Annotated in this window: 56 protein-coding genes, 3 pseudogenes and 1 riboswitch (1 of these 60 running past the window's edge); of the genes and pseudogenes, 28 read left to right on the top strand and 31 right to left on the bottom strand. The window is 70.8% G+C overall.

Annotated features, from left to right (window positions below; all coding sequences use genetic code 11):
- Positions 1-170: 170 nt before the first annotated feature.
- A complete protein-coding gene (locus ACZ6BB_RS26000) occupies positions 171-344 on the top strand; it encodes a hypothetical protein (protein WP_318813771.1) in 174 nt (57 codons plus the stop codon).
- Here the strand turns inward: ACZ6BB_RS26000 and istB are convergent.
- A complete protein-coding gene (gene istB, locus ACZ6BB_RS26005; protein WP_471617564.1) occupies positions 328-1767 on the bottom strand; it encodes an IS21-like element helper ATPase IstB in 1440 nt (479 codons plus the stop codon). The genes ACZ6BB_RS26000 and istB overlap by 17 nt on opposite strands.
- A gap of 159 nt (positions 1768-1926) precedes the next feature.
- Between istB and ACZ6BB_RS26010 the strand changes: the two genes are divergently transcribed.
- Positions 1927-3570, top strand: a complete 1644-nt coding sequence (locus tag ACZ6BB_RS26010; RefSeq protein WP_471617565.1) for a DNA repair helicase XPB — start codon at positions 1927-1929, stop codon at positions 3568-3570.
- Between the two features lie 169 nt (positions 3571-3739).
- On the opposite strand, the gene ACZ6BB_RS26015 is transcribed toward ACZ6BB_RS26010, so the two are convergent.
- Positions 3740-3937, bottom strand: a complete 198-nt coding sequence (locus tag ACZ6BB_RS26015; protein WP_471617566.1) for a hypothetical protein — start codon at positions 3935-3937, stop codon at positions 3740-3742.
- Positions 3938-4362: 425 nt separating this feature from the next.
- Between ACZ6BB_RS26015 and ACZ6BB_RS26020 the strand changes: the two genes are divergently transcribed.
- Positions 4363-6327: a HelD family protein gene (locus tag ACZ6BB_RS26020; RefSeq protein ID WP_471617640.1), complete on the top strand. Its 1965-nt coding sequence runs from the start codon at positions 4363-4365 to the stop codon at positions 6325-6327.
- Positions 6328-6414: 87 nt separating this feature from the next.
- Here the strand turns inward: ACZ6BB_RS26020 and ACZ6BB_RS26025 are convergent, their stop codons facing one another.
- Positions 6415-7671 (bottom strand): trypsin-like serine peptidase, encoded by a 1257-nt coding sequence (locus ACZ6BB_RS26025; RefSeq protein ID WP_471617567.1) that lies wholly within the window; start codon positions 7669-7671, stop codon positions 6415-6417.
- A gap of 376 nt (positions 7672-8047) precedes the next feature.
- Between ACZ6BB_RS26025 and ACZ6BB_RS26030 the strand changes: the two genes are divergently transcribed.
- A complete protein-coding gene (locus tag ACZ6BB_RS26030) occupies positions 8048-8833 on the top strand; it encodes an NPP1 family protein (RefSeq protein WP_471617568.1) in 786 nt (261 codons plus the stop codon).
- A 100-nt stretch (positions 8834-8933) separates the two neighbouring features.
- On the opposite strand, the gene ACZ6BB_RS26035 is transcribed toward ACZ6BB_RS26030, so the two are convergent.
- The gene (locus ACZ6BB_RS26035) at positions 8934-9461 is read right to left on the bottom strand and encodes a RipA family octameric membrane protein (RefSeq protein WP_471617569.1); all 528 of its coding nucleotides are present in this window, start codon (positions 9459-9461) and stop codon (positions 8934-8936) included.
- Between the two features lie 141 nt (positions 9462-9602).
- Here ACZ6BB_RS26035 and ACZ6BB_RS26040 point away from each other — a divergent pair, with 141 nt between their 5' ends.
- A complete protein-coding gene (locus ACZ6BB_RS26040) occupies positions 9603-10688 on the top strand; it encodes a hypothetical protein (RefSeq protein WP_471617570.1) in 1086 nt (361 codons plus the stop codon).
- 69 nt (positions 10689-10757) lie between these two features.
- Here the strand turns inward: ACZ6BB_RS26040 and ACZ6BB_RS26045 are convergent, their stop codons facing one another.
- On the bottom strand, positions 10758-11456 hold the full coding sequence (locus ACZ6BB_RS26045; RefSeq protein WP_471617571.1) for a copper homeostasis protein CutC: 699 nt from the start codon (positions 11454-11456) through the stop codon (positions 10758-10760).
- A 178-nt stretch (positions 11457-11634) separates the two neighbouring features.
- Between ACZ6BB_RS26045 and ACZ6BB_RS26050 the strand changes: the two genes are divergently transcribed.
- The 5 genes from ACZ6BB_RS26050 (at position 11635) to ACZ6BB_RS26070 (ending at position 16038) form a co-directional block, all read left to right on the top strand.
- Positions 11635-12498 carry a helix-turn-helix domain-containing protein gene (locus tag ACZ6BB_RS26050; protein WP_471617572.1) on the top strand — a complete coding sequence of 288 codons (864 nt, stop codon included), beginning with the start codon at positions 11635-11637 and terminating at the stop codon, positions 12496-12498.
- On the top strand, positions 12458-12661 hold the full coding sequence (locus tag ACZ6BB_RS26055; RefSeq protein WP_471617573.1) for a DUF397 domain-containing protein: 204 nt from the start codon (positions 12458-12460) through the stop codon (positions 12659-12661). Before ACZ6BB_RS26050 ends, ACZ6BB_RS26055 begins: the two co-directional genes overlap by 41 nt.
- Positions 12662-12876: 215 nt before the next feature.
- A complete protein-coding gene (locus ACZ6BB_RS26060) occupies positions 12877-13578 on the top strand; it encodes an HD domain-containing protein (RefSeq protein ID WP_471617574.1) in 702 nt (233 codons plus the stop codon).
- 115 nt (positions 13579-13693) lie between these two features.
- A complete protein-coding gene (locus ACZ6BB_RS26065) occupies positions 13694-14905 on the top strand; it encodes a Cmx/CmrA family chloramphenicol efflux MFS transporter (protein ID WP_471617641.1) in 1212 nt (403 codons plus the stop codon).
- 29 nt (positions 14906-14934) lie between these two features.
- Complete coding sequence (locus ACZ6BB_RS26070) at positions 14935-16038, top strand: GNAT family N-acetyltransferase (RefSeq protein ID WP_471617642.1); 1104 nt, start codon at positions 14935-14937, stop codon at positions 16036-16038.
- A 66-nt stretch (positions 16039-16104) separates the two neighbouring features.
- On the opposite strand, the gene ACZ6BB_RS26075 is transcribed toward ACZ6BB_RS26070, so the two are convergent.
- Positions 16105-16380 carry a DUF4031 domain-containing protein gene (locus ACZ6BB_RS26075; protein WP_471617575.1) on the bottom strand — a complete coding sequence of 92 codons (276 nt, stop codon included), beginning with the start codon at positions 16378-16380 and terminating at the stop codon, positions 16105-16107.
- Positions 16377-16832 (bottom strand): hypothetical protein, encoded by a 456-nt coding sequence (locus ACZ6BB_RS26080; protein WP_471617576.1) that lies wholly within the window; start codon positions 16830-16832, stop codon positions 16377-16379. Before ACZ6BB_RS26080 ends, ACZ6BB_RS26075 begins: the two co-directional genes overlap by 4 nt.
- A 55-nt stretch (positions 16833-16887) precedes the next feature.
- On the opposite strand from ACZ6BB_RS26080, the gene ACZ6BB_RS26085 reads away from it, so the two are divergent.
- The 4 genes from ACZ6BB_RS26085 to ACZ6BB_RS26100 all read left to right on the top strand — a co-directional run bounded on the left by ACZ6BB_RS26085 (position 16888) and on the right by ACZ6BB_RS26100 (position 20872).
- On the top strand, positions 16888-17871 hold the full coding sequence (locus tag ACZ6BB_RS26085; protein WP_471617577.1) for a MurR/RpiR family transcriptional regulator: 984 nt from the start codon (positions 16888-16890) through the stop codon (positions 17869-17871).
- Positions 17872-18081: 210 nt separating this feature from the next.
- Positions 18082-19074: an N-acetylmuramic acid 6-phosphate etherase gene (murQ, locus tag ACZ6BB_RS26090; protein ID WP_471617578.1), complete on the top strand. Its 993-nt coding sequence runs from the start codon at positions 18082-18084 to the stop codon at positions 19072-19074.
- A 133-nt stretch (positions 19075-19207) separates the two neighbouring features.
- On the top strand, positions 19208-19786 hold the full coding sequence (locus tag ACZ6BB_RS26095) for a hypothetical protein (RefSeq protein ID WP_471617579.1): 579 nt from the start codon (positions 19208-19210) through the stop codon (positions 19784-19786).
- 243 nt (positions 19787-20029) lie between these two features.
- Positions 20030-20872, top strand: coding sequence for a hypothetical protein (locus tag ACZ6BB_RS26100; RefSeq protein WP_471617580.1), 843 nt, complete (start codon positions 20030-20032; stop codon positions 20870-20872).
- Positions 20873-20887: 15 nt separating this feature from the next.
- Here ACZ6BB_RS26100 and ACZ6BB_RS26105 read toward each other — a convergent pair whose 3' ends face one another.
- The 4 genes from ACZ6BB_RS26105 to ACZ6BB_RS26120 form a co-directional block, all read right to left on the bottom strand.
- On the bottom strand, positions 20888-21088 hold the full coding sequence (locus ACZ6BB_RS26105; RefSeq protein WP_471617581.1) for a type II toxin-antitoxin system VapB family antitoxin: 201 nt from the start codon (positions 21086-21088) through the stop codon (positions 20888-20890).
- A gap of 45 nt (positions 21089-21133) precedes the next feature.
- Positions 21134-21817, bottom strand: coding sequence for a SecDF P1 head subdomain-containing protein (locus ACZ6BB_RS26110; protein WP_471617582.1), 684 nt, complete (start codon positions 21815-21817; stop codon positions 21134-21136).
- Positions 21818-22068: 251 nt separating this feature from the next.
- Positions 22069-22281: a hypothetical protein gene (locus ACZ6BB_RS26115; protein WP_046918003.1), complete on the bottom strand. Its 213-nt coding sequence runs from the start codon at positions 22279-22281 to the stop codon at positions 22069-22071.
- A complete protein-coding gene (locus ACZ6BB_RS26120; protein ID WP_471617583.1) occupies positions 22278-22508 on the bottom strand; it encodes a hypothetical protein in 231 nt (76 codons plus the stop codon). The genes ACZ6BB_RS26115 and ACZ6BB_RS26120 overlap by 4 nt, the downstream gene beginning before the upstream one ends.
- A gap of 114 nt (positions 22509-22622) precedes the next feature.
- Between ACZ6BB_RS26120 and ACZ6BB_RS26125 the strand changes: the two genes are divergently transcribed.
- The gene (locus ACZ6BB_RS26125) at positions 22623-23462 is read left to right on the top strand and encodes a helix-turn-helix domain-containing protein (protein WP_471617584.1); all 840 of its coding nucleotides are present in this window, start codon (positions 22623-22625) and stop codon (positions 23460-23462) included.
- Positions 23446-23652: a DUF397 domain-containing protein gene (locus tag ACZ6BB_RS26130; protein ID WP_471617585.1), complete on the top strand. Its 207-nt coding sequence runs from the start codon at positions 23446-23448 to the stop codon at positions 23650-23652. The genes ACZ6BB_RS26125 and ACZ6BB_RS26130 overlap by 17 nt, the downstream gene beginning before the upstream one ends.
- A 415-nt stretch (positions 23653-24067) precedes the next feature.
- Here the strand turns inward: ACZ6BB_RS26130 and pknB are convergent.
- The 4 genes and pseudogenes from pknB to ACZ6BB_RS26150 form a co-directional block, all read right to left on the bottom strand.
- A pseudogene (pknB, locus tag ACZ6BB_RS26135) lies at positions 24068-25004 on the bottom strand (Stk1 family PASTA domain-containing Ser/Thr kinase); the annotation flags it as partial.
- A gap of 42 nt (positions 25005-25046) precedes the next feature.
- Positions 25047-25739, bottom strand: a pseudogene (locus ACZ6BB_RS26140) (caspase family protein); the annotation flags it as partial.
- A gap of 9 nt (positions 25740-25748) precedes the next feature.
- Complete coding sequence (locus tag ACZ6BB_RS26145; protein ID WP_471617586.1) at positions 25749-26195, bottom strand: hypothetical protein; 447 nt, start codon at positions 26193-26195, stop codon at positions 25749-25751.
- 385 nt (positions 26196-26580) lie between these two features.
- Positions 26581-27195, bottom strand: a complete 615-nt coding sequence (locus tag ACZ6BB_RS26150) for a TetR/AcrR family transcriptional regulator (RefSeq protein ID WP_471617587.1) — start codon at positions 27193-27195, stop codon at positions 26581-26583.
- Between the two features lie 109 nt (positions 27196-27304).
- Here ACZ6BB_RS26150 and ACZ6BB_RS26155 point away from each other — a divergent pair, with 109 nt between their 5' ends.
- The 3 genes and pseudogenes from ACZ6BB_RS26155 (at position 27305) to ACZ6BB_RS26165 (ending at position 28378) form a co-directional block, all read left to right on the top strand.
- Positions 27305-27565 carry a hypothetical protein gene (locus ACZ6BB_RS26155; protein WP_471617588.1) on the top strand — a complete coding sequence of 87 codons (261 nt, stop codon included), beginning with the start codon at positions 27305-27307 and terminating at the stop codon, positions 27563-27565.
- Positions 27566-27769: 204 nt separating this feature from the next.
- Positions 27770-27871, top strand: a pseudogene (locus ACZ6BB_RS26160) (transposase family protein); the annotation flags it as partial.
- Positions 27872-27916: 45 nt separating this feature from the next.
- Complete coding sequence (locus ACZ6BB_RS26165) at positions 27917-28378, top strand: transposase (protein ID WP_471617589.1); 462 nt, start codon at positions 27917-27919, stop codon at positions 28376-28378.
- A gap of 65 nt (positions 28379-28443) precedes the next feature.
- Here the strand turns inward: ACZ6BB_RS26165 and ACZ6BB_RS26170 are convergent, their stop codons facing one another.
- From ACZ6BB_RS26170 to thrC, 8 genes are all read right to left on the bottom strand, one after another.
- On the bottom strand, positions 28444-29091 hold the full coding sequence (locus ACZ6BB_RS26170; RefSeq protein WP_471617590.1) for a tetratricopeptide repeat protein: 648 nt from the start codon (positions 29089-29091) through the stop codon (positions 28444-28446).
- Positions 29092-29299: 208 nt separating this feature from the next.
- Complete coding sequence (locus ACZ6BB_RS26175) at positions 29300-29884, bottom strand: hypothetical protein (protein WP_471617591.1); 585 nt, start codon at positions 29882-29884, stop codon at positions 29300-29302.
- Positions 29885-29957: 73 nt separating this feature from the next.
- A complete protein-coding gene (locus ACZ6BB_RS26180) occupies positions 29958-30842 on the bottom strand; it encodes an LLM class flavin-dependent oxidoreductase (RefSeq protein WP_471617592.1) in 885 nt (294 codons plus the stop codon).
- Positions 30843-31073: 231 nt separating this feature from the next.
- Entirely contained in the window at positions 31074-32195 is a 1122-nt protein-coding gene (locus ACZ6BB_RS26185) for an NADH:flavin oxidoreductase (protein ID WP_471617593.1), read from the bottom strand.
- 214 nt (positions 32196-32409) lie between these two features.
- On the bottom strand, positions 32410-34032 hold the full coding sequence (groL, locus tag ACZ6BB_RS26190) for a chaperonin GroEL (RefSeq protein WP_471617594.1): 1623 nt from the start codon (positions 34030-34032) through the stop codon (positions 32410-32412).
- Positions 34033-34460: 428 nt separating this feature from the next.
- Positions 34461-34667: a cold-shock protein gene (locus ACZ6BB_RS26195; RefSeq protein WP_005486335.1), complete on the bottom strand. Its 207-nt coding sequence runs from the start codon at positions 34665-34667 to the stop codon at positions 34461-34463.
- 462 nt (positions 34668-35129) lie between these two features.
- Entirely contained in the window at positions 35130-35405 is a 276-nt protein-coding gene (locus ACZ6BB_RS26200) for a MoaD/ThiS family protein (protein ID WP_471617595.1), read from the bottom strand.
- Positions 35406-35507: 102 nt separating this feature from the next.
- Entirely contained in the window at positions 35508-36794 is a 1287-nt protein-coding gene (gene thrC, locus ACZ6BB_RS26205) for a threonine synthase (RefSeq protein WP_471617596.1), read from the bottom strand.
- 17 nt (positions 36795-36811) lie between these two features.
- A riboswitch (SAM riboswitch) is annotated at positions 36812-36958 on the bottom strand.
- A 131-nt stretch (positions 36959-37089) separates the two neighbouring features.
- Here thrC and ACZ6BB_RS26210 point away from each other — a divergent pair.
- Together ACZ6BB_RS26210 and ACZ6BB_RS26215 are read left to right on the top strand one after the other, a co-directional pair.
- On the top strand, positions 37090-38034 hold the full coding sequence (locus tag ACZ6BB_RS26210) for a glucosyl-3-phosphoglycerate synthase (protein WP_471617597.1): 945 nt from the start codon (positions 37090-37092) through the stop codon (positions 38032-38034).
- A gap of 199 nt (positions 38035-38233) precedes the next feature.
- A complete protein-coding gene (locus ACZ6BB_RS26215; protein WP_471617598.1) occupies positions 38234-39646 on the top strand; it encodes an alpha,alpha-trehalose-phosphate synthase (UDP-forming) in 1413 nt (470 codons plus the stop codon).
- Between the two features lie 30 nt (positions 39647-39676).
- On the opposite strand, the gene otsB is transcribed toward ACZ6BB_RS26215, so the two are convergent.
- The 3 genes from otsB to ACZ6BB_RS26230 form a co-directional block, all read right to left on the bottom strand.
- Positions 39677-40537, bottom strand: coding sequence for a trehalose-phosphatase (gene otsB / locus ACZ6BB_RS26220; RefSeq protein WP_471617599.1), 861 nt, complete (start codon positions 40535-40537; stop codon positions 39677-39679).
- A 17-nt stretch (positions 40538-40554) separates the two neighbouring features.
- Positions 40555-40782 carry a DUF3263 domain-containing protein gene (locus tag ACZ6BB_RS26225; protein ID WP_059080344.1) on the bottom strand — a complete coding sequence of 76 codons (228 nt, stop codon included), beginning with the start codon at positions 40780-40782 and terminating at the stop codon, positions 40555-40557.
- Positions 40783-40926: 144 nt separating this feature from the next.
- Positions 40927-42174 carry an extracellular solute-binding protein gene (locus ACZ6BB_RS26230; protein WP_471617600.1) on the bottom strand — a complete coding sequence of 416 codons (1248 nt, stop codon included), beginning with the start codon at positions 42172-42174 and terminating at the stop codon, positions 40927-40929.
- Positions 42175-42404: 230 nt separating this feature from the next.
- Between ACZ6BB_RS26230 and ACZ6BB_RS26235 the strand changes: the two genes are divergently transcribed.
- From ACZ6BB_RS26235 to ACZ6BB_RS26245, 3 genes are all read left to right on the top strand, one after another.
- Positions 42405-43385, top strand: coding sequence for an ROK family protein (locus tag ACZ6BB_RS26235; protein WP_471617601.1), 981 nt, complete (start codon positions 42405-42407; stop codon positions 43383-43385).
- Positions 43385-44674, top strand: a complete 1290-nt coding sequence (nagA, locus tag ACZ6BB_RS26240) for an N-acetylglucosamine-6-phosphate deacetylase (protein ID WP_471617602.1) — start codon at positions 43385-43387, stop codon at positions 44672-44674. The genes ACZ6BB_RS26235 and nagA overlap by 1 nt, the downstream gene beginning before the upstream one ends.
- Before the next feature lie 118 nt (positions 44675-44792).
- Positions 44793-45719: a 1-phosphofructokinase gene (locus ACZ6BB_RS26245; RefSeq protein WP_471617603.1), complete on the top strand. Its 927-nt coding sequence runs from the start codon at positions 44793-44795 to the stop codon at positions 45717-45719.
- A gap of 10 nt (positions 45720-45729) precedes the next feature.
- Here the strand turns inward: ACZ6BB_RS26245 and ACZ6BB_RS26250 are convergent, their stop codons facing one another.
- Together ACZ6BB_RS26250 and cdgB are read right to left on the bottom strand one after the other, a co-directional pair.
- Positions 45730-46719, bottom strand: a complete 990-nt coding sequence (locus ACZ6BB_RS26250) for a carbohydrate-binding protein (RefSeq protein WP_471617604.1) — start codon at positions 46717-46719, stop codon at positions 45730-45732.
- A 213-nt stretch (positions 46720-46932) separates the two neighbouring features.
- Complete coding sequence (gene cdgB, locus ACZ6BB_RS26255; protein ID WP_471617605.1) at positions 46933-48693, bottom strand: diguanylate cyclase CdgB; 1761 nt, start codon at positions 48691-48693, stop codon at positions 46933-46935.
- A gap of 353 nt (positions 48694-49046) precedes the next feature.
- Between cdgB and ACZ6BB_RS26260 the strand changes: the two genes are divergently transcribed.
- Positions 49047-49541, top strand: a complete 495-nt coding sequence (locus ACZ6BB_RS26260) for a DUF1877 family protein (RefSeq protein ID WP_471617606.1) — start codon at positions 49047-49049, stop codon at positions 49539-49541.
- 369 nt (positions 49542-49910) lie between these two features.
- Entirely contained in the window at positions 49911-50423 is a 513-nt protein-coding gene (locus ACZ6BB_RS26265) for a flavin reductase family protein (RefSeq protein WP_471617607.1), read from the top strand.
- 22 nt (positions 50424-50445) lie between these two features.
- On the opposite strand, the gene arfB is transcribed toward ACZ6BB_RS26265, so the two are convergent.
- On the bottom strand, positions 50446-50874 hold the full coding sequence (gene arfB / locus ACZ6BB_RS26270) for an alternative ribosome rescue aminoacyl-tRNA hydrolase ArfB (RefSeq protein WP_059080336.1): 429 nt from the start codon (positions 50872-50874) through the stop codon (positions 50446-50448).
- A gap of 190 nt (positions 50875-51064) precedes the next feature.
- Between arfB and ACZ6BB_RS26275 the strand changes: the two genes are divergently transcribed.
- Positions 51065-51640: a TerD family protein gene (locus tag ACZ6BB_RS26275; RefSeq protein WP_230221891.1), complete on the top strand. Its 576-nt coding sequence runs from the start codon at positions 51065-51067 to the stop codon at positions 51638-51640.
- A gap of 184 nt (positions 51641-51824) precedes the next feature.
- Here the strand turns inward: ACZ6BB_RS26275 and ACZ6BB_RS26280 are convergent, their stop codons facing one another.
- Positions 51825-52517, bottom strand: a complete 693-nt coding sequence (locus ACZ6BB_RS26280) for a hypothetical protein (RefSeq protein ID WP_471617608.1) — start codon at positions 52515-52517, stop codon at positions 51825-51827.
- A gap of 163 nt (positions 52518-52680) precedes the next feature.
- On the opposite strand from ACZ6BB_RS26280, the gene ACZ6BB_RS26285 reads away from it, so the two are divergent.
- Entirely contained in the window at positions 52681-53715 is a 1035-nt protein-coding gene (locus tag ACZ6BB_RS26285) for a bifunctional GNAT family N-acetyltransferase/NUDIX hydrolase (RefSeq protein WP_471617643.1), read from the top strand.
- A gap of 101 nt (positions 53716-53816) precedes the next feature.
- Here the strand turns inward: ACZ6BB_RS26285 and ACZ6BB_RS26290 are convergent, their stop codons facing one another.
- On the bottom strand, positions 53817-55331 hold the 3' portion of the coding sequence (locus tag ACZ6BB_RS26290; RefSeq protein ID WP_471617609.1) for a M1 family metallopeptidase. The gene runs 18 nt beyond the window's last position; 1515 of the gene's 1533 nt are visible here — the last part of the coding sequence; its start codon lies off the right edge, out of view; its stop codon occupies positions 53817-53819.

Consider the following 55331-nt stretch of genomic DNA (forward strand, 5'->3'; position numbering starts at 1 on the left):
TTCCGGCGCCTCACCCGTACGGGCGTACGCCGGAGTTCATGCAGACCATCGGGGGGTTTCCCCCTGACGGGCGGTCGGGCGGCGGTGTGCGCATCGGGGGATGGGCGGCGGGGCAGCCACCCTGGGTCCGATCGAGATCGACTCCCTGCGCTCGAAAGGCCCCCGTACGCATGCGCCCCCTCGTCACGCTCGTCTCCGCCCTGGCCGCCGTCGCCCTGGTGGGTGTGCTCGCCTCCCCGGCCGCGGCCAACCCGCCCCTTCCCCTCCCCGAACTCGGCACCCTGGTGGGTGAGGGCATCGGCGTGGAGGGGCCTCTGATCCAGAACGTCAGCCTCCTGAAGTAGCGCGGCCGGCCCGGTAGCTGTCCCCTTCGAGGTGGACGATCTCGGCGTGGTGCGCGAGGCGGTCGACCATCGCGGGGGCGGCCCCGCCGAGGATCTCCTCCCAGCGGCCGAGCGGCCGGTCGCTGGTCACGATGAGCGAGGCGCGCTCGTAGCGGTGCGCGATCAGTTGGAAGACCAGCCGGGCGGTGTCCGTGTCGAAGGGGAGGTAGCCGACCTCGTCGACGATCAGCAGGGGGCAGGCGTCGAGCGCGGACAGTTCCTCCGCGAGCCTGCCCTCGGCCCGCGCCCCGGCCAGCCGCGCGGCCCACTCGGTGGCGGTCGCGAACAGCACCCGGTGCCCGGCCTGGCAGGCCCGTACGCCGAGCCCGATCGCCAGGTGCGTCTTGCCGGTGCCGGGGGCGCCGACGAACACCACGTTCCGTCCGGCGGCCAGGAAGTCCAGCGTCCCGAGCCGGGTCAGCACCCGCCGGTCGAAGGAGGACGGGTGGCCCGTGTCGAAGTCCTCCAGCAGCTTCCGCGCCGGGAAGCCGGCCGCCCGCACCCGCCCCTCGACCCCGCTCTCGGCCAGGGGCGGCGTGGGCCGGGCCTCGTACGGCACGATGCGGGCGCCGCCCCGGGTGAACCGGGTCCCGTGCTCGCGGGACGAGCCCCGGCCGTCGTGGGTCAGGTGGTTCTCGTACGAGGTGGCCTGGGCCGGGATCGGCAGTGTCGCCCGCCGGGGGGCGGAGACGGCTGGGCCCTTCGGCAGGTCCGGTCCCGCCGATCCCGTGGGCTCCCTCGTCTCCCGGGACTCCGTGGGCTCCGCCGGCACCCGCGGGCCCGGCAGGAACGGCTTCGGGGTGTCGGACGGGCGGGGGTGGGAGCAGCCGTGGCCCTTGTCCTCGCGCAGCATCGGCCCCGACATGTACGCCAGGAGCACCGCGGAGGCGATGAAGGCCATGTGGATCACCGTGCCCCACAGCAGGGCGTGGTGCGAGGTGTGGTGGACGTCCACGAACATCTGGAGCAGATGGACGGAGGAGATGCCCACGATGGCGGTGGCGAGCTTGACCTTCAGCACGTTGGAGTTGACGTGCGAGAGCCATTCCGGCTGGTCGCGGTGGCCCTGGAGGCCGATGCGGGAGACGAAGGTCTCGTAGCCGCCGACGATGGTCATGATCAGCAGGTTGGCGATCATGACGACGTCGACCAGCTTGAGGACCGCGAGCATCACATACGTCTCGGTGGCGCTGCCGCCCACGCACCGGACGATTAACGTCCACAGCTCGTTGAAGAACTTGTAGACGTACACCCCCTGCGCCGCGACGAGGCCGAAGTACAGGGGTGCCTGGAGCCAGCGGGTGGCGAACAGGGCGTAGCCGAGCGTGGTGCCCTGCGGAGAGACGGACGGGGTGACCGGGTCTGCCGGGGTGGTTGGCTGCACGATGCGCATTCTTCGGAATCAATGCCGCAAATCTGAATTCCTGCCACTCATCGGAATGAATAGACATGTAATAAGACCGGTGCCCGGAGGATCGGGCGCGACGGAAATCCTTGTTGATCAGGCACACTGGACGTTTGGCCGAATCGAAAGGTGCCGCGTGTGAATGGTCCCCTCATCGTCCAGTCCGACAAGACGCTGCTCCTGGAGGTCGACCACCAGCAGGCGGACGAGTGCCGTCGGGCCATCGCGCCGTTCGCCGAGCTGGAGCGGGCGCCCGAGCACATCCACACCTACCGGGTGACCCCGCTCGGCCTGTGGAACGCGCGGGCCGCCGGGCACGACGCCGAGCAGGTCGTCGACGCGCTGGTGCAGTACAGCCGGTACCCGGTGCCGCACGCGCTCCTCGTGGACGTCGCCGAGACGATGGACCGCTACGGCCGCCTCACCCTCTCCAAGCACCCGGTGCACGGCCTCGTCCTCACCACCACGGACCGCCCGGTGCTGGAGGAGATCCTGCGGTCCAAGCGGGTCACTCCGCTCGTCGGCGCCCGGATCGACCCGGACACCGTCGCCGTGCACCCCTCCGAGCGCGGGCAGATCAAGCAGACCCTGCTGAAGCTGGGCTGGCCCGCCGAGGACCTCGCCGGATACGTGGACGGCGAGGCCCACCCGATCGAGCTGGCCGAGGACGGCTGGGCGCTGCGCCCCTACCAGAAGCAGGCCGTGGAGAACTTCTGGCACGGCGGCAGCGGGGTCGTCGTCCTGCCCTGCGGCGCCGGAAAGACGCTGGTCGGAGCCGGGTCCATGGCCCAGGCCAAGTCGACCACCCTCATCCTCGTCACGAACACCGTCTCCGCGCGGCAGTGGAAGCACGAGCTGATCAAGCGGACGTCGCTGACCGAGGAGGAGATCGGCGAGTACAGCGGGACGCGGAAGGAGATCCGGCCGGTCACCATCGCCACGTACCAGGTGCTGACGACCCGCCGGAAGGGCGTCTACCCGCACCTGGAACTGTTCGACTCCCGTGACTGGGGGCTCATCGTCTACGACGAGGTGCATCTCCTTCCCGCTCCGGTCTTCAAGTTCACCGCCGATCTGCAGGCACGCCGGCGGCTGGGGCTGACGGCGACCCTCGTCCGGGAGGACGGGCGGGAGTCGGACGTGTTCTCCCTCATCGGGCCCAAGCGGTTCGACGCGCCCTGGAAGGAGATCGAGGCGCAGGGCTACATCGCGCCCGCCGACTGCGTCGAGGTCCGGGTGAACCTGACCGACTCCGAGCGGCTCGCCTACGCCACCGCCGAGCAGGAGGAGAAGTACCGCTTCTGCTCCACCACCGCGACCAAGCGGAAGGTGGCCGAGGCGATCGTCCGCCGCTTCGCGGGGCAGCAGATCCTCGTCATCGGCCAGTACATCGACCAGCTCGACGAGCTGGGCGCCCACCTGGACGCGCCGGTGATCAAGGGCGAGACCAGCAACGCCCAGCGCGAGAAGCTGTTCGACGCGTTCCGGCAGGGCGAGATCAACGTCCTGGTGGTGTCGAAGGTCGCGAACTTCTCCATCGACCTCCCCGAGGCCACGGTGGCCATCCAGGTCTCCGGCACCTTCGGCTCCCGCCAGGAGGAGGCCCAGCGTCTCGGCCGCGTCCTGCGCCCCAAGGCGGACGGCCACAAGGCGCACTTCTACTCGGTGGTCGCCCGGGACACCATCGACCAGGACTTCGCCGCCCACCGGCAGCGCTTCCTCGCCGAACAGGGGTACGCCTACCGGATCATGGACGCGGACGAGCTGCTGACGGAGGGCTGAGGACGGGACGGACGGTACCGCCGGGCCGCCGAGGACCGGGGCCGCCTTGAGTGCGGGCAGCGGGAGCCGGGTCGTCGGGCGGCATCGGGCGGCACGGGCAGAGGTGACCGCCCCGTGCCGGGCGCGGGGCGCGGCGGGGTGAGCGGGGTACGCGGGGTGAGGCCGGGCCTCACCGGCGGCGTATGCCCGCCTCCTCCGCGTACTCACCGAGCACGATCACGCCGAAGGCGGCGCTCGCGAAGACCTTGACGGCGCGCAGGGCGTCGGCGAGGCGGTGGCGGTTGTGGTGGTCGTCGAGGCCGGTCGCGCCGGGCGGCGGACCGGGTCGGCCGGAGGCCGAGGCTGGGATGAACGTCGCTGCACTCATGTCTCCATGGTGGAACTTCCGCCTTCGGATTGCGTCGGTCTGCGGAGTGAACCCGCTGTGGCCCCGGCTCACCCTCAGGTCTGGGCCACCCCTCGTACCCGCGACGTACGGACCCCCTAGGGGTACGGCGAGGAAACGCGTTGGCCTCGGCCCCCTCACCTCACCTACACTCTCCGCTCTTGCCCGCCTCCCTTCCGTGGAGCGCCGTCGCCCGGACGGAAACCGGTCGGCCACCGCCACAGGCAGAACACCGCCGTCAGGCACACCGCCGTCAGGCATGCCGTGAAGGCGGCACCCCTAGGTCCCGTAGGCCACCCGGAGGCACCCCCTTGTCCGCGCATCCCACCGCCGACCCCACCCACCCGGCCGATCCCCTCTCCCGAGAGCGCTCGCACCTTGCCGCCTCCCGTTCCGCCCTGCGCGCCATGCGGGAGGACGTGGAGGCGCTGGACATCAAGGACGTCACCGCGAACTGGGTGAACGCGGAGGTGCTGGCCCGCCAGATCGAGGAGCGGATCAAGTCGCTGGCCGACCTGAGCCACACCCCGCTCTTCTTCGGCCGTCTCGACTACCTGCACGCCCCCGGCGCCGACAGCGCCGAGGGCGCGGACGGGGAGCGGTTCTACATCGGGCGCCGTCATGTGCACGACGCGGACGGCGATCCGATGGTCGTCGACTGGCGCGCCCCCGTGTCGCAGCCGTTCTACCGGGCCTCCAGGACCGATCCGCTGGACGTCGGCCTGCGGCGCCGTTTCGGTTACACCGGCGGCGACCTCACCGCCTACGAGGACGAGCACCTCTCCGACCCCGCCGAGGCGGCCACCACCAGCAAGCTGCTGCAGCAGGAGATCGAGCGGCCGCGCGTCGGCCCGATGCGGGACATCGTGGCGACGATCCAGCCGGAGCAGGACGAGATCGTCCGGTCCGACCTCGCCGGCTCCCTCTGCGTCCAGGGCGGCCCCGGCACCGGAAAGACCGCCGTCGGCCTGCACCGCGTCGCGTACCTCCTCTACGCCCACCGCGAGCGCCTCGCCCGCACCGGCACCCTCGTCATCGGGCCGAACCGCTCCTTCCTCCACTACATCGAGCAGGTGCTCCCCGCGCTGGGCGAGCTGGAGGTCAAGCAGGCCACCGTCGACGACCTCGTCTCCCACGTCGAGGTGCGGGGCACGGACGAGGCGCCGGCCGCCGTCGTCAAGGGCGACGCCCGCATGGCCGAGGTGCTGCGCCGGGCCGTCCGCTCGCACGTCACCCTGCCCACCGAGCCCGTGATGGTCGTCCGGGGTTCTCGTCGCTGGCGCGTGCCGGCGTACGAACTGGAGGACATCGTGCGGGAGTTGCTGGAGCGGGACATCCGCTACGGGGCCGCCCGCGAGGCCCTGCCGCAGCGGATCGCGCACGCCGTGCTGGTGCAGATGGAGCGGTCCGGGGAGGCGCCCGACGACCGGGTGCAGGACGCGGTGGCCCGCAACAGTGCCGTGAAGGCGGCGGTCAAGGCGGTGTGGCCGCCCGTCGAGCCCGCCAGGCTCGTCCTGCGGCTGCTCTCCGACGCGGACTTCCTCGCCGCGCACGCGGACGGGATCCTCACCGACGAGGAGCAGAAGACGATCCTGTGGGCGAAGCCGGCGCGCAGCGTGAAGGCGGCCAGGTGGTCCGCCGCCGACGCCGTGCTCGTCGACGAGGCCGCCGACCTGGTGCAGCGCACGCACTCCCTCGGACATGTCGTCCTCGACGAGGCGCAGGACCTCTCGCCCATGCAGTACCGGGCGGTGGGGCGCCGCTGCACGACCGGCTCCGCGACCGTCCTCGGCGACCTCGCTCAGGGCACGACCCCCTGGGCGACGCGGAGCTGGGAGGAGGCCCTGACGCACCTCGGCAAGGCGGAGGCCCATGTGGAGGAGCTGACGGCCGGTTTCCGGGTGCCGACCGACGTGATCACGTACGCCTCCCGGCTCCTCCCGCACATCGCGCCGGGGCTGACGCCGGTCGCGTCGGTCCGGGAGAACCCGGGCTTCTTCGACGTACGGCCGAGCGCGGACGACTCCCAGGTCGTCGCCGCCTGCGAGGAGTTGCTCCGCAACGAGGGGTCGACCGGGCTCATCGCCGCCGACGCCCGGGTCCCCGCGCTGGCCGAGGCGCTCACGGCGGCCGGGATCGGCTTTCTGGCGCCGGGCGAGGAGACGACGTACGAGACCCGGCTCACCCTGGTCCCGGCCTCGCTCGCCAAAGGTCTTGAGTACGACTACGTCGTCCTGGACGAACCCCGGGCGGTCGTCGACGGCGAACCGGACGAGCGCACGGGCCTGCGCCGCCTGTACGTGGCGCTCACGCGAGCGGTGTCGGGCCTGATCGTGACCCACGCGGCCCCGCTGCCGGAGCAGCTCGGCTAGCCGCCGACGGTACGTGCGTGCGGTGCGGTTACGCGTGCGACGGCCCCCGGCGACCGAGGTCACCGGGGGCCGTCGCGGGTGTGCGGCTTACTTGAACTTGTTGCTGGTCGCCAGGTAGACCTGCTTGGCGTTCTTCCCCAGGCGCGGGCCGGTGATGAACGTGGAGCGGTCGCTCAGGGAGTTGTTGGAGACCAGGTAGGTGCGGCCCTTGTGGGTCGTGTACCAGGGGCCGCCGGAGGCACCGCCGTTCATGGTGCAGCCGACCATGTACTGGGCCGGGTAGTCGCTCGGGTAGCCGTAGCCGAGGACGAAGCGCTTGGTGGCGCCCTGGCAGTGGTACATCTTCGAGCCGTCGTACGGGGCCTCGGCCGGGTAGCCGCGGACCTTCATGTTCTTGACCTTGTTGGCGGCGGGGGCGTTGAACCAGACCGGCAGGGCCGAACCGACGCGCTCCTCCAGGGACTTGGCGCCCTTCTCCGGCTTCATGTGCAGGACGGCGTAGTCGTACGCGGCGGCCACGGTGCCCTCGCTCGCGGCGCCGCCCTTGATCCAGGGGCCGGAGGTGGTGGCCCAGTCGGCCCAGGCGAGGCCGTACGGGGAGACGTTGGTCGCCCGGTAGTCCCGGGAGGCCTGGTTGATGTCCAGCCTGCCGGTGTCGTTGAAGGACGGGACGAATGCGATGTTGCGGTACCAGCCGCCGCCCTTGCCGGCGTGCACGCAGTGCCCGGCGGTCCACACGAGGTTGGACTTGCCGGGGTGGGCGGGGTCCTTCACGACCGCGGCGGAGCAGACGCTCGACCCCTGGGGCGTGGTGAAGAAGAGCTTGCCGACCGGGGCGGCGTTCTTGTGGTAGGTCGCCTTGACCTTGGCGGCCTGCTGCCTCTTGACCTTGCCGTCGGGCAGCCAGACCTGGGTGGTCTTGTTCGAACCGGTGGCGGTGTTGCCCGCCTCGGCGATCGCCGGGAGGTCCGGGAGGTTCTCCTCGGCCTCGGCGATGCGCTCCGGTGTCCAGAAGTCCTCGATGTACGGGTTGGCGAAGTCCTCGGCCCTGGAGGCCCAGTCGCCGCCGAAGTCCTGCCAGCCACCGTCCTTCCACTTCCGCAGCGCGTCACCGCTGAGGTCGGTGGGCACGCCCTTGGGAAGCTTGAAGCCGCCGACGGTCGTGTCACCGCCGCTCTCGTTCTCGCCGGTGTCGATGCCGTCGCCCGCGTCCGCCTGCGCGGTCGTCGAGCCGGAGTCCTTGGCCCCGCTCTCGTCGGTCTTGCTGCAGGCGGTGGTGGTGACCATGATCGCGGCGATCACGGCGGCGGCGGCCGTGAGGCCGCGGCGGCGTATGAATGGCATGGAAGCCCGTCCCCGTGTGATGAAACTTGTCATGCCCCGGCTTAGGTGGGGCGGAGACCACTATGCCCGCGAGCGGCGACGGAACGATCTCCGAGCCGGTCGTCGCGGCGACTTCGCACACAACAACTACGTGGCGGATATCCGTCCGTGATGTGCCGTCGGACGGCGGCGCCCGACGCCCGGTTCGCGGCGCACGGGTAACGCACAGGATCTGCCCACTGATTGATTTTTCATCACTCCGACACCACCGGCCTCTTGCGCACTACCCGCGAGTACGGCGAATCTGACCTGCGCATGCCACTTCGTGCACGTCGGCTTGCCCCCACCCCGGCTCCCGGCCGATCACCCCCGCGCCGCGGTCCATCAGGAGGTCGCAGTGAAGACAGGTTCACGCCCGCGCACTTCGCGTCGTTTCCGCAGATCCGCCGTCACGCTCGGAGCCACCGTCGCGCTGGTCCTCGGTGTGGCGGGCAGCGCGCACGCGGCGCCGCCCGGCGCGCTGCCCGCCAACGCCGAGGCGCTGGAGAAGACGTGGCAGCCCGCGTACGACTACGACACGGACGGCTGCTACTCGACCCCCGCGATCGGTCCCACGGGCACGGTCAACGGGGGCCTCAAGCCGTCCGGTTCGCTCAGCGGCGACTGCCGGGGCGCGTCCGACCTGGACAACACCAACGGCTACTCGCGCTACAAGTGCAACAACGGCTGGTGCGCGATCATGTACGACCTCTACTTCGAGAAGGACCAGGCGGTCGCGGGCAGCGGTATCGGCGGTCACCGGCACGACTGGGAGCATGTCGTCGTCTGGGTGCAGAACGGCACCGCCCAGTACGTCTCGACCTCCAACCACGGCGGCTTCACGGTGCACGCCGCGTCGGCGGTGCGCTGGGACGGCACCCACGCGAAGATCGTCTACCACAAGGACGGCATCCGGACGCACTGCTTCCGCCTCGCCGGCTCGAACGACGAGCCGCCGGAGAACCACAAGGGCACCTGGCAGTACCCCCCGCTCGTCGGCTGGAACGGCTACCCGTCCGGCGTCCGCGACACCCTGGTCGCGTACGACTTCGGCAGCGCCAACTTCGGCCTCAAGGACGGCAGCTTCGCCTCCAACCTCACGAAGGCGATGCCGTCGGGCATCACGTTCGACCCGAACGCGTAGCGGGCCGGGGCCGGGGCCGGCCAGAGGGCTCCCGGGGCGACGCACAGCCCCGGGAGCGCGGCCTCGACGACCAGGGCCGCGGAGATCCGGCAGAAGGGCCCTACAGCACCAGCGCGAGGAAGCCGACCGCGTAGGCGGCCACGAACAGGGGCGGCACCCCCTGTTCGAGGCGGGTCAGGGGCATGTATCTGCGCCAGTCCTCGCCCTCCCCCAGTTCCGCCCATTCGGCACGGGAGTAGGCGTACGCGGGCAGCCGGCTCTCGAAGGCGCCGATCACCGCCCACTTCGCCGTGTTCAGCTGACGGTAGGAGCGGACCATCAGGTACCACGCCGCGCACTGCCCGACGAGGATCAGCAGACCGGCGAGGAGCAGCCACGCGGACACCCTGCCCGGACGCGGACCGAGGCCCGCGACCATGGCCGCGGCGATCGCGCTGTTGAGGGAGAGGAAGAAGGTGTTGGCGGCGCCTCGCCGCGCGCTGACCCGGTCGGCCGTCTCGACGCAGAGTTTGTACTGCTCGAAGAGCATGCTCAGGTACGCGGCGTTGGCAGGTGAGTACCCGGCGGGGACCGTGTAACTGCCGGGTTCCACGTCCGAGTTCCACAGGGACTGGTTGAGGTCTGCCACCGGATCATCATGGCCGCCGGGGAGCGGGTGGCGGCGAGGGCGGCCGGTACGTGCCACGAAAGAGCGAATCCGGGGCGCTGTCCCCCGTCGATGGTACCGATTCGATTGCGGGCGCCCACGGCCTCCGGTCTGGTGGCTTCCATGACTGATCGCCATGGTCCGCCCGTCCCGCCCCCCGGCCTTCCGCCCCTCGGCACGCCCCGTCGGCGCCAGCGTCCGCTGCTCGGCTGCGGGTTGCGGGTCGTGGGGCTGGCCGGGACGCTCTGCGGTGGGCTGCTCGTCATCCTGGCGGCGAACCGGCTGAACACCGTCTTCGTTCCCGTCCCCGGCGAGCCCGTGCTGCGCAACGTTCTGATCGTCCTGGGGATCGGGCTCTGGGGCGCGGTGTCGCTGACGGCGGGCCTGCGCATGCGGCGTCACGGGCGGCGTCATCACGTCCGCGTGGTCAGCTCGCTCGACGAGGCCAGGAGCGAACCGTACGTCCTCTACCTGCGCCCCTTCGCGGAGGACGTCACCGGCACGGCGATGCGGCACGCGTTCAGCCGCTGGACGGGGACGGGCGGCGCGCTGGTGAGCGGCAGCTCGCTCACCATGGAGGAGGGGGTGTGCCGGACCTTCCGTGGCTTCGGACGTCCCCTCGCCGTGGGAGAGCCCGACGAGGCGCTCCCGCTGCCCGGCTCGCGCCGCCTCTACCTCCCCCTCGGGGACTGGCAGCCCACGGTCACCTCTCTGATCACGGACGCCCGCCTCGTCCTCCTCGTGGCCGGCACCAGCGCGGGCACACTGTGGGAACTCACCGAGGTGATGCGCCTGCGCCGCCCCGAGTCCGTGCTCGTGCTCCTCTACGGCGACCGCGAGGGGACGGACCTGCGGCAGGAGTACGACCACTTCCGGCTCGCCGCCGAGTACGAACTGATCGAACGGCAGGCGGAGTTGCGCGAGGTCCACGGCCCCTCGTGGCAGCCGCCCGCCTTCCCTCCCCTGCCCGGCTTCCAGAACCCGGACCGACTGAAGTGGGTCCCGCTCATGCAGGCCGTCATCCGCTTCCGTGCCGACTGGACCCCGGAGATCGTGCTCATCGACCCCACGGCGGTCAGCGCCTGGACGCACGAGGGACGCCTTCGCAAGATGACCCGCGGCCAGCTCGCCCCGCTGCTGGCCCGGTTGCGGGAGGACCTCGGAGACACGGAACACGGCCGGACCGCGCTGCCCTCGCACGGGCGGTGACCTGCGGCTCCGGCCACCGGCGCCACTGTCACGGCCCGGGGGATACAGCGCCGGTCCGCCTCCGGTACGTCACCCGCCGCGCGTGTCCAGGGCCGTACGCCACTCGCGTACGGCGTCGGCGGCGACCGGGGTGACCCAGCCCTCCGGGCGGGCCGCTCCTCCGATGTGGAAGGCGTCCACGCGGGCGGCGCGCAGGCGCGGGACGTGGTCGAGACGAAGGCCCCCGCCGATCATCAGGCGCTGGGTGTAACCGGGGTCGCCGCGCCGCGCGGCCTCGGCCAGCAGCACCGGGAGCCCGTCGTCGACCCCGTCCACCGAGCCCGCCGTCAGGTACGTGTCCAGTCCCGGCAGGTCCGCGAGCTGCTTGCGCAGGGCCTCCCGGTCGGCGGCGCGGTCGATCGCGCGGTGGAAGGTCCACGCCCGCCCGTCCAGCTCGGCGACCACCCGCTCCACCGCGTCCAGATCGGGCCCGCCGTCCTCGCCCAGGAACCCGAGCACGAACTCCTCCGCCCCGGCCGTCCGCAGATCGCACGCCACCCGCACCAGCGCGTCCACGCGCCCCGCCGCGAACCCGTCGGCGAGCCGGAGCATGACCCGTACGGGGATGTCGACGGCGGCCCGCACCTCCACGAACGTCGCGACCGCCGGACTGAGTCCGTCGGCCCCCATGTCCGCGACCAGCTCCAGCCGGTCGGCACCACCGGTCTGGGCGGCGACGGCGTCCTCGGCATCGAGGGCGATCACCTCCAGAAGCGCGCGCGTGGTCATGGGGCCCCTTCCTTCGGGCTTCGGCTTCGCGTGTACGACAACAGGTCTAGTCCAATTTAGCAACAAGTCGGAGTGTTGGACGAGGTCGTCACGTTTCGCACCCGGACGAACACCCTTCGCATCTACCCTCGGATCGGCACGCAGCAACAAGGCCGGCTGTCCGAGAGGGAGTTGTCTGATGCCGAAGCCCAGGACCATCGACCCGTCCCAGTCCACGCGAGCGATGTACGGCGCGGAACTGCGTCACCGGCGGGAACGGGCCGGTATGTCGCAGGAGGAACTGGGGGCCGCGATGTTCATCAGCGGCGCCTACGTGGGGATGCTGGAGGTCGGAACACGGAGGATGCAGCCGGAGTTCGCGCGGATGGTGGACAAGGTGCTGGACACCGACGGGTTCTTCACGCGGAACCTGGACGCGGCGAGGCAGTCCCCGTACGAGCACCACTTCGCGGATGTGGTGGAGTTCGAAGGACTCGCGCTCACGATCAAGGACTGGGCACCGATCCTGGTACCCGGCCTCCTCCAGACAGCGGAGTACACGCGGGCGGTGGTCCACGCGTACGACCCGTTCCTGACAGAGGAGGCCGTGGAGGACCGTGTGGCTGCCCGCCGGGCTCGCGCGCACATCTTCGAGCGCCCGAGGAAGCCTCAGTACTGGGCCGTGCTGGACGAGATGGTCATTCGCCGTGCGGTGGGCGGACCGTCGGTCATGGCGGAACAGTTGCGGCACATCGTGGCAATGGCCAGGCTCCACCGGATCATCGTCCAGGTTCTTCCGCTGGCGGAGGGGGCGAATGCCGGGATGACGGGCATGTTCAAGCTCATGACGTTCGAGGACGCTCCGCCGCTCGCCTACTCGGATGGGGCCGAAACTGGCCACCTTCAGGACGATCGTGCCGTGGTTACCCGTTCCACGCTGTCCTACGATCTGATCGGGGGTGCGGCACTGTCGCCTGGCGTGTCCCTCGCCCTGATCGAGCAGGCGGCCGAGGAGTACGAGGATGCGCACCGCACCCGATCTGAAGACCGCGACTTGGCGTAAGAGCAGCTACAGCGGGGGCAACAGCGCGGAGTGCGTGGAAGTGTCCGATGACCACCCCGGCCTCGTCCCCGTCCGCGACAGCAAGAACCCGGCCGGTGGCGTACTCGTCTTTGAGGCCGCCGCCTGGTCCCGATTCGTGGGCGCGGTCCGCGAAACTCAGTAGATGGTGATCCGCTCGATCTTGTGGACCTTGCCGCCCGGCGAACCGGAGGCGAGGCCGAGGTCGAAGACGTACCACTTGGGTCCGGCGTCGGCGCGGGGTCGTACGACGCGGCGAGTGGTGACTGCAAGCGGAGTACGCGGAACTACCCCCGGCTGTGGGCGGCGGCCAACCCCGCTCGCCCCGGGAACCGGACCCGGCCACGGCACAATGCCTGCATGCCCGACCCTGAGACGCCCGAGACACCTGAGACGCCCCAGACACCTGAGGCCCCGGACACCCGGCGCGAGGCCCTCCGCCACCGCTGGCTTCCCGCGCTGCTCGCCGCCCGGGACGGGGCCCCCGGACCCGCGCCGGCGCCGTACGCCGACAACCTGATCGAACGGTGGGCGGAACCCCAGCGGAAGTACCACACCCTTGATCACCTCACGGCGGTACTGGACCGGGTCGAGGTGCTGGAGGAGTACGCGGCGGACCCGGATCTCGTGCGGCTGGCGACCTGGTTCCACGACGCCGTGTACCTGCCGGACCGGTCGGAGAACGAGGAGCGGTCGGCCCGGCTCGCCGAGCGGGCGCTGACCGAGGCGGGGGTGCCCGCGGCGAAGGTGGCGGAGGTCGCCCGGCTGGTGCGGCTGACGATCACCCACGATCCGGCCGACGACGACGCCAACGGGCAGGTGCTGTGCGACGCGGATCTCGCGATCCTGGCGTCACCGCCGGACGCGTACGCCGCCTACGCAGCCGCCGTGCGGGAGGAGTACGGGTTCGTGCCGGACGAGGCGTTCCGGGAGGGCCGGGCGGCGGTGCTGCGCCAACTCCTCGACCTGCCCCGGCTGTTCAGGACGCCGTATGGGGAGCGGGAGTGGGAGGGCCGGGCGCGGGAGAACCTTCGCACCGAACTGGCGCTGCTGACGGGCTGACGGGCTGACCGAGCGCATCGATCGAGCCACGGGGGAATGCGGTCCCCCGGCCGCCGGTTACCCCATGTATATGTCTTCTCCCGCCACCGCCCAGGACCACCCCGCCCGCTTCCGCATACCTCTCTCCGTCTACGTCCTCGGCCTCGCCGTCTTCGCGCTCGGCACCAGTGAGTTCATGCTCTCGGGGCTGCTGCCGCCCATCGCCGACGACATGCACGTGTCCATCCCCCGGGCGGGACTGCTGATCTCGGCCTTCGCGATCGGGATGGTGGTCGGGGCGCCGCTGCTGGCCGTGGCGACCCTGCGTCTGCCCCGGCGTACGACGCTCGTCGCACTGATCACGATCTTCGGTTTCGGGCAGGTCGCGGGCGCCCTCGCCCCGAACTACGGCGTCCTCTTCGCCTCCCGCGTCGTGAGCGCGCTCGCCTGCGCGGGGTTCTGGGCGGTCGGGGCGGCCGTGGCGGTGGCGATGGTGCCGGTGAACGCGCGGGCGCGCGCCCTGGCCATCATGATCGGCGGGTTGTCGATCGCGAACGTGCTCGGGGTGCCGGCGGGGGCGTTCCTCGGGGAGCACTTCGGGTGGCGGTCGGCGTTCTGGGCGGTGGCGGTGGCCTCGGCGATCGCGCTCGTCGGGGTCGTGACACTCGTTCCGGCCATTCCCCGGCCCGAGGAGCTGCCCCGGCTGGGGCAGGAGGTCCGGATCTACCGCGACCGCCAGGTCTGGCTCACCATCGCCGTCGTGGCGCTCGCGGCCGGGGGCGTCTTCTGCGCCTTCAGCTATCTCGCGCCGCTGCTCACGGACGTGGCGGGGCTGGACGCCGGCTGGGTGCCGACGGTTCTCGCGCTGTTCGGGATCGGCGCGCTGATCGGCACGGCGATCGGGGGCCGGGTCGCGGACGCGCACCTCTTCGGGGTGCTGATCAGCGGCATCACCGCCTCCACCGTCTTCCTCGTCGCCCTGGCCCTGCTCGCCCAGTACGCCGTCGCCGCCGTCCTGCTCTCCTTCCTCCTCGGGGTGTCCTGCTTCTACACCGCCCCGGCGCTCAACGCCCGGCTGTTCAACGTCGCCGGCGCCGCCCCGACCCTGGCGGGCGCCACCACCACCGCCGCGTTCAACCTCGGCAACACCGGCGGCCCCTGGGTCGGCGGGGTGGTCATCGACGCGGGCTTCGGCTTCGCCTCCACGGCCTGGGCGGGCGGTGCCATCACGGCGGCCGCGATCGGCACCACCGCCGTGTCGCTGCGCCTGCACCGGCGTACGCGTGCCTCCCGGCTCGTGGCCGGGAGCGGTGACAGCACCGTAAATCCGGTACGTACGGACGTCTGACCCCGCCTATCCTCGCCGCCATGCGACCAATGGGTGGGGATCAGGTAGGGGAAGCCGTCGAACACTGTCTGGCGGTGCTGGGGACGGTGGTCGACCGGGACTGGGAGGGCGTGAAGGCCGGCCGGCTGGAGTGGAGCTGCCGAGGGACGGCCGACCACATCGCGACGGATCTGATCGAGTACGCCGGACAACTGGCGGGGCGGCCGACGACGCGCTGGGTGCCGTTCGAGGTCGACATGTCGGAGTCCGAGAACAACGCCGACGTGCTGGAGGTGATCCGGACGGCCGGCGTGCTGCTGGCCGCCACCATCGCCGCCACTCCCCGCTCGGTCCGCGCCTTCCACCCGTATCCGTTCCGCGCGGCTGACCGTGAGGGCTTCGCGGCGATGGGGGTCGCCGAGGTGCTGCTGCACACGTACGACATCGCCGAGGGCCTCGGGCTGCCCGCGTCCGCGCACCTGCCGCCCGTCGGGCTGTGCGAGTCCGTACTCGCGCGCCTCTTCCCGCACGTCAGGCCCGGTGACGACCCCTGGGCGACGCTGCTGTGGGCCACCGGCCGGGGCGAGCTGCCGGGGCGCGCGACCGTCACGGAGTGGCAGTGGCGCAATCCGCTGCACATCGACGCCGGGCGGATCGTCCTCCAGGGAGTCCACCCGGCCGCCGCGGCCGATCTCGCCGAGGGCGGCACCGGGGGCTTCGACTGGATCGTGGGCGGGCCCATCGACGGGACGCGCGTCGGGGCGGGGCTGGCGTTCCAGGGGTACGAGGCGGGGGTGCACCGGCCGGAGTGGGGCATGTTCGTGCTCGTGCGCAAGGAGGACGGGCTGGCCGTCGGCGCGCTCGGCTACCACGGCGCACCGGACGAGGAGGGCCGTGTCGAGGTCGGCTACGACCTGGTCGAGGGGGCGCGCGGGCGCGGCTACATGACCGAGGCGCTGCGCGGACTGACCGGCTGGGCGCGGGAACGGGCCCGGGAGCAGGGGGACGTGCGGACGCTGTTCGCGGTCGTCGAGAAGACCAACACGGCTTCCCAGGGAGTCGTCTCCCGGGCCGGCTTCGAGAAAGTCAGCGACGACTGGGGCGACGGCGAGCACGGGACGCAGTTCGCGTACGAACTCCGCCTCGGCACCTGACACCCGCCGGGTCCGACCCGCACGGGTCCGACTCACACAGGTCCGACCCGCTCGGGCCGGGACCGCTCAGGCCGTCGTGGCACCCCGCCGCTTCGGTCTGCGCAGTCCCGCGTCCGTCAGCCTGCGCAGCAGTTCCTTCGAGCCCACCTGCACGGCCCCCGCCCGCACGACCTCCTCGTAGCGGTGGGACGGGATGTCGTAGTGGTCGCGCTCGAAGGCGCGCTCGGGGATGTCCAACCGCCGTGCGAAGGCGTGCAGTTCGTCGAAGGACGCGTCGCTCACGAGGTGGGACCACATGCGCCCGTGCCCCGGCCAGGTCGGCGGATCGATGTAGAGGCTCACGAGGAAGGCCCCTTTCCGAACCCCTTTCCGAACCCCTCTCCGGACCCTTCTCCGGGCCCCTCCCCGGGCTCCCCTGCGAACGCCGTCCCCAGCGCCCCCACCGCCGCGACCCGCACTCCCGCCTGGTGGCACACCCACCGTGGGTCGGGTCCCAGCTCCGGTTCCACGTCGAGCGCGTGCGGGTCGCCGTCCTCGCAGACGGGGCAGAGGGGCCAGCGGCCGTACCGTTCGAGCAGGGCGTCCTGGACGTCCTGGGCGACGAGCCCGGCGACGTACGGCACACCGTCCGGCCACTGCTCGACCCACCAGCGGCGCTGTACGACCGATTCCTCCACCATGGACACGACATCGGCCTCGGCGACCCTCCCGGCCGCCAGATCGGCGAGAACGAGGGCGCGGGCCGCGTGCAGCGCCTGCTCAAGGGGGCTCACGGGGTCACTGCTGGGGCTCATGCATCCATTGTGCGGCCCTTGACCACAGGGCCGGACAGAAAATATCTTTCATTATGTGAGTGATGACGTGAAGGAAATTTTCGCAGCCACGGCGGGCCAGGCCGCGAGCCGCCCCGCCGAGGGGCGGAGCGGCTCCCCCACCACGTCGTCCGCACCACCCGCCCCCGCCGCCCTCGCGGCGAAGGTGCGGACGCTGGCCCCGTCCATGACCCGTTCCATGCAGCGCGTCGCGGAGGCCGTCGCGAACGACCCGGCGGCCTGCGCCGCCCTCACGGTCACCGGTCTCGCCGAGCTGACCGGCACCAGCGAGGCGACGGTCGTCCGCACGGCCCGCCTCCTCGGCTACCCCGGCTACCGCGACCTGCGCCTCGCCCTCGCCGGCCTCGCCGCCCACCAGCAGTCGGGCCGCGCCCCCTCGGTCACGGCCGACATCGCGGTGGACGACCCGCTGCCCGACGTGGTCGCCAAGCTCGCCTACGACGAGCAGCAGACCCTCGCGGACACGGCCGCCGGACTCGACATGGGCCAGCTCGGCGCGGCGGTCGGAGCGCTCGCCGGGGCCCGCCGTATCGACATCTACGGCGTCGGCGCGTCCGGGCTCGTCGCCCAGGACCTCACGCAGAAGTTGCTCCGCATTGGACTGATAGCCCACGCGCACAGCGACCCGCACCTCGCCGTCACCAACGCGGTGCAGCTCCGGGCGAAGGACGTGGCCGTGGCGATCACCCACTCCGGCTCGACGGGCGACGTCATCGAACCGCTGCGGGTCGCCTTCGACCACGGGGCGACGACGATAGCGATCACCGGGCGGCCGGACGGACCGGTCTCCCAGTACGCCGACCACGTCCTGACGACGTCCACGGCCCGGGAGAGCGAGCTGAGACCGGCCGCGATGTCGTCCCGGACGAGTCAGCTGCTGGTGGTGGACTGCCTGTTCGTCGGGGTGGCACAGCGGACGTACGAGTCGGCGGCACCCGCGCTGTCGGCGTCGTACGAGGCGTTGGCGCACCGGCACCGCACCGGGGGCCCGTCGCGATAGGGGCCCGGCGACCAGCCCCCGCTCTCGCGTCGAGGCACCCACCACGCACGTCCGCACACCACGCACATCCGCACGAAGGCACCAAGCACCAAGCACCAGCGCACCGCCAGACCTACGCCCCGCCGCCCACAGCCCACCGCCCCCGGCCGCCGCCCCGAAACATTTCGCGCACCGCCGTACCACCGCACCGCCCGTACGGAATGAGCCGCCATGCCCCCCACCCCTCCTCCCGCCTCCTCCGACACCACGGCCGACACCACCGCCGAGGCCCTCGCCAACCACCTCGCCGTACGCGCCGAGTTGGAGTCGCTGACGACCGAGGCGTTCCGGCCGGAGCTGGCCGACATCGATCAGCTGCCGACGCTCGACATCGCGAAGCTGATGAACGCCGAGGACGCGACCGTGCCGACGGCGGTCGCCGCACAGCTGCCGCTGATCGCGGCGGCCATCGACGCGATCGCGGAGCGGATGGCTCGGGGCGGCCGGCTCGTCTACGCGGGAGCGGGTACGGCCGGGCGGCTGGGTGTCCTCGACGCGTCCGAGTGCCCGCCGACGTTCAACACCGCGCCCTCGCGCGTCGTGGGCCTGATCGCGGGCGGCCGGGAGGCCGTGGTCACCTCGATCGAGGGGGCGGAGGACTCGGCGGAGCTGGCCCGGACCGACCTCGACGCGCTCGGGCTGACGCCCGACGACACGGTGGTCGGTGTCTCCGCCTCCGGTCGCACGCCGTACGCGGTGGGCGCGGTGGAGCACGCGCGCGCGGCCGGCGCGCTCACGATCGGCCTGTCCTGCAACGCGGCCAGCGCACTCGCCGCGGCGGCCGACCACGGCATCGAGATCGTCGCCGGGCCCGAGCTGGTCACCGGCTCGACCCGCCTCAAGGCGGGCACGGCCCAGAAGCTGGTCCTCAACATGCTCTCGACGATCACCATGATCCGCCTCGGCAAGACCTACGGGAACCTCATGGTCGACGTCCGCGCCACCAACGACAAGCTCCGCGCCCGCTCGCACCGCATCGTCGCCCTCGCCACGGGCGCGACGGACGCCGAGATCGAGACGGCCCTGACCGCCACGAACGGCCAGGTGAAGCACGCCATCCTCACCATCCTGAGCGGCGTGGACGCGGCGACGGCGACCCGCCTGCTGACGGAGACCGGCGGACATCTGCGGGCGGCCCTGGCGGCGGCGATGACGACGGGCTGACCTGCGGACACGGATGGGGCACCCCCGGCGCGGCCGGGCCCCGGAGTCGCTGTCAGTGGTGTGTGGCACGGTGGTGGGGATCGCTGATGTCCCGCATGCCCCATGCCCACTCCCCCAGGGAAGGACCGAGCCCGTGAACCACGCCCAGCTCACCGCCCTCGGCCGCGCCCTGCGCCTCCTCGGCGAGCACGGCGACGCGCTGAACGCCGACACGCCGGACGCCCGGCTGCACGAGGTGAAGGAGGACATCAAGCGCGCCCTGGAGCTGCTGGACGAGACGGTCACGTCGGCCAAGCCGACGACACGCTGCGCCGAGCATCCGAACGGCCCGGTCGACGAGGAGGCCCCCGACCTCTGCCTCCTCTGCGAGACCCGCCGCCGCACCGCCCGCCGCACCCAGCTGAACGACAGCTACGGCCCTCCCCGTCCCACCGGCCCCACCGCCCAGGCGCCCTCGCGCTACGGCGTACGGGACGACCGCCCCGAGCCGCAGCAGCGCTGGCTCCCCGAGGCGTGGAACGGCCAGGTCTGGCAGCTCTGCGGCACCCCCCGCCGCGACCGCCGCGAGGCCGAGCTGTTTCTCGCCGCGCAGCGCCGCGGCCCCCGTCCGGCGATCGCGTACCGCCTGGTCCAGGAGTTCACGGACTACGACGTGACCCGTATCTGGGGCGAGCCGGTCCGGATGGACATCGAGCCGATGGGGAACGTCTGAGCGGGTGCCCCGCAGGACGACCAGCCGTGGGGGCGCCGGACCGGGCGCTCCACGCGACGAGCGGGAGCGTGCTGATCACCAGCCGCTGCCCGGCATCCGCTGATCGGACCAACGCCCGCTCCGACACCGGGCCGCCTCCCCTCAGGTCTGGCAGAGTCGACGGGGGTTCAGGGACCGTGGTCGACGGCGCCCGACCTCAGTGACCTGGGGAGATGCCATGGGCGCAGCGGCAGACGGTCCTCGATGAGACAGCCCGGACAGCGCGCCGAGGGCGCCGGACCGTTCACGACACGGCTCACCTGGCAGCCGCCCGGCGGCGGTACCGCGGTCTGGGAGTCGCGGCTCGCCCGGCGCCGGGGACTCATCACCGTCCACCCGACCGGAGCTGCCGCCGCCCAGCACGCCCGCGCCGACGACACCGCCGTCGCCCGGCTGCGCAGGCTCAACGCGATCGCCGCCACCGTCTTCGTCCTCGGCGGAGCGCTGTTCGCCGCGGGTGCCGCCGTCGCCCAGTTCGGCTCGGGCGACGCCACCACCGCCGCGTCGATCTACTTCGGCGGCGGCCTGTGCTTCAACATCGGCGGTTATGTGTCCCTGCTCCAGGTGATCAACGCGCCTCGCCATGTGCCAGGGGGCGAAGGCGTCCTGGTCACCCGGCGCTGGCGATGGTGGAGCTACGAGCCAGCTCGGGCCGACTGGCTGAGCACGTTCATCCTGTTCGCCGGCACCCTGGTCTTCGGCGTCAACCTGCTCGACTCCTTCCTGCAGGGTCTGACCGCGCAACAGGTCAACCGTCTGATCTGGACGCCCGACATGATCGGCTGCGTGCTCTTCCTGGTCTCCGGACACCTCGCCCTCGTGGAGATCTGTCACGGCCGACCGCGCCTGCTGCCGCGCGACCTGGGCTGGTGGATCGTCGCCGTGAACCAGCTCGGCTCCGTCCTCTTCATGGTCTCGGCGTTCGCCGCCTACACCCGCCCGGCCACCGGCAGCCTGATCAACGCCGACATCGCCAACTGGGGCACCCTCACCGGCGCCCTCTGCTTCTCCGTCGGCGGCATCCTCCAGCACTTCGAACGACCGTAGGCGCGGGCACCGAGGTCAGCCCTGAGGCTCCTGCGGTTTGACGTCGACGTCGCGCAGGCCCTGCTCCTTGAGCCCGGTGAGGGCCTCGGTGCGGTGCCCCCGGGCGATGTAGTCACGCACGACCGCCTCGACGGCGTCCTGAGGCGATCCGACCCCCGCCAGGACCATCACCTCCACCACCAGTTCGGCGTCGAGACTGATGTTGACCTTGGCCACGAGCTGCCCCCTTCGTCGGCCTCGGAGAGTAGCAGCCGCTCGGCACTAGCCGACCCCGGCCGGCAGCGTCGTCACGGAGGACACCCTCAGGCGTACGGGGAGGGCTCCCGTGTCCAGGTTGGCCGCCAGTTCCTCCGCCTCCTGCGGGGTGAAGTTCCCGGAGATCTCGGCTGTGCCGCCGGTGATCGCGGTGCTCACGGCGGGGGCGGAGACGACCTCACCGTCGAGGACGATGGCGAACTGGTTCTGCGGCGACGTCTGCTGGGCCAGCCGGCCCGTGACGTCGGCGAACTTCTTCGCGCCCGCCGCGGTGAACTCCAGCGTCACGAACCAGCCGCCCCCACGTGCCGCGTCGACGTCCGCCGCCGCGTCGGACACATCCGTGCCGGGCACGGCGACCGGGCCGAGTTCGTACGTGGAGAGCATGTCCTGCTGCTCCCCGCACGCGGTCAGCGGCTGCGACGGGGACGCCTCCACGTCCGCCCGGCACGTACCCTTGTCCTCCGTCGGCAGCTGGCTCAGCACCGGCCGGAACGCCAGCTCGGCCGGCGCCCCCAGCGCCTTCAGCGACCCCTGGCTCTCGGCCGGCCCGGCCACCGTGATCTGCCGCTTCTCCTCGACCGTCACCTCGACATCCGTCAGCTTGGCGGCCTTCACCCGGTCCCGCATCAGCCCGGCCGCCCGTTCCAGCGTCTCCGGGCCGACCGGCTCGGCGGACGTGAACGTCACGTACGCCCGGCCCCCGCCCGCGGAACCCGAGGGGGAAGCCGGGGCCGCGGTGCGCGGCCGGTCCGACCCCGCCTTCGCGTCACCCCCCGGGCCACCGCCCGAGCCGCCGCACCCGCACACCAACCCGGCCAGACACACCAGCCCGAGCATCCCTCGCCGCACAGTCGTCCCCCGCCCTCGTTCCATGACCGTCCAGCCTGGCACGCCCGCTCCGCAAAAGGGGCAGCTTCCCTCCAAGTGTCACCAAGCGCTCAACACGGCAGCCGCCCCTCCTCGTTGACCTGCCGCACCCGGGCCCGCAGCACCTCCCCCGGGGCCGCCTCGCGGAGCGTGTCCGGCGGGCAGTCCCACTCCCGTCCGCCCCCGACCGGCCGCAACTGCACGTAGCCGCCCTCCCGGCCCATCACCTCGCCGAGCCGGCCGTCCCGTACGTCCACGGCGTACGACCGCGCCGACGCCGTCACGTCTCCGCCGCGTCGCGCAGAACGGCGGCCAGGTCGGCGGCGACCTGCAGATTGCAGCAGCCCAACTCGACGAGCGGATAGGGCAGTTCGCTGGCGCCGGTGATGGGGTCGACCCGCAGCGACGGCAGGACGATCCCGACGCCGCGCAACGCCTGGTCGAGCTGCACCACGGCCTCCTCGGTCGTCCGCACCGGGCTGCGCCTCTTCGCTGCCGCTCTGTTCTTCACGTCCACGCCCTCCACGCTGGGTTGCCGATTCACGACACAGCGTGTCCGAAAGGGCTCTAGCCTGGCCAGATACGACGCCCCAACAGGGATTCTGCTGGACAGGGAGCTGTGGCCATGCCCGGACCGAAGGATCTGGACCCGTCGTCATCACCCCGGGCGCTGCTGGGGGCGGAGTTGCGGCACGCCCGGGAGAAGGCCGGACTCAGCCAGGAGGAGCTGGGCCAACAGCTCTTCCTGAGCGGCACGTTCGTGGGTCAGTTGGAAGCGGCGACGCGGCGCCTGAAACCGGAGATCGCCCGCCTCATCGATGTCGCCCTCGACACGGGCGACTTCTTCAGCCGGAATTGCATGGCGGTGGCCAAGTCCCAGTACACGGAGCACTTCACGGAGGCAGTCGAGGCAGAGGCGGCAGCTACGGAGATCCGGCAGTACGAGCCCCTGCTGATCCCCGGCCTCCTACAGACACCCGCGTACGCACGGGCCGTCTTCCGCGCGTATCGGCCCACGGCGTCGGACGAGGTGATCGAAGAGAAAGTGGCCCATCGGATGGAGCGGGCCCACATCCTCGAACGTGAAACAAACCCGTTGTTTTGGACCGTGCTGGACGAGGCGGTCGTGCGTCGCGTGACAGGCGGGCGAGCGGTGATGGCGGAGGCACTGCGCCACATCACCGACCTTGCCGGCCGGAACCGGATCATCGTGCAGGTACTGCCGTTCGACGCGGGAGCCCACGCGTCGATGGAAGGCTCCATCAAGCTGATGGACTTCGCGGACGCCCCCACGCTCCTCTACTTCGAGGGGGTCGGCTCCGGACGACTGGAGGACGACCCGGCCACGGTCCGGTTCCAGCGACGCACCCACGAGTTCCTCACCGCCGTCTCGCTCTCGCCGGAGAGGTCCCTAGCCATGCTCGAAGCGATGGCTCAGGATTACGCACATGAGGAACATCCCTGAGCAGGCCCTGAGCACGGCTACGTGGCACAAGTCGAGCTACAGCGAAGGCAGCGGCGGCAACTGCCTCGAAGTCGCCGAAGGCCACCCCACCCACATCCCCGTGCGGGACTCGAAGACCCCCCTCGGCCCGGCGCTCGTGTTCCGGGCCGAGGTGTGGTCCGCGTTCGTCGAAGACCTGAAGCGGCGCTAAGTGAGCGGCTACTCGTGAAGGGGGCGGAACTGACGGGCACTCGGACGAGACCCTCCCTACGGAACTCTGTCCGGGGGGACGGCCGACGCTGCAGTGTCCCGCCCGTGGAAAGCGTCGGCAAGACGGGACCAGAAGGAGTCGCCCGACGGTGCTGTCCAAGTCGCAGACTCATCGGCGCGCTGGATCCCGGAAGTGTCCGCAAGGAGACCTCGGAGCCCCTCCTGATGGACAAGCAGGGCAGAGCCGCGCCACTCCAGAGCCAAGTACCACTGACCTGGTTCCAATCTGCCTATCCTCCCCTTGTTCGTCTCGGACAGGAGAGGGCGGGGTTCGGGCACGGCGAACCAGAAGGGTGAGAACGGCACTTCTGCGGTGGCAACCGGGGACGGGCCTTCGGGGGAGGGCTCGGAATAGGCTCGCAGGCCCGTGTTCGTCTGGTCATGGGGGTAGCCGTCATCGCCCAACGAGTCCAACTGCGTCATGGCCGCGACCGGCTGGCCGTCGAGGCATGCCTCGATGTCCATGCGCATCTCGTCGGCAGACTGGTAGCGGCGGTTCGGGTTCTTGGCCAGTGCCTTCAAGACTATGGCGTCCATCTCCGGCGTGATCTCCGGGTCGAAGACGCTCGGCGGCTGGGGCTCCTCCCGCACGTGCTGATAGGCGACCGCCACGGGGGAGTCACCGATGAACGGCGGGCGGACCGTCAGCAGCTCATAGAGCAGACAGCCCGTCGAGTACAGGTCGGAACGGGCGTCCACCTGCTCGCCCTTGGCCTGCTCCGGGGAGAGGTACTGGGCGGTGCCGATGACCGCGGACGTCTGCGTCATCGTCATACCGGAGTCGCCTACGGCGCGGGCGATGCCGAAGTCCATCACTTTGACACGGTTGTTGCGCGTCAGCATGACGTTGGCCGGCTTGATGTCGCGGTGGATGATGCCTGCCTGGTGCGAGTGGTGCAGGGCCTGGAGGATGCCGATGGTCATCTCCAGCGCTCGCTCCGGCAGCAGCCTTTGACCACGTTGGAGGAGCTCAGAGAGCGTCCACCCGTCGAGGTATTCCATGATGATGTACGGGATTCGGACCCCGTCGATGTAGTCCTCGCCCGTGTCGTAGACCGTAACGATCGCGGGATCGTTGAGCGACGCGGTCGACTGGGCCTCCCGGCGGAACCTGGCCTCGAAAGCTGGGTCGCGTGCGAGGTCCGCTCGCAGCTTTTTCACCACTACGGTGCGGCCGAGACGGGTGTCACGCGCAACGTAGACCTCCGTCATGCCACCATGGCCGAGCAGCCGGCCCAGCTCGAACCGGTCGCCGAGAGAAGTCGGCTCTTGCCTTTCCGTACTGGCGTTCAGGTTTGTGTAGGCGACTACGATCTGGCGCTCAACCTCAGCCGACATCTGCGGGCGCTGATTGAGCTGATCGGCGAGGATCTGTTCGTAGACGTAGTCGTACAGCTCCTGCACGCTCACCTGGCCGTCCCGGTTGCTGTCCGCCGCACCCGACCGAAGCCCCTCGATGATCGCGCCCGTGAAGCGCGAGGGCTGAGGTTCCAGCTCGTTGAGGTGCTTACCCTCCCAGGCATACTCGGTGCGGGTGGTTGCTGTAATGACTGCCCGCCCGTGCCCGGCCAGTTCCTCGTTGACATGCACTGCCGTGTCCCCTTTGGCGCCTGAAAGGAAGGCACCGCTGTAGCAGCAGTCGAGGAGTATCACGATCGACTTGGCACGGCAGTCGCGCATGTGCGTCCGCAGGAAATCGGAGGAGACGGCCGTAGAAGAGGGCAGCTTCCGCACGGTATCCCGGGCGGCGAAATACAGTTCCCCCCTGTCGTTCTTGAGGCCGTGGCACGAAATATGGAGCAAGAGGACGTCTCTTCTGTTGCGGTCGAGGAAGAATTCCTCGATGGCGCGGGTCACCTCGGAGTGTCGACCATCGATGACCGTGCCGACCTCGAAGCGGCCGATTCCCGGGTCCCGAAGGACCGCAGCCAGGTCCTCGACGTCACGCGCAGGCGAGCGGAGGTGTTGAAGGTCGTCGCTGTCGTAACGGCCCGTGGCAATGAGCAAGGCAAACCGACTCTGCGACATTACGGCACCTCAGGCTCCCCGGCTCCTACGGGTACCAGAATCCGACGAGGCACCGGAACCCACCGCGGGCGCCAGTGTTGGCCCATGGGCAGCGGCGAAGGCATCGATCATCTGCCGTTGGTCCGCCGACGAGATGGCTTGCAGCTCAAGGCTGTCCCCGCCGATCGAAATGCTGACCGTACGAACCGGGCGATGTTCGATCCATTTCTCCAACAAGCTCAAGACGGCCCGCAGGGCAAAGGGTGCCGCGGTCACAATAAGGCTACCGAGAGCAAACACCTCACCAGGCTTGGCACCCACTGGAGCCGAACCCGAGCGGGCCAATTCGACACGATCGACTTCCAACTCGAGAATCTGCTCACGCAACTGAAGGGTGAGCGCATCCAGTTCTTCTTGGTCGCCGTCCGTGTCGCCTGCCAGAACGAGCTGCATCTGACCTGTCGCGTCGCTGCTCACGATTACCCCCTAGCTCCGTCGTAGCGCTCAACAATATTTTAGTGACTTACTCCTGCATATGCCAACAAGCAACCATATGGCTGCTCTCTGTTTCTACTTTTAATCCAGGGCATCTGTTGAGCGAGCATCTATTGCTGACCGGGTACCGCGAGCGGCATGCCGTCGGGTGCGGGATCAATCGCCTTGGCAGTCACCGCGCCGTGGCCACGCGATACGACAAGCCGCCGTCCACTACGAGGCGAAAGTGCTGGTCGCAGCCCTCAACGAACGACTGTGACCAGCCCTTTCCCCTCAGGTCCTCAGGGCCGTCCCGCAACTGCTGACCAGCCCCGAGCAGGCTGTGGCGTCAGAGGCGTGCGGTGCCGACACATTGTGGCTGGGCGCGTCATTCGTGGCTGGATGCTCTTTGCAGCAGGTGGTCGATGTGGCGTTGGAGGATGGCCAGCGCCATCTCCGGAGAGTGGTGGCCTGCCAGGACGTGGACCGTGAGGCCATCAGCCACAGCAAGGAGGGTGTGGGCCTCGCGGGTGGGGTCGAGGTGCTGTGGGATTTCCCGGGTGTCCTGGCCATAGCGGATGAGCCACGCGACGAGGTCATGGAGCTTGGCATAGGTGTCGTGCAGGACGGCGGCCAGTTTTTCGTTGGCCGGTGCGCGGGTGACGAAGGCCAGCCAGACGTGCGCCTGCGTCTTCGATTCCTCATCCAGCAAGGCGAGTTCGGCCAGGGTGTGTGACAGCAGAGTGGATGCGGCCTGAGGAGCGGAGGCTGTGTCGATGCGCTGGTTGGCGCGTTCGCTGACGTGTTGGGAGACGTGCTCCAGCGCGAAGAGCAGCATGTCCTCCTTGGTGCTGAAACACCGCTGGACGGCGCCCATGGACACGTCCGCCTGAGCGGCGACGTCGCGGAGGCTGACGGCTTCCATGCCGGAACGCGCGATCAGAGTGCAGACTGCCTCGGCGATCCGTCGGCGTCGGTCCTCGCAGTCGACCTGCCTAGGCACGCTCGGCTCCTCCCGCTTTCTGATGCACTTGCATCATATCCTGCCGCACTGCACGATGTGATGCGACCGCATCGAAAACGATGTGCGCACACTGGGGAGGACGCCCGTCATGGGGAAGCAGCTCAAGAAGTCGGACAACAGCTCAGGCCCGGGGCTGCTCTGGCTGTTCGGTGCCATCCTGGCCATCCAGGGGTTCGGTTCCGCCATCACAGAGGCCGGGTGGGAGACAAGCTTCGGTGTCGCCGGCCTTCTGCGGGCAGCCCACGTGCCTGAGTGGGGATCCCTCCTGGTCGGCTTTGCAGGTGCCGCCCTACTGGTGACAGCCGCGCGCCGTCATCATGCGAGGAGGCAGGCGCACCGACGTCCGTGAGCGGGTCAGAGGTCAACCGCCGCTGCGTGGGAAGCTCTTGGCGTGACTGGTGTGATCACGGCGTCGGAGCCTTCCTGGACAGCCCCGTTCACCGGGCTGAGCCCACGGCGTTCCGGAAGCTGGTGACAGGGCTGCGCCGCGAGGGCGCTGACGCGGTACGGCGCGGCCGGCCCTGGAGCCTGCCACTGGAGGACAGGGCCCCTGCTGGTCGCCGCCTACTGGTGCACCAACCCGACCCTGCGACAGCTCGCCCCGCTGTTCGGCGTCTCGAAGTCCGCCGCCGACCGGATCATCAACGACCTCGGCCCGCGCCTGGCGCTGCAGCAGCGCCGCCGCTACCGCAAGGACACCGTGCTGATCGTGGACGGCACCCTGGTCCCCACCCGCGACCACAGCGTCGCCGAGCAGTCGAAGAACTACCGGTACTCCACCAACCATCAGGTCGTCATCGACGCGGACTCCTGCCTGGTCGTCGCGGTCGGTCGGCCCGTGACGGGCAACCGCAACGACTGCAAGGCATGGGAGGAGTCCGGCGCCAGACAGTGGCCGGGAAGACCACCACGATCGCCGACGGCCGCCACCGCGGCACCGGCCTGGTCATTCCCCGCCGTCGCACGCGCAAGGACGAGGAACTCGTCGCCCGGAAGGAGGAACACAACCGCTCACACAAAGCGCGTCCGCGCCCGCGTCGAGCATGTCTTCGCCCGCATGAAGACCTGGAAGATCCTCCGCGACTGCCGCTTGAAAGGTGACGGCGTTCCCTACGCCATGCTCGGCATCGCCCGCCTGCGCAACCTCACCCTCGCCGGATAACCCGGCAACCACCAGGCCACCTACAAAAGAAGCACCGTAATCCCAGCCCCGTTACGGGACAGCCCTCAGGAACGGATGAGCGTGCGGGCTTGTTCGATCCACCCCGAGACGGTCTTGGCGCCACAGCTCTCGGCGACCGACTGCGCTTCGTCGAGGTGGTGGGACGCCGCCGACGGGTCGCCGGTTTCGGCTGCGAGGTAGGCCAGTGCCACCAGGCCGGCCGCTTCCCCGGGCCTGAAGCCGATCTCCCGGCGCAGTGTCACCGATTCGGTCAACCGCTCGCGGGCCTGATCGAAGTGGCCTGCGTCCCTGTCGGCGAAGCCGAGATGGCGAATCGCGTAGGACATCGTCATCCGGTCGTCGACGGATTTCGCCAGCTCGTAGGACCGCTCGAAGTATGGCCTGCCGGTGGCGCCGTCTCCCTTGACCACCTGGTGCCAGCAGCCGACCCAGAACAACGCGTCCGCCTCACCCGACGCGTCCCCCAGACGCTCGTACAACTCGGCCGCGCGCTTGAACAGCGCCAGTTCCTGGCTGTTCTCCTGGCGGTCCTCGAGAAAGCGGACGTGCAATACCTTGCCCCGCGCCATGGAAAGCGGCGCCTCGACCGCGTCCAGCACGTCATCGGATCGGTCCAGCGCGGACGTGTCCCCGCCGAACATCGCCGCTTCGAACAGCTCTCCCGCACGTTCGATCCAGTCCTGCCCTTGCATACTCCGACCCCTCCCCGTTGGACGACGGCAGCGCCGAGGCTATCGCCGCACTCTCCGCTGAACACGGGAATTCTTGGAACGATGGCTCCCGAACACCCCGGCCGCCCGCGAATTGTGAGTGCCGACGCGCCGACGCCGGCCGTCCCCTTCTCACAGAAGACCTTGCCCGGGCAGCCGGGGCCAGGCGTCCGCGGCTTTCCGACCGGGCCTAGGCGAACGGGTTGCCATGACCCGGCAGCCGGCCGCCCGGCGGCAGGTATCGCAGCCGTCCGGCCCGGTCGGTCACCGGTGTGAACCCGGCGGCCTCGAGCCGGGCGGTGTACTTGGCATTGCGACGACGGGTCGCGAGGAGCCCCACGTACATCAGACCCATGAGCGCGGCCCAGCTGCCGAGGCCGACGACGACACCGACGGCGCTGTCCTTGAACACGTATCCGATGCCGAAGGCCAGCCCGCTGAGACCGATGCCCGCGATGGCCGACCGCTCCTTGTCCGTGTGCTGATGTCCGAGGTCGAACAGCATGCGGGCCCTGAGCAGTTCGATCTCTTCGGGCACGACGGGCGGCAACGAACCCCCGTTCCGGGCGTCGGGACAGCGCGCCCGGTTCCGCTCGGCACGCTCCCGGCCCTCGGGGCTCGGGTCGGGCACGATGCTCAGCGCCATCTTGTTGTCGCTGGTGACGTTCAGGTCCATGTACTCGTACCCGAACTGCTCGGCGATGTGGGCGAGTCGAGTGAGCCCCTTCATCGTCGACATGGTGAAGACCAGCCGTACGGGATCGCCGCTCTCCATCCTCCGCAGCATCTTCCGCACACGTCTCGTACCCACCAGGACCCCCGTCCGTCGCCACCGTCGTCACCAACACCTACTGTTCGAACAGCATTTCACTCAGGCGGCCGACCTGATCGGGGTCGGGTGACCAGCAGTACAGGATCACCTCGTCCGCCCCGATCCCGGCGTACCCGGCGACCGCCGCCCGGACGGCCTCCGGTGTGGTCAGCAACCCCTCCGCCATGTACTCCGCGCGGCCGGTGAAGGCGTAGTAGCGGAGCAGGTTGGCGCGGGCGTCGGCGATCACGGACGGCGGCCCGACCGCGACGCTGACCTGGGCCACCAGCTTCGGGCGCCCGGAACGCCCGTGCTTCTCCCAGGCGGTCTCGACGTCACGGAACATGCGGTCCATGTACGCCGGAGGCAGCGCCGCGCCGAGGAAGCCGTCGCCCCAGCGCGCGACGCGTTCGAGCGCGGCGGGGGCGAAGCCGCCGAAGAGGACCTCGGGGCCGCCGGGAGTGACGGGCAGCGGGCCGACCGGCCCGACCCCCTCCGCGTACGGCTGCCCCGACCAGGCCCGACGCAGCTGCTCCAGCTGCTCGTCGAGGCGCCGCCCGCGCCGCCGGATGTCGATCCCGGCGACCCGGCAGTCGTCCTCACGTCCGCCCACGCCGATGCCGAGGGTGAAGCGCCCGCCAGAGATCCGGTCCAGCGTGGCCGTCTGCTTGGCGAGGATCGCGGTGTTGTGGTGCGGGGCGAGCAGGACCTCGCTCTGGACGCGGATCCGGTTCGTGGCCCCGGCGAGCGCGGCCAGCGTGATCAGCGGCTCGGGGTTGTCGTAGACCAGGCGGTCCAGCAGTCCGAGTGTGCGGAAGGGGCTGGTGTCGGCGATCCGGGCCCAGGTCAGCAGGCCGGCGGGGTCGTCGACGGGCAGACCGAGCCCGAGGGGGACGCGTGCGGGTACGGCTACGGAACTCATGGCGGGACACTCCTGTGCGCGGTAGAAGGGCAGGGCAAACTCACTGCCGCCCGCTTCTTGGCCGCGCACCTGCGTGGTGCGTGCTCGCCCGCTCCCGTTCTGCGGCGTCCTTCTGGAGAGCGTGATCACTGAAGTGCCCCCACGCTACTCAGCCGCCCCGCCCCCGGCGACCGAATTGACGCCCACCGGAACGCCCCCGAAGCTCAAGCCGTCAGCCCGCCCCCACGAAGCTCAGCTGAGCGAGGTCAGCGCCGCCGGCTGGAACGCCTTCAGCTCGTCGAAGCGGCCGTCGAGGACCTTCGCGGCCCACTGGGGGTCCTGGAGCAGCGCGCGACCCACGGCGACGAGGTCGAACTCCTCGGCCTCCAGGCTGTTCAGCAGGTCGTCGATGCCCTTCGACGGCGCGCCCTCACCGGCGAACGTGCTGAGGAACTCGCCGTCCAGGCCGACGGAGCCGACCGTGATGGCGGGCTTGCCGGTGAGCTTCTTCGTCCAGCCCGCGAGGTTCAGCGCGGAACCCTCGAACTCCGCCTCCCAGTAGCGGCGCGTGGACGCGTGGAACGCGTCGACGCCGGCCGCCACGAGCGGGCTCAGCAGCGCCTCCAGCTCCTCGGGCGTCCGGGCGAGGCGCGCGTCGTATCCGTCCTGCTTCCACTGCGAGTAGCGGAAGATGACGGGGAAGCCGGCCGACACGGAGTCCCGCACGGCCGCCACGACCTCCGCCGCGAACTTCGTCCGGGCGACGAGGTCACCGCCGTAGGCGTCCGTACGGCGGTTGGTGCGCTCCCAGAGGAACTGGTCGATCAGATAGCCGTGGGCGCCGTGCAGCTCGACGCCGTCCATGCCGATGCGCTCGGCCTCGGCGGCGGACTTGGCGAACGCCTCGATGACCTCGTCGATGTCGGCCTGCGTCATGGCCCGGCCGCCCTCGGCCTCGGTGCCGTCGACCCGCAGACCGGACGGGCCGAGGACCGGCGCGTCGGGGAAGAGCTGGCCCTGCCGCCGGACGGCCCCGATGTGCCACAGCTGCGGGACGATCGTGCCGCCCCCGGCGTGCACCGCCTCCGCGACCTTCGCCCACCCCGCGAGCTGCTCCTCACCGGCGAACCTCGGCACGTTGTCCTGGTCCCCGGCGGTCTCGTGCCCGATGTAGGTCCCCTCGGTCACGATCAGGCCGACCCCCGCGGCCGCCCGCCGCCCGTAGTACGCGGCCACGTCCGCCCCCGGCACACCGCCGGGCGAGAACGTGCGCGTCATGGGCGCCATGGCGATCCGGTTCGGAACGGTCAGACCGTTGATCGTGACGGGCCGGGACAGTACCTCGGCGGCACGGGAGGTGGAGGCGGTGGTCACGTGAGGGCTCCTCGGGACGAACGGATGGAACAACGGGTGGCCCGCATTACATGCGCATGCATATAGCGGCCCTTCGCACAACCTCCGCGCCGGCCCAGGCATTCCACCTCCGCGCCCGCCCCCGATGTGACCCCGGACACGCCCGAGGGCGGCACCCCCCGTTTCCAGGGAGTGCCGCCCTCGGTACTGAAGGACGGTGATCGACCGGGGTCGATCAGAAGTCCATGTCACCGCCCGGCATGCCGCCACCGGCGGGCGCGGCGGACTTCTCCGGCTTGTCGGCGATGACGGCCTCGGTGGTGAGGAAGAGCGCGGCGATGGAGGCCGCGTTCTGCAGCGCGGAGCGCGTGACCTTCGCCGGGTCGATGATGCCCTCGGCGATCATGTCGACGTACTCACCGGTCGCGGCGTTCAGGCCGTGACCGACGGGGAGGTTGCGCACCTTCTCGACGATGACACCGCCCTCAAGGCCGCCGTTGACGGCGATCTGCTTGAGCGGGGCCTCCAGGGCGAGCTTCACGGCGTTGGCGCCGGTCGCCTCGTCACCCGTCAGCTCCAGCTTCTCGAAGACCGAGGAGGCCTGCAGCAGGGCCACGCCACCACCGGCGACGATGCCCTCCTCGACGGCCGCCTTCGCGTTGCGAACGGCGTCCTCGATGCGGTGCTTGCGCTCCTTCAGCTCGACCTCGGTCGCGGCACCGGCCTTGATGACGGCCACGCCGCCCGCGAGCTTCGCCAGGCGCTCCTGGAGCTTCTCGCGGTCGTAGTCCGAGTCGCTGTTCTCGATCTCGGCGCGGATCTGGTTGACCCGGCCCTGGACCTGCTCGGAGGAGCCGGACCCGTCGACGATCGTGGTCTCGTCCTTGGTGATGACGACCTTGCGGGCACGGCCCAGCAGGTCGATGGAGGTGTTCTCCAGCTTGAGGCCGACCTCCTCGGAGATGACCTCGCCGCCGGTGAGGATGGCGATGTCGTTCAGCATCGCCTTGCGGCGGTCACCGAAGCCCGGGGCCTTGACGGCGACGGACTTGAAGGTGCCACGGATCTTGTTGACGACCAGGGTCGACAGGGCCTCGCCCTCGACGTCCTCGGCGATGATCAGCAGCGGCTTGCCCGACTGCATGACCTTCTCCAGGAGCGGGAGCAGGTCCTTGACGTTCGCGATCTTGGAGTTCGCGATCAGGATGTACGGGTCGTCGAGGACGGCCTCCATACGCTCCATGTCGGTGGCGAAGTACGCCGAGATGTAGCCCTTGTCGAAGCGCATACCCTCGGTGAGCTCCAGCTCCAGACCGAAGGTCTGGGACTCCTCGACGGTGATGACGCCTTCCTTGCCGACCTTGTCCATCGCCTCGGCGATGAGCTCGCCGATCTGGGTGTCGGCGGCGGAGATGGAGGCCGTGGAAGCGATCTGCTCCTTGGTCTCGACATCCTTCGCCTGCTCCAGCAGGGCGCCGGAGACGGCCTCGACGGCCTTCTCGATGCCGCGCTTGAGGGCCATCGGGTTGGCACCCGCGGCCACGTTGCGCAGGCCCTCGCGGACCAGCGCCTGGGCCAGGACGGTCGCGGTCGTCGTGCCGTCACCGGCTACGTCGTCCGTCTTCTTCGCGACTTCCTTGACCAGCTCGGCGCCGATCTTCTCGTACGGGTCCTCGAGCTCGATCTCCTTGGCGATGGACACACCATCGTTGGTGATCGTGGGGGCGCCCCACTTCTTCTCGAGGACGACGTTGCGGCCCTTGGGGCCGAGCGTCACCTTGACGGCGTCCGCGAGCTGGTTCATGCCGCGCTCGAGGCCGCGCCGTGCCTCCTCGTCGAACGCGATGATCTTGGCCATGTGAAGTGGTCCTCCCGGACAGGGGGTGGATTGCTCCGGACCGCGCTGGCGCCCGCGACGGACGGCCTGCCTGCCTCGTGGTTCCTTGCCCCACCCGGCTTGCGGGCCTCGCCGACCCGGTCCTCGTTGTCACTCTCACCTTCAGAGTGCTAACGCCAATGATTAGCACTCGGCATGGTCGAGTGCAAGCGCCTCTCGGTGATCCGCAGGTGAACGCGCCCCCCGCGCCCCTGCGCGCGACCCCCGACGCGCACCCCTCGGCGCGGCCTCACCCGGACTCGTCGGCGACCGGACCAGCCGACACCCGGCCTCGTCGGCGACGCACACAAGAGGACCCGCGCACACAAGAGGGCTCGCACCCCGAAACGGGGTGCGAGCCCTCCTACGAAGAACGAAGAACGTCGCTGCGTTGAAACCCGGCGCGTACTTCAGCCGGCCGCGAGCCGGACCATGTCCGCCTGCGGCCCCTTCTGACCCTGCGAGATCTCGAACTCGACCCGCTGGCCCTCTTCCAGGGTGCGGTAGCCGTCCATCTGAATCGCGCTGTAGTGGACGAATACATCCGCACCACCGTCGACCGCGATGAAGCCGTACCCCTTCTCCGCGTTGAACCACTTGACGGTGCCCTGAGCCATGCCTAACTCCCCTATTACTGGCCCTTGCACAGATCCACACTTCGCGGATCCGGGTCAGACCTCACCCCCCAACGGTTGGGGGTGTGCGCCGGAACGCGTCGACCGCGGCCGAATGTATCTGTCCAACTGCCCTCTGCAACAGGTCAATCGGACGAGAAATCTGGACACGACCGGTCGGGAATGTACGAACAATTCGCCCGAATTCAGGGCAAGTCGGGCCCCATAAAAGGAGCGAAACACGCAAATGCCCTGCACACTTTGGCTACTTCATATAGGGCGCGCGGCGGAATCACATATGCGTCCGGCATGGAATCACTACGGTGATCGGACCGGGTTCCCCAACTCTACAGTGCTCAACCATAGAGAATTGCCCCCTCCGCTTCTCTTACGGAGGGGGCAATTCGATGAACGCTCGGTAATCAAAGTTACCGACGGTTACTACCGACCGGTACGGACCGGGGGTCAGCCACCGGCGACGGCGGGAATGATCGACACGCCGGCGCCGTCCGGCGTCGCCGTCTCCAGCCCCTGCTCGAACCGGACATCGTCGTCGTTCACGTACACGTTCACGAACCGCCGCAGCTTGCCCTGATCGTCCAGAACCCGGGCGGCGATCCCGTTGTGGTTCTTCTCCAGGTCGGCGATGACCTCGGCGAGGGTGCCCCCCTCGGCACTGACCTCGGCCCGACCGCCGGTGTAGGTGCGGAGGATGGTCGGGATGCGAACGTTGACGGACATGGTGGGAAACCTCCGGGGAGTGCAGCGAACCTAAGGGGCGCGGGGAACTGCGCGACAAGCCCCCGCTTACCCGCAGCCGAACGACGTGCTGACGGGTCCTGCTTACGCGAGACCGGCCTCACGGAACGAATCGAGGCTGGGCCGGATGGTCGCGGTCAGGCCGGTCCCGGCCACCGCGTCCAGCGTCTTGAGGCCGTCACCGGTGTTGAGGACGACCGTGGTCAGCGTCGGGTCGAGAAGGCCGTCCTCGACGAGCTTCTTCGTGACGCCGACGGTCACCCCGCCGGCGGTCTCCGCGAAGATCCCCTCGGTCCGCGCGAGCAGCTTGATCGCCTCGACGACCTGCTCGTCCGTCACGTCCTCCACGGCCCCACCGGTCCGCCGCGCGATGTCGAGCACGTACGGCCCGTCCGCCGGGTTGCCGATCGCCAGCGACTTCGCGATGGTGTTCGGCTTCTGCGGCCGCACCACGTCGTGCCCGGCCTTGAAGGCCACCGACACCGGCGAGCAGCCCTCCGCCTGCGCACCGAAGATCTTGTACGGCTTGTCCTCGACGAGCCCGAGCTTGATCAGCTCCTGCAGACCCTTGTCGATCTTCGTGAGCTGCGACCCCGAGGCGATCGGCACGACCAGCTGGTCGGGGAGCTGCCAGCCGAGCTGCTCGCAGATCTCGTACGCCAGGGTCTTGGAGCCCTCCGCGTAGTACGGCCGCAGGTTGACGTTGACGAAGCCCCAGCCCTCGCCGGCCGGGTCGCCGATCAGCTCCGAGCAGAAGCGGTTCACGTCGTCGTAGTTGCCCTCGATGCCGACGAGCTCGCCGCCGTAGACCGCGGCCATGACGACCTTGCCCTGCTCCAGGTCGTGCGGGATGAACACGCAGGACCGGAAGCCGGCGCGGGCGGCGGCGGCGCCGACGGCGCCGGCCAGGTTGCCCGTGGAGGAGCAGGACAGGGTGGTGAAGCCGAAGGCGCGGGCCGCCTCCAGCGCCTGGGCGACGACGCGGTCCTTGAAGGAGTGCGTGGGGTTGCCGGAGTCGTCCTTGATGAAGAGCTTGCCGGTGTCGACGCCGAGCGCGGCGGCCAGGTTGTCGGCCTTCACGAGCTGGGTCCAGCCGGGGTTGATGTTCGGCTTGGTCGCCACGTCGGCCGGGACGGGCAGCAGGGGCGCGTACCGCCAGATGTTGGCGGGCCCGGACTCGATCGTCTTCCGCAACTGCTCCGTGTCGTACGCGGAGTAGTCGTAGGCGATCTCCAGCGGCCCGAAACACTCCTCGCAGGCGAAGACCGGCCCGAGGGGGACGCGGTGACCGCATTCGCGGCAGCTCAGTGCGGCGGCGGGGCCGAGGTCTACTGTGGATTCGGTGGTGCTTGCAACAGTCTGCGCAGCCATGGAGGCGAGGCCCTTTCTCCTCATCTTCCTCACGGCGCACTTCGCCGTGAGACGGATTTGGCACCTTCCCGAGCCGGGAGCCTCACCACGACGACGTGGTCAGACCGGCTGGAGGGTTGCCGGGGCTTCATCGGGCCGTATCCCTCTGCCCCTCTGGATGAGCGGTATTTGGTTGTATACGCGGACGAGCACCGACATGCGATGGTCACCAGCGTTGTCCAAGACTGTAACCGAAGGCCAGGACAGTTGAGAGAGCCGTCCGAACCGCGAGATGAACGCAGAGGAGCCGCGCACTGTGCTGAAGGAAGTCGAGCGCTGGCTGAGCACCCGCTCCTGGTCCATGACCGACCGCCCGCTCCACAAGATCATGGCCGCGAAACGGGCCACCGGCCAGTCGGTCAGCGTCGTCCTGCCCGCGCTGAACGAGGAGGAGACGGTCGGCGACATCGTCGCGATCATCCGTCATGACCTCATGCGGCAGGTCCCCCTCGTCGACGAGATCGTGGTCGTCGACTCCGGCTCGACCGACCGGACGTCCCAGGTCGCGGCGGCCGCCGGGGCGAGAGTCGTCCACCGCGACGACATCCTGCCCCGCATCCCGGCCGTGCCCGGCAAGGGCGAGGTCCTGTGGCGGTCCCTGATGGTGACGTCGGGCGACATCGTCTGCTTCATCGACGCGGACCTCAAGGAGTTCTCGTCCGACTTCGTCTCCGGGATCGTCGGCCCGCTGCTCACGGACCCTGGTGTCGACCTCGTCAAGGCGATGTACGACCGCCCCCTCGGGTCCGCCGCCGGCCAGGGCGGCCGTGTGACGGAACTCATGGCCCGCCCCCTGCTCAACATGCACTGGCCCCAGCTGGCCGGCTTCGTCCAGCCGCTCGGCGGCGAGTACGCGGCCCGGCGCTCGCTGCTCGAGCGGCTGCCCTTCCCGGTGGGCTACGGCGTCGAGCTGGGCATGCTGGTCGACGCGCTGCACCTGGTCGGCCTCGACGCGCTCTCCCAGGTCGACGTGGGCGTCCGCAAACACCGGCACCAGGACGGGGCGGCGCTGGGCCGCATGTCCGCGGCGATCTACCGCACGGCCCAGCTCCGGCTGGCCCGCGGGCATCTGATCCGGCCGGTCCTGACGCAGTTCGAGCGGGGGCGGGAGGGGTTCGAGCCACGGACGTACTCGGTGGACCTGGAGGAGCGGCCGCCGATGGTCGACATCACGGAGTACGCGCGGCGGAGAGCGGCGTGATTCAGGGCCGGTGATTGTCGTGCGGGTACGGGTGCGTCGGCGGGCGCAGCCCCGGCTTTTCAGGGGCGCGGGGAACTGCGCGAGAAGCCCCGCGCACCCGCACCCGCCGACGCACCCGCACCCCCCACCCCCACAGGCACTCCTGTATACGGCCGAACCGCACGTTTGACCGCCGAACCCCCGGGCTAGGTTGAGCCGTATGGCATCAACGCACGGCGCGGCCCACGTACTCGTCGCGTCCAACCGGGGACCCGTCACCTACACGCTGGACGAGGAGACCGACTCGCTCACCGCGAAGCGCGGCGGCGGCGGTCTCGTGTCGGGCCTCTCCGCGATCGACCCGTCCTCCGGCGCCGTCTGGGTGTGCTCCGCCCTGGGCGACGGCGACCGCGAGGCCGTACGACGCGGTGTCGCCGAACGGGGCGTGCGCATGCTCGACATCCCCGCCGACGTGCACCACGACGCGTACAACGGGGTGGCCAACTCCACGCTGTGGTTCGTGCACCACATGCTCTACCAGACCCCGCTGGAACCGGCCTTCGACGCGGAGTTCCGACGGCAGTGGGCGGCGTACGAGACGTACAACCGCGCCTTCGCCGAGGCGCTCGCCGACGAGGCGGCGGACGGCGCGGCCGTGCTGGTGCAGGACTACCACCTGGTCCTGGTCCCCCGGATGCTGCGCGAACTCCGCCCCGACCTGCGGATCGGCCACTTCTCGCACACCCCGTGGGCACCCGTCGACTACTTCCGGATGCTTCCCGACGACATCGCCGCGCAGGTGCTCGACGGCATCCTCGGCGCCGACCGGGCGGCGTTCCTCACCCGGCGGTGGGCGGACGCGTTCACCGCGTGCTGCCGGGCCGTCCTGGGCCCGGACAGCCTGTCCGGCACCCGGATCGGTGTGCACGGCCTGGGCGCCGACGCGGACTTCCTGCGCTCCCGCGCCCACCAGGCGGACGTCGACGACCGCATCGCCCTGCTGCGGGAGCAGATCGGTACGACCCCGGAGGGCACCCCGCGCCGCACGATCGTCCGCGTCGACCGCACCGAGCTGTCGAAGAACATCGTGCGCGGCCTGCACGCCTACCGGCAGCTCCTCGACGACCGGCCGACCTGGCGCGAACGCGTCGTGCACATCGCCTTCGCGTACCCGTCGCGGCAGGATCTCGCGGTGTACCGGGACTACATGGCCGAGGTCGAGCGGGTCGCGGACGACATCAACGAGCGGTACGGGACACCGGACTGGACCCCGGTCGTCCTCCACCTCAAGGACGACTTCGCCCGGTCCCTGGCGGCGTACCGCCTCGCGGACGTGGCCCTGGTGAACCCCATCCGCGACGGCATGAACCTCGTCGCCAAGGAGGTACCGGTCGTCTCCGACGAGGGGTGCGTGCTGGTGCTGTCCCGGGAGGCCGGGGCCTTCGAGGAGCTGGGCGACGACGCGGTGGTGGTGAACCCGTACGACGTGGTGGGTACGGCGGCCGCGCTGCACGAGGCGCTGAGCCTGCCGGCGGCCGAGCGGGCGGAGCGGGGGAAGCGGCTGGTCGCGGCGGCCACCGCGTTGCCCCCCACGCAGTGGTTCCTGGATCAGTTGAGGGCGTTGGAGGGCTGAGAACCCGGGCCCGCCCTCGTCACCCGTGCGTCACGCGTGCGCGGCGACGGCCGCCAGGAGGTCCACGACTCCCTGCGGGCCGTCCACCACCAGGTCCGCCCGCTCCGAGAGTTCGTTGACCTCGGTGCTGCCGCTGCAGACCAGGAGGCCGGGCGTGCCCTCGGTACGGAGTTTCTCGACGGCGGCGAAGGCGGGGAGGTCACCGAGGTCGTCACCGGCGTAGAGGACGGATGCGGCGGCGGTTTCCGCCAGGTACTCGCGCAGGGCGACGCCCTTGTCCATCCCCGGGGGCCGCAGTTCGAGGACCATGCGGCCGGGTTCGACGATGAGGCCGTGGCGGGCGGCGAGGTCGGCGAGCGGGGCGCGCAGCGCGTCGAAGGCGGCTTCGGGGTCGGTGGCGCGGCGGGTGTGCACGGCGACCGCCCGGCCCTTCTCCTCGATCCAGGTGCCCTGCCAGGCTCCGACACTGTCCAGGAGGCCGGGCAGCTCCGCGCGGACCGCCGCGACACCGGGGTGCGGGGCGGGGGCGCTGACCGTGCCGGTGACGGCGTCCCAGCGTTCGGCGCCGTAGTGGCCGAGGACGACGAGGCGTTCCAGGCCGGGGACACCGGCGAAGCCGCCGTGGCGGACGGCGACACCCGCCGGGCGGCCGGTCACCACGGCGACGGAGGCGACCTTCGGGGCCAGGGCGGCGAGGGCGGCGACCGCGTCGGGGTGGGCGCGGGCCTGTTCGGGGTCGGGGACGATCGGGGCGAGCGTGCCGTCGAAGTCGAGCGCGATCACCGTGCCGCTCGGGCGGTCGAGGATCGCGTCCAGCGCGTCCCGCCCGGCCTGGGTCACGGGTGTCGGCAAGGTGGCCTTGGGGTTCTCTGCGTCCTTGTGGCTGCCCATGCCGTCGACCCTATCCGTCATCGCTCGGCCCGGCGTCCCTCTCGGACTCTTCGCAGCCGGTTGACGGTGACCGGGTCGTGGGCGAGGGCGCGGGGGTCGTCGAGCAGTGCGTTGAGCAGTTGGTAGTACCGCACGGGGGCGAGGCCGAGCCGCTCCCGGATGACCCGCTCCTTGGCCCCGGGCCCGCCCCATCCCTGCCGCTCCACGGCGAGGATCGCCTGCTCCCGCGCGTCCAGCTCGTCCATGGGACGACGGTAACGGAGGGGTGTGACAGCGCGAGGGGGCGGGGCGGGGGGTGCGTTGTCGGGTGCCGGTGCGCGGGGAACTGCGCGAGAAGCCCCACCGGGGCCGTACCCGGGCACGCACCCGCCCCCGGCCAAGAGCACCCCTCACTCCTCCCGATCAGCAACAGTCGCCGTCTGCTGCAGCTCCCCGAGCACAGCTCCCGGCTTCGCATCGGGCCGTACCGCCCGCCCCACCTGCTCCTTGACCGCCGCGCTGACGTCCGACCAGGACGTCTTGCCCACGGGATACAGCTCCGCGCTGGGCAGCGCGTCGAGGAACGGTCCGAGCGCGGCCTCGCCCTTGTCCCCGGCCATCTCCTCGGACGCGGACGCGGTCACCGGCAGCAGGCCGTACTCCCGGGAGAAGTCGAGCACGTTCTCGTCGCTGTAGACGAAGTCGAGGAAGTCACCGATCTCCTCCCCGTGGCCGTTCTGCTTGAAGGCCATCATCCAGTCGGCGACCCCCATGGTCGCGTGCTCCCGCTCGTCGCGCCCGGGCATGGCGGCCGTGCCGTACTCGACCCCCTCGTCGGCGGCCATCCGCATCAGGCTGGGGTGCCCGTTGAGCATGCCGACCTCGCCCCGCGCGAACGCCGCGAAGGCGTCGGCACGGTTGAGTTCCCCGGGGGCGACGGGCCCGGTGAGGCCCCGGTCGACGAGCTTGTCCTTGAGCCAGGTGAAGGTGCGGACGTTGTCCTCGGAGTCGATCCGGTAGCTGCCGACGTTGTCGGTGTAGCCGCCCCCGCCGCTGAGCAGCCACTGCATGGTCTCGGCCTGCGCCTCCTCGGACCCGAGCGGCAGCGCGTACGGGGTGGTGACGCCGGCGCTGTCCAGGGCGGCGGCGTCGGCGGCCAGTTCGTCCCAGTCGCGCGGGGCGCGGTCGAGGCCCGCCTCGGCGAAGAGCTTCTTGTTGTAGAAGAGGACGCGGGTGGAGGCGGCGAACGGCATTCCGTACGCGACCCGCCGTACCTTGCCCGCGTCGGCGAGCTGGGGGAGGAAACCGGCCTGGACGGGGATGGACAGCAGGTCGTCGACCTCGTAGAGCCGGCCGGCCGAGGCGTAGTCGGCGTAGGTGCCGGCCTGTGCGAGATCGGGGGCCTCACCGGCGGCGACCATCTCCTTGATCCTGCGGTCGACGTCGTTCCAGGAGTAGACGCTGACGTCGACCTTCACGCCCGGCGTCCTCTTCTCGTACGCCTTCACGACCGCGTCCCAGTACTTCTGGGAGCTGTTGGCCTTGGAGTCGCCGTAGTCGGCGGCGACCAGTCTCAGCGTGACGCCGGAGCCCTCGGCCTCCGAGGCGCCGCAGCCCGCGAGCGTCGCCATCAGTCCCAGCGCGGTCAGTGCCGCCATGCCGCTGTTCCTGACTCCGGTCTTCGTCCGCCTCTGCCGCTGTCGCACTCCCACTGCCCCAAACCTGTCGCACGAGCCCCGCGCACAACAGCCTGAATCACAGGCTCCGCACATAAGGCCGTTGATCGCTCAACTTCCCAGTCTTTCCATAAGGTCTACACCACAAGGTCTACACCACGACTCGGTAAGTGGACTAGACCTCTCGTGGGTCAAAGGGCCACACTGTCCCCGTGAGACATGTCATCGCCCTCGATGTGGGCGGCACCGGGATGAAGGCCGCACTGGTCGGGGCCGGCCCCGTGCCCGGCGGACCCCCCGTGCTGCTGCACCAGACGCGGCGCGCCACCGGACGCGAGCGTGGGGCGGAGGCGGTCGTCGGCTCGATCCTCGACTTCGCCGCCGAGCTGCACGCCTACGGCGAGCGGCACCTCGGCGAGCCCGCGGCCGCCGCCGGGGTCGCCGTGCCCGGCATCGTCGACTCCGACCGGGGCATCGCCGTCTACGCCGCCAACCTCGGCTGGCGCGACGTCCCGTTGCGCGCGCTCCTCGCCGAACGCCTGGGCGGCGTCCCGGTCGCCCTCGGCCACGACGTGCGCACCGGCGGACTCGCGGAGGGCCGCGTGGGCGCGGGCCGGGGCGCGGACCGCTATCTCTTCGTGGCGCTCGGCACCGGGATCGCCGGCGCGATCGGCGTCGACGGCCGGGTGGAGACCGGCGCCCACGGCTTCGCGGGCGAGATCGGCCACATCGTCGTACGGCCCGGGGGCACCCCGTGCCCGTGCGGCCAGCGCGGCTGTCTGGAACGGTTCGCCTCCGCGGCGGCCGTCAGCGAGGCATGGGCGGCGGCCTGCGGCGACCCCGGGGCCGACGCGGCGGACTGCGCCAGGGCCGTCGAGTCGGGCGACCCGCGCGCCGTCGCCGTCTGGCAGCACGCCGTCGACGCCCTCGCCGACGGTCTCGTCACCGCCCTCACCCTGCTCGACCCCCGCACCCTCATCATCGGCGGCGGTCTGGCGGAGGCCGGTGACACCCTGTTCGCGCCGCTGCGCACCGCCGTCGCACACCGGGTCACCTTCCAGAAGGTGCCCGGCATCGTCCCGGCCGCGCTGGGAGACACCGCGGGCTGCCTCGGCGCCGGCCTCATGGCCTGGGACCTCATCGCCCCCACGACCCCCACGGCTCCCAAGGCCCCTTCGGAGGTAACCACCTGATGGCCCCCGCATTTTCCGACCCCGGGTCCGACAGCACCCCTTCAGGCAGCGGCCCTTCAGCCAGCGCCCCTTCAGGAGCGGGGGGAGCCGCGCGAGAAACCACGAACAGCGCGCGGCCGCCGCACGGGGCACAGCCCTACGTCCTCGAAGGCGCCGCGGTCGTCCTCCCCACCGGCACCGTGCAGAACGGCCGAGTCATCGTCGACGGCACCAGGATCGCGGGAAGTGCCCCGGAGAACGCCCGCACCGTCGACGTCCGCGGCCACTGGCTGGTCCCCGGCTTCGTCGACCTCCACAACCACGGCGGCGGCGGGGCCTCCTTCACCTCCGGCACCGTCGAGGACGTCCTCCACGGCATCCGCACCCATCACCTGCACGGCACCACCACCCTCGTCGCCTCCACCGTCACCGGCGACATGGACGGCCTCGCCCACCGCGCCGGCCTGCTGTCCGAACTCGCCGAGCAGGGCGACCTCGCCGGCATCCACTTCGAGGGCCCGTTCATCTCCCCGTGCCGCAAGGGCGCGCACGCGGAGTCGCTCCTGCGCGACCCCGACCCCGCCGAGGTCCGCAAACTGATCGACGCGGCACGCGGCAGGGCGGTGATGGTCACGCTGGCCACCGAACTCCCCGGCGGCCTCGACTCCGTACGCCTCCTCGCGGAACTCGGCGTCATCGCGGCGATCGGCCACACCGACGCCACGTACGAGCAGACGGTCCGGGCCATCGACGCGGGCGCGACCGTGGCGACCCACCTGTTCAACGCGATGCCCCCGCTCGGCCACCGCGAGCCCGGCCCGATCGCCGCACTCCTGGAGGACGACCGGATCACGGTCGAGCTGATCAACGACGGTACGCATCTGCACCCGGCCTCCCTGCAACTGGCGTTCCGTCACGCGGGCGCCGGCCGGGTCGCGTTCATCACCGACGCGATGGACGCCGCCGGCTTCGGTGACGGCCGCTACATGCTCGGCCCGCTGGAGGTCGAGGTCGCCGACGGCGTGGCCCGCCTGGTGGAGGGCGGCTCGATCGCGGGCTCCACCCTCACCCAGGACCGTGCCCTCAAACGCGCCGTCACCGTCGACCGCCTCCCGGTCGAGGACGCCGTCGCCGCCCTCTCCGCCAACCCGGCCCGCATCCTCGGCCTCTACGACCGCATCGGCTCCCTCGACCCGGGCAAGGACGCCGACCTCGTCCTCCTCGACGCGGACTTCGACCTCAAGGGCGTGCTGCGCAAGGGCGAGTGGGTGGTGAACCCGTTCGGCGACCGGCCCGGGCAACCGGCCTGATCCGGCCGCCTGCCGGCCCGCGGTGCGCGGCGGCGGACGACCAGGGGGTCTGGGCCGGCCGCCGCGCGTTTGGCATGATCGAGCCTCCGCGCAGCCGAGTCCCAGGGGGTGAGCCCAGGTGATCCTCACGGTCACCCTGAACACCGCTCTCGACCTCACCTACCGCGTACGGGAACTCCGACCTCACGCCACGCACCGGGTGACGGACGTGACCGAACGCCCCGGCGGCAAGGGCCTGAACGTGGCCCGCGTCCTGGCGGCGCTCGGCCACGAGGTGACGGTCACCGGCTTCGCCGGCGGCGCGACCGGCCGGGCCCTGCGGGACCGGCTCACGCACACACCGGGTGTGGTGGACGCGCTGCTGCCGGTGGAGGGGGCGACCCGCCGTACGGTCGCCGTGGCCGACGTGAGCGGTGACACGACCCAGCTCAACGAACCGGGCCCGCTCATCGCCCCCGCCGAGTGGTCCGCCTTCCAGGAGGCGTACGTCGATCTGCTGCGCTCCGCCTCGGTGGTGGCCCTGTGCGGCAGTCTGCCGCCGGGCGTGCCGGTGGGCGCGTACGCGGGTCTGATCCGCACGGCCAGGACCCTCTCCGTGCCCGTCCTGCTGGACACCAGCGGCGAGCCCCTGCGCCGGGGGGTGGCGGCCCGCCCCGACCTGGTGAAGCCGAACGCCGACGAACTGGCCGAACTCACCGGCTCCCACGAGCCGTCCCGCGCGACCCGGGACGCCCGCCGCCGGGGCGCCCAGGCGGTCGTCGCCTCCCTCGGCCCCGAGGGCATCCTCGCCCACACCCCCGAGGGCAGCTGGCGCGCGGTCCCCCCGCGCCGCTTCCGCGGCAACCCGACCGGAGCGGGCGACTCGGCGGTGGCGGGCCTGCTCTCCGGCCTGACCGACCGCCTCCCCTGGCCCGACCGCCTGGCCCGGGCCGTGGCCCTGTCGGCGGCGACCGTACTGACCCCGGTGGCGGGCGAGTTCGACCGTCAGGCGTACGAGGAACTGGTGGGGCGGGTGACCGTGACTCCGGAGGTCACGGCGGCGTGAGCGAAGGCTCTCAGCCCTTTTTCTCCTCGTTCTTGCCGGCCAGGTACAGCTGGTCGATGTTGACGTCGCAGGAGTTGCCCTGCTCGCACGAGATCTTGATCTCGTTGGTGCCCTTGTTGAGCTGGACGGCCGCCCAGGTGTACGTCCAGCCCTTCTCGTAGTCGCCCTCCGGGCCCTTCGCGAAGTTCTCGAGGTTGAGCGGGCGGCTCTGGGCCGTGCCGTTGACCGTCAGCGTGGCGTTCGCGTCCTTGCCGGGCACACCGTAGATGACGTACAGCCGGTAGGAATCGGCCTTCGGGACGTCGGCGGCCTTCCATGTCACCGACGACCCCGTCGAGTTGAAGTTCCCCACATAGAACCCGCCCTCCGACTTCGCGCCGGGGACGTCCGAGGCGATGGCCGCGTTGCCGCCGAGGAGGAGCGTCTTGGCCTCGGCCTTGGGGAGTTCGCCGGCCTCCGCCTTCTTCGACTTGCTGGGCGACGGGCTGGGGTCCTTGCTCTCCCCGGTGGTGGGGGTGGGGCCGGCGCCGGTGCCGTTGCCGGACGCGTCGTCGCCCTCGTCGCCGCCGAGCATGACGACGCCGATACCGATCACGACCGCGGCCACGACGGCGATCGCGCCGATGAGGAGGCCCTTGGTGTTGGGGCCACGGCCGCGGCCGCCGCCTCCGTTGCCGTATGCCTGCTGCCGGGTCGTCGGGGCACCGCCGGAGAAGCTCTCGGGGGCCTGGTAGTGCGCGTTCGGCCGGCCGGGGGCGGTCGGCTGCTGGCCGTACCCCTGCTGCGGGACCTGCCCGTACTGCGCGGTGGCGGCCTGCGGAGCCTGCTGGGTCTGCTGACCGTACTGGCGTTCGCCGACCGGCCGCGACCGGTTGACCGCGTTCGGGTAGCCGTAGCTCGCGCTGGGCGGCTGGGCTCCTCGGGCCTGCCCGTCCTCGTAGAGATAGCCGAACGGGTCGTCGTCCTCGGGCGTGCTCGCGCCGTTGTTGCCGGGCGTCATCCCTAGGTCTCCTCAGCGGTGCGGTACTTACACGTACGGGTGGCGGGTCATTGCTTCGGGGTGTAGGAGAGCGAGCCTACCCGCTCGTGGTGACCCAAACTGGTGACTCGGACCTCATCACCCGGCCCGCCCACCGCCCACCAGCCGACTTCCCGCAAGCGCACGCCTCTGACCTGCGCTGATACGCGCATGTATGCAGCGTCACTCCGGACGCTACCCGGCCCGCCTGTGCTGTCTGGGACGAGATCGTTTCTCGACGTACATCCGCTCGTCAGCCGATTTCAACACCTCGTCCGCCGTCATTCCGCAGTGGGCCCATCCGATACCGAAACTGGCGCCGACGCGCATCGCGCGGCCGTCGACCCGGATCGGCTGGATGATCTCGTTGCGCAGGCGTACGGCGAGGTCCTGGGCGTCCGCGCGGCCGAGGCCGTCGGCGAGGACGACGAACTCGTCGCCGCCGAGCCGGGCCACCGTGTCGCCGTCGCGCACACCCCGGCTGAGCCGCCGGGCGACCTCGATGAGGACGGCGTCGCCCGCGTTGTGCCCGAACCGGTCGTTGATCGACTTGAACCCGTCGAGGTCGCAGAAGAGCACCGCGAGCCCCTTGGTCCCGTCGTCCCGCTCGTCCTCGGGCGCGACCGTGTGCACATGGTGGTCGAAGGTGTCGAACGGTCCGCCGGCCCGGTGGAAGTCGAAGGCGTGCCCGTGGTGTCCCGCGGCCTCGTAGTCGTCGAACGACGGGTGCGGCAGCCGCGCCGCGTGCTCGGCACCGCCCTCCCCGAACTCCCCGAACCCGCCGCCGAAGTCCCCCTGCTCCCCGAACTGCCCGAAGGCCGCGTTCATGGAGTCGGCCGCCGCACCGGCCGGGAGCGACTGGGGGCGCTGGCAGAGGCGGGAGGACAGGCGTGAACGCAGTTCCGCGGAGTTCGGCAGCCCGGTCAGGGCGTCGTGCGAGGCCCGGTGCGCGAGCTGCAGCTCACGCCGCTTGCGCTCCTCTATGTCCTCCACGTGGGTGAGCAGGAACCGGGGCCCGTCGGCGGCGTCCGCGACCACGCTGTTGCGCAGCGACACCCATACGTACGTCCCGTCGCGCCGCCCGAGCCGCAGCTCCGCGCGCCCGCCCTCGGCGGAGGTCCGCAGCAGGGTGCCTATGTCCTCGGGGTGGACGAGGTCGGAGAAGGAGTAGCGCCGCATCGCGGAGGCGGGCCGCCCGAGCAGCCGGCAGAGCGCGTCGTTGGTCCGCAGGATCCGTCCGTGCTGGTCGCCGCCCATCTCGGCGATGGCCATACCGGAGGGGGCGTACTCGAAGGCCTGCCGGAAGGACTCCTCGCTGGCGCGCAGCGCCTGCTGCTCCCTTTCGAGCCTGACCAGTGCCCGCTGCATGTTGGCGCGCAGACGGGCGTTGCTGATCGCGATGGCGGCCTGGAAGGCGTACATCTGGAGCGCTTCGCGGCCCCATGCGCCCGGTCGCCGACCGTTTCGCGGCCGGTCCACCGACACGACACCGAGCAGCTCGCCGCAGGAGGCGCCACTGGCACCCGGGGTGTACATCGGGGCGAAGAGCCGGTCGGAGGGGTGCCATTCGTCCTCGAACCGGGGAGCGGGGCCGTCGGTGTACCACTGCGGCACGTCGTCCTCGTCGAGCACCCAGCCCTCGGTGTGGGGTATGAACCGCAGGTCGCCCCACGCCTCGCCCATGCTCAGCCGGCGGTCCCAGGCTTCGCGGGAGCCGACGCGGCCGGTGATCAGGGCCTCGGCGGCGCTGTTCCCGGCGAGGGCGGCGACGACCAGGTCGCCGTCGGGGCGGACGAGGTTCACACAGGCCAGTTCGTAGCCCAGGCCGTTGACCACGCCGTCGGCGACGGTCTGCAGCGTGTCGGCCAGGCTGCGCGCGGTGTTCATGTCCGCCATCACCTGGTGCAACTGCCGCAGCGTCGTCAGCCGGACGTAGGGCTCCGAGTCGGTTTCCATTCGCCCTCCCCCCGAGATCTCGTGGCAGCTCCAGGCTCCAGGTAACCTGCTTAACTCGCGGGCTTACTACCGCTTACAGTTCCCGCTTACAGCTTGCAGCGTCCCCGCCACTGAATCACAGCGCGAAGCCCACTCGGTACACAGGGTCAACAAAATATGGCTCCTGTGACTCAAGTCACAACAGAACATGAGCAATTGAGTGGAGTTTATGCGTTTCTCTCGTGTGCTTCCTGAACAGAATTCAGAACTCTGTGTAGGCGTTGTGCGCGAGCCTGATCGGCCCCGATCGCGGCGGATCACGACGGATCGAGAAGGATCACCACCGCTCACGCACCGGCCCTAGCATGGGGCCCATGGGGGACACGGCGGAGTACCTCCGCCTGACGGCGGACGAGTTGGAGCGGATCGAGCGGGATCCCGACTGGGCCTGGAACCACATGGAGGACGTCCGCGAGGGCGAGGAGTACATCGAGCCGGCTCCCCGGGACGCGCGCTACTACGCCATCGGCTCCCGGGCCCTCCTGGATCTGCTGCTGCGCCGCGCCGGGTTCCCCGTGGACGTGACCCGCGGCGAGCAGCCGGTCCGCTACCCGGACCCGCGCGACGGCGACTACCACCACCTGACCGCCGAGCAGGCCCGCACGGCGGCGAACGCGCTCGCCGCGCTGCCGTACGACCGGCTCGTCGCGGGCACCGACCCGCACGAGCTCGTCGAGGCCGGCCTCTACCCGGACGCGCCCACCGCTGCCCTGCACCTCGGCTCCGGGCGGCACCAGTACGGCGAACTCGGGGAGTTCCTGGGCGCGGCGGGCCGCGAGGATCACGCCGTCCTGGTCTGGCGGCTCTGACGGTCTCTGGCGGCTCCGACGGTCTCTGCCGGCTCTGCCGGCTCCGACGACTCCGACGACTCCGACGGCCGAGGCTGACGGCCGGGTCTGCGGGCCGCGGGGTGCCGGGGTTCGCGGAAGGGCCTGCGGAAGGTTCTCGGCACAGGTTCCTGAGGCAGGTTCCCGGGGCCGTCGGGGGCCCTAGGTCGCAGGTCCGGGGACGGATGGGGCGAGGGCCCGATGTGCTAGGCCGGGCCCGGGAGCTAGCGTGCGGGAGTGCCGAAGAATCCGTTGACAGCCCCTCCCCCGGTTTCCCCCGCCCGTTCCCGCCTCTCCCCGGCCCGGCCCCCGGTTTCGCCCGCCCCTCCCCCCTCGGTACATGCTGAGGGGGTGAGCGAAGAAGAATTCCGTGCCGCGATGTCCCGCCTGGCGGCCGGTGTGGTCCTGGTGACCGCGCACGAGGCGGCGCTGGATCCGGACGGGCCGCGCGGCGAGGACGTCGGGATGACGGCCACCTCCTTCATGTCCGTGTCCCTCGACCCGCCCCTCGTCATGGTCAGCCTGCGCGAGGGCTCCCGGATGGACGACCTCCTCGCCGAGCAGCCGCTGTGGGCGGTCTCCGTCCTCTCCGAGCACCAGCGCACCGCGGCGGCCCGTTTCGCCATGAAGAACCGCGTCAGCGACCGCCTCCTCTTCGAGGACCTCGCGCACACCAGGGGCGAGACCAGCGGCGCCCTCCTGATCGACGGCGCACTGGCCACCCTGGAGTGCCGCACCGAGCAACGGGTCACCGCCGGCGACCACACCCTGGTCATCGGCCGCGTGCTCGTCGCGACGGCGGCGGGCACGACCACGGGCCCCCTCAGCCACTTCCGCGGCCGCTACCGGCAACTGGCTCCGTAGGACACGACCCGCCGCGTACCCCTCAGCCCCAGTCCCGCCCCGACCGTCCCCGCTTGGTGTCGGACCGCTGCTTCTTCTCCCGCAGCCGCCGTTCGTTGATCCCTCTCGGGATACGGGTCGCCCGCCGCGGCTTGGGCGGCGGCGCGGTCGCCTCCGCGAGCAGCGCGGCCAGACGTACGGCGGCGGTCTCCCGGTTGCGCCACTGGGAGCGGTGCTCGGAGGCCCGGACGCTGACGACCCCGTCGACGAGCCGGCCCGCGAGACGCTCCAGCGCACGCGCCTTCCACACCTCGGGCAGCGCCTCGGTGTTGGCCAGGTCGAAGCGCAGCTCGACCTGGGAGTCGCTGGTGTTGACGTGCTGACCGCCGGGACCGGAGGAGCGGGAGAAACGCCACTGGAGCTCGGCCTCGGGGAGCGAGACGGAGCCACGGATGACGTGAGGACCGGACATGCCCCCATGGTCGCGCGGATGTCCGGTCCACGTCACGCCCTTTTCACCGCGCCCCGGAACCATGAGTAAAGAAAGTAAAAAGCGCTGGAACCTCTGGCGCCCCTCCCGACGTTCATAGGGGTACAGGTAGCTTCGTCCCCGGCACGAAGCCTGTAAGGCACGTACGCAACGAGGGAAGGACTCCCAAACCATGGCTGTAAGCCTGTCCAAGGGTGGCAACGTCTCGCTCACCAAGGAGGCTCCGGGCCTGACCGCCGTCACCGTGGGCCTCGGCTGGGACGTCCGCACCACCACCGGCACGGACTTCGACCTCGACGCCTCCGCGATCGCGGTCAACACGCAGGGCAAGGTCTACTCGGACGGCCACTTCGTCTTCTTCAACAACAAGCAGACCCCGGACCAGACCATCGTCCACACCGGCGACAACCGCACGGGCGAGGGCGCCGGCGACGACGAGGCGATCAACGTCAACCTGGCGGGCCTCCCCGCCGACATCGACAAGATCGTCTTCCCCGTCTCCATCTACGACGCCGAGAACCGCTCGCAGAACTTCGGCCAGGTCCGCAACGCCTACATCCGCATCGTCAACCAGGCCGGCGGCGCCGAGATCGCCCGCTACGACCTCTCCGAGGACGCCGCCACCGAGACCGCCATGGTCTTCGGCGAGCTGTACCGCAACGGCGCCGAGTGGAAGTTCCGCGCGGTCGGCCAGGGTTACGCCTCGGGCCTCGTCGGCATCGCCCAGGACTTCGGCGTCAACGTCTGACGTTCGACCTGACGCCCGGGGTACCGCAGCTCCCGGCGCACCGCGCCACCGCACCACCGCACCACGACGCCGAAGGCCCCGCCCCCGACATCCCCTGTCGCGGCGGGGCCTTCGGCCGTCCCGCCCGCGCCCGCGCGCCCTCGCCCCTGCCCCTGCCCTTTGTCCCGCCCGCGCTCGACCCGGGTCACACCCGCCAGTCGGCGGAGTACTGGATGTGCAGCGAGGCGGGCACGCCCCGTCGGTTCTGCGGCCGCGACCAGGGCCCCGCGCCCAGTTCCACACAGAAGTGCCGGGCGTGCGGATGCCGGTGCTCGAACGACGGGGCCTCGTCGACGAGCCCGCGCAGGAGAGCGCCGCGCTCACGGAACGCGGTGGGGCTGCCCACGACGAAGAGCGTGTGCGCGGCGATGTCGAAGGCGAGGTGGTCGCGGTAGGACCGGTGGTGCCACCGTTCGAACCGGACGGCGTCCGCCTCCGGGAAGTCCCCCTCCGGAGTGCCCGTCGTCTGCGGCCTGCCCGCGTCGAGCCGTGCGCGCACCTGTTTCCACGACGCCGTCGGGAACCGCAGGCTGTGGTGGAGCAGAACCAGGTCCAGCGAGACGGGTTCGCCCTCGCCGCCCTCGCCGCCCTCGCCACCGCCGTCGACGCCGTCGGGGGCGGGGTGGGCGCGGATCGGCAGATGGACCAGTGACCGGGCGGACCGGGCGGCCAGCGCCCACAGCGCGACCAACTGCTCCGCGCCGGCCCGGTCGGCGTACATCGACAGCCAGTGCCGGTCGTCGCGCAGCACCAGCCGTGCGGGGGACGGGGCCGGCCGGATCACCCGCACCTCGTCGCCGCCCAGCCGGGCCCTGTGCACCCGAATCCTCTGCTCCACGCGCTCCCCCTCGCCCCTCGCCCCTCGCCCCTCGCTCTCCGCGGCTCCCGCACGCCGGGGAAGCGGTCGGGAGAAACTGTAGGCCGGGCCCGCGACGGCGCCGCCCCGAGCCGAGCTGAGCCGATGCGGGCTGTCGGACCCGGTCGATAGCGTGCGGGGCATGCTGCTGCTCGCGCCCCTCCGTACCGCCCTGGACGGAACCGTCCCCGGCCCCCTCCTCGACGAACTCACCGCCCTGTACTCCTCCCAGCGCGACTTCTACTCGCTGAGCGGTGACTTCCCCGACGCACACGACATCCGTCCCGAACAGGTGGCCGAGGCACTGTCGCTGGAGCTGGCCGACCCGGAGACGGAGATCCTGCTCGCCCGCGAGGCCGGGGAGGGAGGCGAGGCCGGGGACGGCGGGAACGGGGACGGCGGGAGCGGGGAGGGGCGGCTCGTCGGGGTCGCCATCACCCTCGCCCGCCATCCCGATCCGGCCGACCCGGACCCGTGGATCGGGCTGCTGCTCGTCGACGCCACCGCCCAACGGCGGGGATACGGAAGCCAGTTGGCGAGCCTCGTCGAGGAACGCTTCCGGCAGGCGGGGCGTACCGCCGTGCGGTTGGCGGTACTCGACACCAACCCCGGCGGCCTCGCGTTCTGGACGTCCCTCGGCTACGAGGTGATCGAGCAGCGCCGGGACCGTCAACTGGGGCGTCCCTGCAGCGTGTTGCGCAAGACACTGCGTACGCCGCGCCAGGCCGCACGGGTCGCCGTACTCGATCCGGACGGCGCGGTCTTCCTGTTCGAGTACCACAACGAAGAGGTGGGTGCACACTGGGCCCTGCCCGGAGGCGGTCTGGAGGCCGGTGAGACACCGCGCGAGGGGGCCCGGCGGGAACTGCGCGAGGAAACGGGCTGGACGGACGTCGAGCCGGGCGCCTTCCTCCACACCTGGACCCATGACTTCACCCGCGCCGGCGTCCCCGTCCGCCAGCACGACCACCTGTACGTCGCCCGGGGCCCGCGCCGCGAGCCGGGGGGCGGCCTCCTCGCCACGGCGCGCGCGGCGGAGGGCATCCTGGCCTGGCGCTGGTGGACCCGCCACGAACTCTCCCAGGCGACGGAGGCCGTGTGGCCGCCCGAACTGCCCCGTCTCCTGACCGAGTTCGAGGAGTCGAAGAGATCCCCGCAGCGAGGAACCGGCTGTCCTTGACTCCTCGACACTTCGACACCTGGACACCTGGACACCTGGACACCTGGACACCTGGACACCTGGACACCTGGACACCTCGGCACCTTTGACCACTCGGCTCCTCACGCCTTCGGCGGCCTGCCCTCCCCGTACAGCCAGTCCTTCCAGACCGGGGTCAGGTCCGCGTCCGGAGCCGCCTTCGCCGCGAACTTCTCCGCGTACGCCGTGAAGTCGGCCGTGTCCGCGTTGCCGTGGCGATGGGCGGTCGCCCAGCCCCGGATCAGCGCGAAGAACGCATCGTCGCCGACAGCCTCGCGGATCTTGTGCAGGACCATGGCACCGCGCTCGTACACGGGGCTGTCGGAGATCCGCGCGGCGCTCGGCGGCTTCGCGGGCGGGAAGTCCCAGACGGCCTCGTTCGCCTCGGCGTCCCGGAAGTGGTCGCCCGCGTACAGCGCGTCGAAGGTCTCCTGGGCGGTGTCACCGCCGTGGTCCTCCTCCCACAGCCACTCGGCGTAGGTGGCGAATCCCTCGTTCAGCCACATGGCCCGCCAGCTCCTGGGGGTGACGGAGTCGCCGTACCACTGGTGGGCCAGTTCGTGGACGAGGAGCGAGAGGTCAGGGGCACCGGGGAAGACGGGCCGGTTCTGGGTCTCCAGCGCGTACGCCACGTCCTGTGGCCGTTCGACGATCGCGCCGGTGGAGGAGAAGGGGTACGGGCCGAAGTTTCCCTCCGCCCACTCGACGACCTCCGGGATCCGGCCCAGGACCGCACGGCTTTCCCCGGCCTGCGTGGGATCGACGGCCACGTACACCGGCAGCCGGCCCTTCCCGCTGCCCCTGCTCACCGTCGAGCGCTCGATCTCGTACCGGCCGATCTCGTACCGGCCGATCGCGATCGTGGCCAGATAGCTCGCCATCGGCTCGGCGACGCGCCAGGAGTACGTCGTACGACCGCCTTCGCCGGCCTCGCTCGTCAACTCCCCGTTGGAGACGGCCCGCAGGCCCTCGGGGACGGTGACCGTGATGTCGTAGGCCGCCTTGTCGGAGGGGTGATGGTTGCCGGGGAACCAGGTCATCGAGCCCGTCGGTTCGCCGAGAGCGAGGGCGCCGTCGGCGGTCGGCAGCCAGCCCTCCCGCGAGCCGTCCGGGTCGGTGATCGTCTCCGGGGTGCCCGCGTAACGCACTGTCGTACGGAACCTCTCCCCCTCGTCGAGCCCGCCCCCGGGGGTGATCGTCAGCTCCTGTCCCGCCCGCTTCCAACGCGCCGCCGCACCCTCGACGGCGACCGCTTCGACGTCCATGCCCTGGAGATCGAGGCTGAACGAGCCGAGGTCCCGCGTCGCCCGTGCGGTGATGACGGCGGTGCCGCGCAGGCGGGCGCCGGTGTCGGTGTCGGTGTCAGTGTCGGACGGGGGTGTGTATACGAGGGTGAGGGTGTAGTGCGAGACGTCGTAGCCCCCGTTGCCCAGCTTGGGGAAATACGGGTCCCGCAGACCGGCGGAGCCCTTGCGCGTCCCTTCCTCGCCACCGCCGCCACCTCCGCCTCCGGTGCACGACGTGAGCGTGACTGCCAGTGCGACGGCGAGCAGGGCGGACGGGACAACCGGTGCGGATCGGGACACGTCGGGGATCCT

It is taken from the genome of Streptomyces sp. NPDC041108, from assembly GCF_055592645.1.

Excerpts from the sequence above, each read along its gene's own strand:
- ACZ6BB_RS26170 (WP_471617590.1), bottom strand. The coding sequence starts at position 29,091 with ATGCAAGGGCAGGACTGGATCGAACGTGCGGGAGAGCTGTTCGAAGCG.
- ACZ6BB_RS26225 (WP_059080344.1), bottom strand. The coding sequence starts at position 40,782 with ATGGACGAGCTGGACGCGCGGGAGCAGGCGATCCTCGCCGTGGAGCGG.
- ACZ6BB_RS26080 (WP_471617576.1), bottom strand. The coding sequence starts at position 16,832 with ATGAGCCCCAGCAGTGACCCCGTGAGCCCCCTTGAGCAGGCGCTGCAC.
- thrC (WP_471617596.1), bottom strand. The coding sequence starts at position 36,794 with ATGGCTGCGCAGACTGTTGCAAGCACCACCGAATCCACAGTAGACCTC.
- nagA (WP_471617602.1), top strand. The coding sequence starts at position 43,385 with ATGGCCCCCGCATTTTCCGACCCCGGGTCCGACAGCACCCCTTCAGGC.
- ACZ6BB_RS26060 (WP_471617574.1), top strand. The coding sequence starts at position 12,877 with ATGCCCGACCCTGAGACGCCCGAGACACCTGAGACGCCCCAGACACCT.
- ACZ6BB_RS26020 (WP_471617640.1), top strand. The coding sequence starts at position 4,363 with ATGCGGGAGGACGTGGAGGCGCTGGACATCAAGGACGTCACCGCGAAC.
- ACZ6BB_RS26195 (WP_005486335.1), bottom strand. The coding sequence starts at position 34,667 with ATGGCTCAGGGCACCGTCAAGTGGTTCAACGCGGAGAAGGGGTACGGC.
- ACZ6BB_RS26045 (WP_471617571.1), bottom strand. The coding sequence starts at position 11,456 with ATGACCACGCGCGCGCTTCTGGAGGTGATCGCCCTCGATGCCGAGGAC.
- ACZ6BB_RS26200 (WP_471617595.1), bottom strand. The coding sequence starts at position 35,405 with ATGTCCGTCAACGTTCGCATCCCGACCATCCTCCGCACCTACACCGGC.
- ACZ6BB_RS26015 (WP_471617566.1), bottom strand. The coding sequence starts at position 3,937 with ATGAGTGCAGCGACGTTCATCCCAGCCTCGGCCTCCGGCCGACCCGGT.
- ACZ6BB_RS26070 (WP_471617642.1), top strand. The coding sequence starts at position 14,935 with ATGGGTGGGGATCAGGTAGGGGAAGCCGTCGAACACTGTCTGGCGGTG.
- ACZ6BB_RS26175 (WP_471617591.1), bottom strand. The coding sequence starts at position 29,884 with ATGGAGAGCGGCGATCCCGTACGGCTGGTCTTCACCATGTCGACGATG.
- ACZ6BB_RS26055 (WP_471617573.1), top strand. The coding sequence starts at position 12,458 with ATGCGCACCGCACCCGATCTGAAGACCGCGACTTGGCGTAAGAGCAGC.
- ACZ6BB_RS26130 (WP_471617585.1), top strand. The coding sequence starts at position 23,446 with ATGAGGAACATCCCTGAGCAGGCCCTGAGCACGGCTACGTGGCACAAG.
- ACZ6BB_RS26215 (WP_471617598.1), top strand. The coding sequence starts at position 38,234 with ATGGCATCAACGCACGGCGCGGCCCACGTACTCGTCGCGTCCAACCGG.
- ACZ6BB_RS26000 (WP_318813771.1), top strand. The coding sequence starts at position 171 with ATGCGCCCCCTCGTCACGCTCGTCTCCGCCCTGGCCGCCGTCGCCCTG.
- arfB (WP_059080336.1), bottom strand. The coding sequence starts at position 50,874 with ATGTCCGGTCCTCACGTCATCCGTGGCTCCGTCTCGCTCCCCGAGGCC.
- ACZ6BB_RS26025 (WP_471617567.1), bottom strand. The coding sequence starts at position 7,671 with ATGCCATTCATACGCCGCCGCGGCCTCACGGCCGCCGCCGCCGTGATC.
- ACZ6BB_RS26100 (WP_471617580.1), top strand. The coding sequence starts at position 20,030 with ATGAGACAGCCCGGACAGCGCGCCGAGGGCGCCGGACCGTTCACGACA.
- ACZ6BB_RS26180 (WP_471617592.1), bottom strand. The coding sequence starts at position 30,842 with ATGAGTTCCGTAGCCGTACCCGCACGCGTCCCCCTCGGGCTCGGTCTG.
- otsB (WP_471617599.1), bottom strand. The coding sequence starts at position 40,537 with ATGGGCAGCCACAAGGACGCAGAGAACCCCAAGGCCACCTTGCCGACA.
- ACZ6BB_RS26260 (WP_471617606.1), top strand. The coding sequence starts at position 49,047 with ATGGGGGACACGGCGGAGTACCTCCGCCTGACGGCGGACGAGTTGGAG.
- ACZ6BB_RS26040 (WP_471617570.1), top strand. The coding sequence starts at position 9,603 with ATGACTGATCGCCATGGTCCGCCCGTCCCGCCCCCCGGCCTTCCGCCC.
- ACZ6BB_RS26275 (WP_230221891.1), top strand. The coding sequence starts at position 51,065 with ATGGCTGTAAGCCTGTCCAAGGGTGGCAACGTCTCGCTCACCAAGGAG.
- groL (WP_471617594.1), bottom strand. The coding sequence starts at position 34,032 with ATGGCCAAGATCATCGCGTTCGACGAGGAGGCACGGCGCGGCCTCGAG.
- ACZ6BB_RS26155 (WP_471617588.1), top strand. The coding sequence starts at position 27,305 with ATGGGGAAGCAGCTCAAGAAGTCGGACAACAGCTCAGGCCCGGGGCTG.
- ACZ6BB_RS26230 (WP_471617600.1), bottom strand. The coding sequence starts at position 42,174 with ATGGCGGCACTGACCGCGCTGGGACTGATGGCGACGCTCGCGGGCTGC.
- ACZ6BB_RS26250 (WP_471617604.1), bottom strand. The coding sequence starts at position 46,719 with ATGACGCCCGGCAACAACGGCGCGAGCACGCCCGAGGACGACGACCCG.
- ACZ6BB_RS26125 (WP_471617584.1), top strand. The coding sequence starts at position 22,623 with ATGCCCGGACCGAAGGATCTGGACCCGTCGTCATCACCCCGGGCGCTG.
- cdgB (WP_471617605.1), bottom strand. The coding sequence starts at position 48,693 with ATGGAAACCGACTCGGAGCCCTACGTCCGGCTGACGACGCTGCGGCAG.
- ACZ6BB_RS26050 (WP_471617572.1), top strand. The coding sequence starts at position 11,635 with ATGCCGAAGCCCAGGACCATCGACCCGTCCCAGTCCACGCGAGCGATG.
- murQ (WP_471617578.1), top strand. The coding sequence starts at position 18,082 with ATGCCCCCCACCCCTCCTCCCGCCTCCTCCGACACCACGGCCGACACC.